This is a genomic window from Streptomyces sp. SAS_281, assembly GCF_052542855.1.
In genome coordinates, this window is sequence record NZ_JBMNDO010000061.1 from 1 (window position 1) to 47,687 (window position 47,687).

General features: G+C 73.3%; 35 protein-coding genes. 20 read left to right on the forward strand and 15 right to left on the reverse strand.

All coding sequences use genetic code 11. From position 1 onward, the window contains the following. Positions 1-61 precede the first annotated feature (61 nt). Positions 62-712 carry a mycothiol-dependent nitroreductase Rv2466c family protein gene (locus tag ACN6LM_RS22490; RefSeq protein ID WP_445067174.1) on the reverse strand — a complete coding sequence of 217 codons (651 nt, stop codon included), beginning with the start codon at positions 710-712 and terminating at the stop codon, positions 62-64. Between the two features lie 144 nt (positions 713-856). On the opposite strand from ACN6LM_RS22490, the gene pepN (ACN6LM_RS22495) reads away from it, so the two are divergent. The 4 genes from pepN (ACN6LM_RS22495) to ACN6LM_RS22510 all read left to right on the forward strand — a co-directional run bounded on the left by pepN (ACN6LM_RS22495) (position 857) and on the right by ACN6LM_RS22510 (position 9,393). Continuing rightward, the gene (gene pepN, locus ACN6LM_RS22495; RefSeq protein WP_445067175.1) at positions 857-3,445 is read left to right on the forward strand and encodes an aminopeptidase N; all 2,589 of its coding nucleotides are present in this window, start codon (positions 857-859) and stop codon (positions 3,443-3,445) included. 166 nt (positions 3,446-3,611) lie between these two features. After that, the gene (locus ACN6LM_RS22500; RefSeq protein ID WP_445067176.1) at positions 3,612-4,655 is read left to right on the forward strand and encodes a hypothetical protein; all 1,044 of its coding nucleotides are present in this window, start codon (positions 3,612-3,614) and stop codon (positions 4,653-4,655) included. Positions 4,656-4,853: 198 nt separating this feature from the next. Beyond that, positions 4,854-8,162, forward strand: a complete 3,309-nt coding sequence (locus ACN6LM_RS22505) for a S8 family serine peptidase (RefSeq protein WP_445067177.1) — start codon at positions 4,854-4,856, stop codon at positions 8,160-8,162. 202 nt (positions 8,163-8,364) lie between these two features. Next, positions 8,365-9,393 carry an aspartate-semialdehyde dehydrogenase gene (locus ACN6LM_RS22510; protein ID WP_445067178.1) on the forward strand — a complete coding sequence of 343 codons (1,029 nt, stop codon included), beginning with the start codon at positions 8,365-8,367 and terminating at the stop codon, positions 9,391-9,393. Positions 9,394-9,443: 50 nt separating this feature from the next. Here ACN6LM_RS22510 and ACN6LM_RS22515 read toward each other — a convergent pair whose 3' ends face one another. Next, positions 9,444-9,962, reverse strand: a complete 519-nt coding sequence (locus tag ACN6LM_RS22515; RefSeq protein WP_445067179.1) for a DUF1203 domain-containing protein — start codon at positions 9,960-9,962, stop codon at positions 9,444-9,446. 114 nt (positions 9,963-10,076) lie between these two features. Between ACN6LM_RS22515 and pepN (ACN6LM_RS22520) the strand changes: the two genes are divergently transcribed. After that, on the forward strand, positions 10,077-12,653 hold the full coding sequence (gene pepN / locus ACN6LM_RS22520) for an aminopeptidase N (protein WP_445067180.1): 2,577 nt from the start codon (positions 10,077-10,079) through the stop codon (positions 12,651-12,653). 63 nt (positions 12,654-12,716) lie between these two features. Here the strand turns inward: pepN (ACN6LM_RS22520) and ACN6LM_RS22525 are convergent, their stop codons facing one another. From ACN6LM_RS22525 to ACN6LM_RS22575, 11 genes are all read right to left on the reverse strand, one after another. Continuing rightward, positions 12,717-14,348, reverse strand: coding sequence for a SpoIIE family protein phosphatase (locus ACN6LM_RS22525; RefSeq protein WP_445067181.1), 1,632 nt, complete (start codon positions 14,346-14,348; stop codon positions 12,717-12,719). Continuing rightward, positions 14,345-16,129, reverse strand: coding sequence for an ATP-binding protein (locus ACN6LM_RS22530; protein ID WP_445067182.1), 1,785 nt, complete (start codon positions 16,127-16,129; stop codon positions 14,345-14,347). The genes ACN6LM_RS22525 and ACN6LM_RS22530 overlap by 4 nt, the downstream gene beginning before the upstream one ends. Next, the gene (locus ACN6LM_RS22535; protein WP_445067183.1) at positions 16,126-17,313 is read right to left on the reverse strand and encodes an ATP-binding SpoIIE family protein phosphatase; all 1,188 of its coding nucleotides are present in this window, start codon (positions 17,311-17,313) and stop codon (positions 16,126-16,128) included. The genes ACN6LM_RS22530 and ACN6LM_RS22535 overlap by 4 nt, the downstream gene beginning before the upstream one ends. Then, a complete protein-coding gene (locus tag ACN6LM_RS22540) occupies positions 17,301-17,726 on the reverse strand; it encodes an anti-sigma regulatory factor (RefSeq protein WP_445067184.1) in 426 nt (141 codons plus the stop codon). The genes ACN6LM_RS22535 and ACN6LM_RS22540 overlap by 13 nt, the downstream gene beginning before the upstream one ends. Beyond that, positions 17,723-18,100, reverse strand: a complete 378-nt coding sequence (locus tag ACN6LM_RS22545; protein ID WP_445067185.1) for an STAS domain-containing protein — start codon at positions 18,098-18,100, stop codon at positions 17,723-17,725. The genes ACN6LM_RS22540 and ACN6LM_RS22545 overlap by 4 nt, the downstream gene beginning before the upstream one ends. After that, on the reverse strand, positions 18,097-18,942 hold the full coding sequence (locus ACN6LM_RS22550; protein WP_445067186.1) for an STAS domain-containing protein: 846 nt from the start codon (positions 18,940-18,942) through the stop codon (positions 18,097-18,099). Before ACN6LM_RS22550 ends, ACN6LM_RS22545 begins: the two co-directional genes overlap by 4 nt. Positions 18,943-19,271: 329 nt before the next feature. Beyond that, positions 19,272-20,411: an allantoicase gene (alc, locus tag ACN6LM_RS22555; RefSeq protein ID WP_445067187.1), complete on the reverse strand. Its 1,140-nt coding sequence runs from the start codon at positions 20,409-20,411 to the stop codon at positions 19,272-19,274. A gap of 59 nt (positions 20,412-20,470) precedes the next feature. Continuing rightward, on the reverse strand, positions 20,471-21,409 hold the full coding sequence (locus tag ACN6LM_RS22560) for a LysR family transcriptional regulator (RefSeq protein WP_445067188.1): 939 nt from the start codon (positions 21,407-21,409) through the stop codon (positions 20,471-20,473). A gap of 127 nt (positions 21,410-21,536) precedes the next feature. Continuing rightward, complete coding sequence (locus tag ACN6LM_RS22565) at positions 21,537-21,767, reverse strand: hypothetical protein (RefSeq protein WP_445067189.1); 231 nt, start codon at positions 21,765-21,767, stop codon at positions 21,537-21,539. Positions 21,768-21,829: 62 nt separating this feature from the next. Beyond that, the gene (gene malQ, locus ACN6LM_RS22570; RefSeq protein WP_445067190.1) at positions 21,830-24,025 is read right to left on the reverse strand and encodes a 4-alpha-glucanotransferase; all 2,196 of its coding nucleotides are present in this window, start codon (positions 24,023-24,025) and stop codon (positions 21,830-21,832) included. Beyond that, positions 24,026-24,292: a hypothetical protein gene (locus tag ACN6LM_RS22575; RefSeq protein ID WP_445067191.1), complete on the reverse strand. Its 267-nt coding sequence runs from the start codon at positions 24,290-24,292 to the stop codon at positions 24,026-24,028. It abuts the gene before it with no gap. A gap of 313 nt (positions 24,293-24,605) precedes the next feature. Here ACN6LM_RS22575 and ACN6LM_RS22580 point away from each other — a divergent pair, with 313 nt between their 5' ends. Continuing rightward, positions 24,606-27,608, forward strand: coding sequence for a beta-N-acetylglucosaminidase domain-containing protein (locus tag ACN6LM_RS22580; protein WP_445067192.1), 3,003 nt, complete (start codon positions 24,606-24,608; stop codon positions 27,606-27,608). A gap of 81 nt (positions 27,609-27,689) precedes the next feature. Here ACN6LM_RS22580 and ACN6LM_RS22585 read toward each other — a convergent pair whose 3' ends face one another. Continuing rightward, positions 27,690-28,226: an HNH endonuclease gene (locus tag ACN6LM_RS22585; RefSeq protein WP_164399170.1), complete on the reverse strand. Its 537-nt coding sequence runs from the start codon at positions 28,224-28,226 to the stop codon at positions 27,690-27,692. Between the two features lie 291 nt (positions 28,227-28,517). Here ACN6LM_RS22585 and ACN6LM_RS22590 point away from each other — a divergent pair, with 291 nt between their 5' ends. The 10 genes from ACN6LM_RS22590 to ACN6LM_RS22635 all read left to right on the forward strand — a co-directional run bounded on the left by ACN6LM_RS22590 (position 28,518) and on the right by ACN6LM_RS22635 (position 40,643). Continuing rightward, a complete protein-coding gene (locus ACN6LM_RS22590) occupies positions 28,518-29,573 on the forward strand; it encodes a mechanosensitive ion channel family protein (RefSeq protein WP_445067193.1) in 1,056 nt (351 codons plus the stop codon). A 178-nt stretch (positions 29,574-29,751) separates the two neighbouring features. Beyond that, complete coding sequence (locus tag ACN6LM_RS22595; protein ID WP_445067194.1) at positions 29,752-30,969, forward strand: ROK family transcriptional regulator; 1,218 nt, start codon at positions 29,752-29,754, stop codon at positions 30,967-30,969. 68 nt (positions 30,970-31,037) lie between these two features. After that, positions 31,038-32,375, forward strand: a complete 1,338-nt coding sequence (locus ACN6LM_RS22600) for an ABC transporter substrate-binding protein (RefSeq protein ID WP_445067195.1) — start codon at positions 31,038-31,040, stop codon at positions 32,373-32,375. A 10-nt stretch (positions 32,376-32,385) separates the two neighbouring features. Beyond that, on the forward strand, positions 32,386-33,327 hold the full coding sequence (locus ACN6LM_RS22605) for a carbohydrate ABC transporter permease (protein WP_445067196.1): 942 nt from the start codon (positions 32,386-32,388) through the stop codon (positions 33,325-33,327). A gap of 1 nt (position 33,328) precedes the next feature. After that, positions 33,329-34,222, forward strand: a complete 894-nt coding sequence (locus ACN6LM_RS22610; protein ID WP_445067197.1) for a carbohydrate ABC transporter permease — start codon at positions 33,329-33,331, stop codon at positions 34,220-34,222. A gap of 3 nt (positions 34,223-34,225) precedes the next feature. After that, a complete protein-coding gene (locus ACN6LM_RS22615; protein ID WP_445067198.1) occupies positions 34,226-35,491 on the forward strand; it encodes a 6-phospho-beta-glucosidase in 1,266 nt (421 codons plus the stop codon). Beyond that, entirely contained in the window at positions 35,482-36,456 is a 975-nt protein-coding gene (locus tag ACN6LM_RS22620) for an N-acetylglucosamine kinase (RefSeq protein WP_445067199.1), read from the forward strand. Before ACN6LM_RS22615 ends, ACN6LM_RS22620 begins: the two co-directional genes overlap by 10 nt. A 402-nt stretch (positions 36,457-36,858) precedes the next feature. Continuing rightward, positions 36,859-38,184: a hypothetical protein gene (locus tag ACN6LM_RS22625; protein WP_445067205.1), complete on the forward strand. Its 1,326-nt coding sequence runs from the start codon at positions 36,859-36,861 to the stop codon at positions 38,182-38,184. An 11-nt stretch (positions 38,185-38,195) separates the two neighbouring features. Further along, entirely contained in the window at positions 38,196-39,227 is a 1,032-nt protein-coding gene (locus ACN6LM_RS22630; RefSeq protein WP_445067200.1) for a glutamate ABC transporter substrate-binding protein, read from the forward strand. 75 nt (positions 39,228-39,302) lie between these two features. Further along, positions 39,303-40,643 (forward strand): hypothetical protein, encoded by a 1,341-nt coding sequence (locus ACN6LM_RS22635; RefSeq protein ID WP_445067201.1) that lies wholly within the window; start codon positions 39,303-39,305, stop codon positions 40,641-40,643. A 34-nt stretch (positions 40,644-40,677) separates the two neighbouring features. Here the strand turns inward: ACN6LM_RS22635 and ACN6LM_RS22640 are convergent, their stop codons facing one another. Beyond that, on the reverse strand, positions 40,678-41,121 hold the full coding sequence (locus ACN6LM_RS22640) for a hypothetical protein (RefSeq protein WP_445067207.1): 444 nt from the start codon (positions 41,119-41,121) through the stop codon (positions 40,678-40,680). Between ACN6LM_RS22640 and ACN6LM_RS22645 the strand changes: the two genes are divergently transcribed. The 4 genes from ACN6LM_RS22645 (at position 41,048) to ACN6LM_RS22660 (ending at position 47,641) form a co-directional block, all read left to right on the forward strand. Then, positions 41,048-43,417, forward strand: a complete 2,370-nt coding sequence (locus tag ACN6LM_RS22645; protein ID WP_445067206.1) for a tetratricopeptide repeat protein — start codon at positions 41,048-41,050, stop codon at positions 43,415-43,417. The two genes, ACN6LM_RS22640 and ACN6LM_RS22645, sit on opposite strands and share 74 nt — an antisense overlap. A 2-nt stretch (positions 43,418-43,419) precedes the next feature. After that, positions 43,420-44,646: a protein phosphatase 2C domain-containing protein gene (locus ACN6LM_RS22650; protein WP_445067202.1), complete on the forward strand. Its 1,227-nt coding sequence runs from the start codon at positions 43,420-43,422 to the stop codon at positions 44,644-44,646. Between the two features lie 84 nt (positions 44,647-44,730). Continuing rightward, the gene (locus tag ACN6LM_RS22655) at positions 44,731-46,059 is read left to right on the forward strand and encodes a vWA domain-containing protein (protein WP_445067203.1); all 1,329 of its coding nucleotides are present in this window, start codon (positions 44,731-44,733) and stop codon (positions 46,057-46,059) included. A 106-nt stretch (positions 46,060-46,165) separates the two neighbouring features. Further along, positions 46,166-47,641, forward strand: a complete 1,476-nt coding sequence (locus ACN6LM_RS22660) for an FHA domain-containing protein (protein ID WP_445067204.1) — start codon at positions 46,166-46,168, stop codon at positions 47,639-47,641. Positions 47,642-47,687 lie beyond the last annotated feature (46 nt).

The window sequence follows — 47,687 nt, forward strand, 5'->3', positions numbered from 1 at the left end:
CCCCCCCCCCCCCCCCCCCCCCCCCCCCCCCCCCCCCCCCCCCCCCCCCCGGGGCGGGCGGTCAGTCGAAGACCGGGCCCTGGGTGCGGGTGCGCTTGATCTCGTAGAAGCCGGGGATCGAGGCGACCATCAGGGTGCCGTCCCAGAGCTTCGCGGCCTCCTCGCCCTTGGGGGCCGGGGTGACGACCGGGCCGAAGAAGGCGATCTGCTCGCCGTCGGCGCCGGGGACGGCGATGACCGGGGTACCGACCTCCTGGCCCACCTTCTCGATGCCCTCCTTGTGGGAGGCGCGCAGCTCGGTGTCGTAGGTGTCGGAGTCCGCGTGGTCGGCGAGCTCGACGGGGAGGCCGACGTCCTTGAGGGCGTTCTCGACGGCCTCGCGGGTCGGGCCCTCGCCGCGGTTGTGGAAGCGGGTGCCGAGCGCGGTGTAGAGCGGGCCGACGACCTCGTCGCCGTGCAGCTGCTGGGCGGCGACCACGACGCGCACCGGGCCCCACGCCTTGTTCTCCAGCATGTCGCGGTACTCGGCGGGCAGCTCGTCGAGCCGGTCCTCGTTGAGCACGGCCAGGCTCATGACGTGCCAGCGGACCTCGACGTCGCGGACCTTCTCCACCTCCAGCATCCAGCGGGAGGTCATCCAGGCCCAGGGGCAGAGCGGGTCGAACCAGAAGTCGACAGGGGTCCTGCCGGTCGCCGTGCTGTTGTCAGACATCTCTCTCCTCGAACGGGCGGATCGCGTCGGTGGACAAGTCTGTGCCCGACAACACCGGACGACGCTCCGGCCATTCCCGCCCGCGGGTCCGGAGGGCGGCATGGGAGGATCAAACTATTAGAACGTGACACAAAGGAGTGTGCCGTGCCCGGCCAGAACCTGTCCCGAGACGAGGCCCGCGAGCGGGCCGAGCTGCTGACCGTCGACGGTTACGACGTCGAACTCGACGTGCGTTCCGCGACCGGCGGCCCCAGCCGGGACGCGGCGGACGGTCCGCTGACCTTCCGCTCGGTGACGACGATCCGCTTCCGCGCGGCACGCGGCGGGGCGTCCACCTTCGCGGACCTGATCGCCCCGTCCGTCGACGCCGTGACGCTGGACGGCACCGCGCTGGACCCGGCGGCCGTGTTCGACGGGGCGCGGATCGCGCTGACGGACCTGGCGGAGGGCGAACACGTCCTGGTGGTCGACGCGCGGTGCGCGTACAGCCGGACCGGCGAGGGCATGCACCGGTTCGTGGACCCGGAGGACGGCGAGGTCTACCTCTACACCCAGTACGAGCCGGCGGACGCCCGCCGCGTCTTCGCCAACTTCGAACAGCCCGACCTCAAGGCCCCGTACCGCTTCCGGGTGACCGCGCCCGCCGATTGGACGGTGTGGAGCAACGGCGCGGAGGAGTCCCGCGAGGGCGGGGTGTGGCGGTTCGCCGAGACCGCGCCGATCCCGACGTACATCACGGCGGTCGTCGCCGGTCCGTACCACTACGTCACCGACTCCTACAGCCGGACCTTCGAGGACGGCACGACGCTGGAGATCCCGCTCGGCGCGATGTGCCGCAAGGGGCTCGCCAAGCACTTCGACGCCGACGACATCTTCCTGATCACCAAGCAGGGCCTGGACTTCTTCCACGACAACTTCGACTACCCGTACCCGTTCGGGAAGTACGACCAGGCGTTCGTGCCGGAGTACAACCTCGGCGCGATGGAGAACCCGGGCTGTGTCACGTTCCGCGAGGAGTACGTCTTCCGCGGCAAGGTGACGCGGGCGGCGTACGAGAGCCGGGCCAACGTCATCCTGCACGAGATGGCGCACATGTGGTTCGGGGACCTCGTCACCATGCAGTGGTGGGACGACCTGTGGCTGAAGGAGTCCTTCGCGGACTTCATGGGCGTCTTCGCGATGACCGGCGCGACCCGCTTCGAGGACGGCTGGATCACCTTCGCCAACAACCGCAAGTCCTGGGCGTACCGCGCCGACCAGCTGCCCTCCACGCACCCGATCACGGCCGACATCCGTGACCTGGAGGACGCCAAGCTGAACTTCGACGGCATCACGTACGCCAAGGGCGCCTCCGTGCTCAAGCAGCTCGTGGCGTACGTGGGGCGGGAGGCGTTCCTGGAGGGCGCCCGGCGCTACTTCAAGAAGCACGCGTACGGGAACACGCGGCTCGGGGACCTGCTCTCGGTGCTGTCCGAGACGTCCGGGCGGGACATGACCACCTGGTCGCGCTCCTGGCTCCAGACCGCGGGCGTCAACTCGCTGACCCCGGTCGCGACCTACGACGCGGCCGGCCGGATCACCGAGCTGGCCGTCCTCCAGGAGGCCGCCGAGTCCCACCCGGAGCTGCGGCCCCACCGGGTCGCCGTCGGCCTGTACCGCCGCAACCCCGAAGGGGAGCTGGTGCGTTACGCGCGTGCCGAGGCGGACGTGTCGGGTCCGCGCACCGTGATCGAAGAGCTGGCGGGGGCCGAGCGGCCCGAGCTGATCCTCGTCAACGACGACGACCTGACGTACTGCAAGGTCCGCTTCGACGAGGTGTCGCTCGCCACCCTGCGCGCGCACCTGGGCGACATCACGGACCCGCTGGCCCGCGCCCTGTGCTGGTCGGCGCTGTGGAACCTGACCCGTGACGGGCTGATGCCGGCCCGCGACTTCGTCTCCCTGGTCCTGGCCTTCGCCGGGCGCGAGACGGACATCGGGGTGCTCCAGATGCTGCACGCCTGGACGCGCGGCGCGCTCGTGAACTACGCGGCTCCCGCGTGGCGCGAGGAGGGCGGCCGGGCGCTGGCCGAGGGCGCGCTCGGCGAACTGCGGCTCGCCGTGCCGGGCAGTGAGCACCAGCTCGCCTGGGCCCGGTTCTTCGCGTCGGTCGCCGCGTCGGACACCGACTTCCAGCTGCTGGCCGGGCTGCTCGACGGCACCGCCAGGATCGACGGGCTCGACGTCGACCAGGAGCTGCGCTGGGCGTTCCTGTCGCCGCTGGTCGCCCACAGCGCGGCCGACGAGGCGGCGGTCGACGCGGAGCTGGCCCGGGACGACACGGCCTCCGGCAAGCGGCACCATGTGCGGTGCCTGGCCTCGCGGCCGTCCGCCGAGGTGAAGGCCCGGGCGTGGGCGGACGTCGTCGAGTCGGACGCGCTGTCCAACGCCCTGGTGGAGGCGACGATCGCGGGCTTCGCGCAGTCCTCCCAGCGGGAGCTGCTGGCGCCGTACACCGCGCGGTACTTCGAGGCGATCGAGCGGGTCTGGGCCGAGCGGTCGATCCAGATCGGGATGGCCGTGGTCAAGGGGCTGTTCCCGGCCCTCCAGGACGACCCGGCGACGCTGGAGGCGACCGACGCGTGGCTGGAGTCCCGCGCGGACGCGGCGCCGGCGCTGCGGCGGCTGGTGCTGGAGGCCCGGGACGACCTGGCCCGGGCGCTGCGGGCGCAGGCGGCGGACTCGGTGGCGTAGGGCGTCCGGCCCGAGGCCCTTGCCTGGTTGCCCCTGCCCGGGCAAGGGTTCCGCCTCAAGCGCCGGACGGGCTGGATCGTGATGCAGGACGGTGTTCTTGTCCGGGTATGTCGACGGGCCTGTAACAACGGTTACAGCTCCGGCCGTTGGCGGGATACACCGGAGCATGACCCAGAACACCCCGCTTCAGTCCGGCTGCCCCGCTCCCGTGCGCGGGCGTCAACGCGTCGTCTCCGCCGCCCAGTTGAAGGCGATGGGCGTGTCCGCCGGGCGGGCCGCGGAGCGGTGCCGGGACGGTGGCCCGTGGCAGCAGCCGCTGCCCGGGGTCTTCGTCCTGCACCCCGGTCCGCTCAGCGGCCGTGAGCGGCTGCGGTCCGCCCTGCTGTACGCGGGCCGCCCCCCGGCATCCGGGCGGCGCCCGGCCCCCGCGCGGACCGCGGACCCCGCGTACGGCGACGCGGTGCTCACCGGGCTCGCCGCGCTCTCGTTGTACGGCTTCACCGCCGCGCCGCCCGCCGCCGCCGTGGAACGGGTGGATGTGCTGGTGCCCCGGGTGCGGCGGCTGCGCCCGGCCGGGTACGCCCGGCTGCTGCGGACCGCCGAACTACCGCGCCCGGAGTGGGTGGACGGGCTGCCGGTGGCCCCGGTGGCCCGGGCGCTGGCGGACACGGTGGCCGGGCTCGGGGACGCGGTCACGGTGCGCCGGCTGCTGACCGAGGCGGTGCGCGGCGGCCACTGCGAGCCCGCGGTGCTGGTGGGCGAGCTGAACCGGGCGAAGGTGCGCGGCCGGCCGCAGGTGGTCGACGCGGTCGACTCGCTGCTCGCCGAGGGCCGGGCGATGGCGGAGGAGCGGCTGTACGAGATGGTGCGCGCGCACGGACTCGAAGAGCCGCTGTGGAACGTCGACCTGCGGCTGCCCGGCGGCCCGCACCTGGGCGGCGTGGACGCCTACTGGCCCGAGGAAGCGGTCGCGGTGGAGCTGGAGACCAGGGCCCCGCGCCACAGCCGCCACGACGAGAAGCACGAGGCCGAGTGGTCCGCGTACGCGGACCGGCGCGAGCACCTGGAACGGCTCGGGGTCACCGTCGTCCACCTCACGCCGGAGAAGCTGCGGGACGCGCTCGGGCAGCAGGCGGCCGTGGTCCGGACAGCGCTGATGGCGGCGGCGGACCGGGAGCCGGCGGCGTACGTGATGATCCTCCCCCGCTGAACGGGGACCACACCTTCGTATGGCCGGATTTACGTCACGTATCAGCCCGTTCGTCCCCGCTGACGCTTCCGCCCCGGTGGCGGGATCCCGCCATGTACTCAACAAGCCCCCCACAACTCTCCACAAACCCCTGTCATTTACGAAAGGGTGAGCGGTCATCCGGTACCGATTTCCGGACTCTCTCTTTCACATACAGGGATGCTGATGACCTCCGAATCCCCCGGTTCCATATCCGGAGCGAGACGAGCGGCCAGGGTGGCGGCCGCCGCCGGTCTGGTGGCCGCGCTGGCCGCCACCGGTGTCGCCCCCGTCTTCGCCGCCGACGACCCGGCCACCGCACCCGTCAAGGCCGCCGGCACCGCTCCGGCGGACAAGCTGGGCTCCGCCGACGCCGAGGTCCTGACCAAGGCCAAGGCCAAGGGCGAGAAGAACGTCACGATGATGGTCGCGACCGCCCCCGGCGCGACCGAGCAGGTCACCAAGCAGCTGGACGCCGTCAAGGGCTCCGTGCTGGGACGCGCCTACGACAAGCTCGGATACGTACGGGCGACCGTGCCGACCGCGACCGCCGAGGCCACGATCAAGGCGGCGTCCAAGCTCAGCTCCGTCCACGGCATCGATCTCAAGCAGGAGATCGTGCTGGACGACCCGACGCCCGCCGCGGACCGGGCGACAGGCGCGAAGAGCGCGTCGAAGTCCGCCGGCAGCTACCCGGCCCCCGGGAAGAAGACGCCCGCGAAGAACCCGTACAACCCGTCCTTCGAGACGGGCGCGGTCGACTTCGTGAAGCAGCACCCGAAGGCGGACGGCCGCGGGATCACCATCGGCGTCCTGGACGCGGGCGTCGACATCGCGCACCCCGCGCTCCAGAAGACCACCACCGGTGAGCGCAAGATCACCGACTGGGTGACCGCCACCGACCCGGTGAGCGACGGCGACGGCACCTGGCTGCGGATGACGGACGCCGTCTCCGGCCCGGTGTTCACGTACAAGGGGCGCACGTACAACGCGCCCAAGGGCTCGTACCGGATCAGCCTGTTCGCCGAGGCCGCCACCAAGGGCGGCGACATGGCGGGCGACCTGAACCGCGACGGCGACACCACCGACACCTGGGCCGTGCTCTACGACCCGGTCACCGGCGCCTCCCGGGTCGACCTGAACAACAACGGCGACTTCGGCGACGACACCGCCCTCAAGCCGTACAAGGAGAAGCACCAGGTCTCCTACTTCGGCAAGGACGACCCGCGCACCGAGGTCGCCGAGCGCATCCCGTTCGTCGTGGAGAACCGCGAGGACGTCGTCTACAACGCGGCCGGCGACACCGCCGACTACGTCTCCATCGGGGTCATCGAGTCCGAGCACGGGACGCACGTCGCCGGCATCACCGCCGCCAACGGCCTCTTCGGCGGCAAGATGAACGGTGCCGCGCCCGGCGCGAAGATCGTCTCCTCGCGCGCCTGCACCTGGTCCGGCGGCTGCACCAACATCGCGCTCACCGAGGGCATGATCGACCTCGTCGTGAACCGCGGCGTCGACGTCGTCAACATGTCCATCGGCGGCCTGCCGCCCCTGAACGACGGCAACAACGCCCGCTCCGAGCTCTACAAGCGGCTCATCGACATCTACGGCGTCCAGCTGGTCATCTCGGCCGGCAACGACGGCCCCGGTGTCAACACCATCGGTGACCCCGGCCTCGCCGACCACGTCATCTCGGTCGGCGCGTCGGTCTCCAAGGAGACCTGGGCCGCCAACTACGGCTCGGCCGTGACCAAGAAGTACGACATGATGCCGTTCTCCTCGCGCGGTCCGCGTGAGGACGGCGGCTTCGCGCCGACCCTGACGGCGCCCGGCGCGTCGATCAACTCGACGCAGACCTGGCTGCCCGGTTCGCCGGTCAAGGAGGCGGGCTACTCCCTGCCGGCCGGCTACTCCATGCTCCAGGGCACGTCGATGGCCTCCCCGCAGGCCGCCGGCGCGACCGCGCTGCTGCTGTCCGCCGCGAAGCAGAAGCACATCGAGCTGCCCCCGGCCGACCTGCGCACCGCGCTGACCAGCACCGCCACCAAGATCAAGGACGTGCCCGCGCACGCCCAGGGCGCCGGTCTGATCAACATCGTGGACGCCTGGAAGCTGATCTCCAAGAAGGGCGCCCCGGCGCACGAGTACACGGTCAAGGCCCCCGTCGACACCGCGATCGACTTCGCGCTGAAGACCCCGGGCTTCGGCACCGGCCTGTACGACCGCGAGGGCGGCCTGAAGGCGGGCCAGAAGAAGACCTACGACGTCACGGTCACCCGCACCACGGGCCCGGACAAGAAGGTCGAGCACAAGCTCTCCTGGAAGTACGACGACGGCACCTTCTCGCTGGTCGGCCCCAAGAAGGTCTCCCTGCCGCTGGGCAAGCCGGTGACGGTCAGGGTCCAGGCGCAGCCGCGGACCGCGGGCGTGCACAGCGCGATCCTCCAGCTGGACGACGGGAAGACCGCCGGCACCGACCAGCAGATCCTGACGACGGTCGTCGTCTCCAAGGAGCTGGCGAAGCCGTCCTACGCGTTCAAGGCGTCCGGCTCGGTGCAGCGCAACGGCACCACGTCGTACTTCGTGACCGTTCCCGAGGGCGCCAGGACCCTTGAGGTCGCGATGAGCGCCCTGCGCTCGGGCAGCCAGACCCGCTTCATCTCCATCCACCCGTACGGGGTGCAGGTGGAGGACAGCGGTACGCCGTTCTGCTACCCGAACTACGAGAACCCGTCCAACACCTGCCGCCCGGACGCCCGCTCCTACGCGGACCCGCAGCCCGGTGTCTGGGAGATCGAGGTCGAGGCCCGGCGCACGTCGCCGCTGCTGGACAACCCGTACAAGCTGGACGTGGCGCTGCTCGGCGCGACCTTCGACCCGGCGGTGCGGACCATCGCCGAGGCGAAGATCGGCACCCCGGCCTCGGTCGACTGGACGGTGACCAACGACGCGGGCGCCCTGGAGGGCAGGCTCAAGGGCGGTTCGCTGGGCTCGGCCGACGTCGAGCGCCCGTCGATCTCCACCGGTGGCTCGTACACCAAGGAGGTCACCATCGGTGAGGGCGTCGAGAAGCTGGACGTCGCCATCGGCGGTACGAGTGACGCCAACGCCGACCTCGACCTGTACGTGTACAAGGGGAGCGCCCAGGTCGGCGCCTCCACCACGGCCGGTTCCGAGGAGTCCGTCAGCCTGGTGAAGCCGGCCGCCGGCACGTACACCGTCGTCATCGACGGATACGACGTCCCGGCCGGGACCACCGAGTACGACTACCGGGACGTGTACTACTCCGCGTCGCTCGGCACGATCTCCGTGGACGAGTCGAAGGCCGTGAACCTGGCCCCCGGCGCGTCGGCCACGGTCGGCGCGCAGGTGAAGGTGGCCGGTGCGGCCCCCGAGGGCCGGCAGTTCTTCGGCGAGGTCAGCCTCGTGAACGCCCGGGGCACCGCGGCGGGCACCGGCAGCGTCGTGATCGAGAAGGTCACACCGTAACCACACGGTGCTGAACATGTGATCCGTACGGCAGTGGGGGGGGGGGGGGGGGGGGGGGGGGGGGGGGTGCTCACCGGCCCCCCCCCCCACTGTGCTGCGCGCCACTCGTCCGCAGGCCGGACAATGGATTGGACAAGGCGGGCGTGGACATACGCATCATGGACCGGCAACCGAGCCCGTTCGTACGTCTGAGGGAGTTCCTGTGAAGGTCGGAATCGTCGGCGCCACCGGTCAGGTAGGCACAGTCATGCGCGGCATCCTGGCCGAGCGGAAGTTCCCGGTCGACGAGCTGCGGCTGTTCGCCTCCGCGCGCTCGGCGGGCTCCGTCATCGAGTGGCAGGGACGCGAGATCACCGTCGAGGACGCCTCCACGGCCGACTACACGGGCCTCGACATCGTGCTCTTCTCGGCCGGCGGCTCCACCTCGAAGGCGCTCGCCGAGAAGGTCGCCTCGCAGGGCGCCGTCGTGATCGACAACTCCTCCGCCTGGCGCAGGGACCCCGAGGTCCCGCTGGTCGTCTCCGAGGTCAACCCGCACGCCGTCGCGGACCGCCCCAAGGGCATCATCGCCAACCCGAACTGCACCACGATGGCCGCCATGCCCGTGCTGCGCCCGCTGCACGAGGAGGCGGGGCTCGAAGCGCTGACCGTCGCCACGTACCAGGCGGTCTCCGGCTCCGGTCTCGCCGGTGTCGCCGAGCTGCACGGCCAGGCGTCCAAGGTCGTCGCCGACGCGGACAAGCTCACGCACGACGGGTCGGCCGTGGACTTCCCGGAGCCCGGCGTCTACAAGCGCCCCATCGCCTTCAACGTGCTGCCGCTGGCCGGCTCGATCGTGGACGACGGCTCCTTCGAGACGGACGAGGAGCAGAAGCTCCGCAACGAGTCCCGCAAGATCCTGGAGATCCCGGAGCTGAAGGTCTCCGGCACCTGCGTCCGCGTCCCGGTCTTCTCCGGCCACTCCCTCCAGGTCAACGCCCGCTTCGCCCGCCCGGTCTCCGTGGAGCGCGCGTACGAGCTGCTCAAGGACGCGCCGGGCGTCGAGCTGTCCGAGATCCCGACGCCGCTCCAGGCCGCGGGGCAGGACGCGTCCTATGTGGGCCGCATCCGCAACGACGAGACCGTCGAGAACGGTCTCGCGCTGTTCGTCTCCAACGACAACCTGCGCAAGGGCGCGGCGCTGAACGCGGTCCAGATCGCGGAGCTCGTCGCGGCGGAGCTCGCCGGCTGACGCCGGGGCGTAGTGGGGTCCGGGGGCGCTGCCCCCCGGGCCCCACGCCCTCAATCGCCGGAGGGGCCCGATGCGCGCCTCACCTCGAAGTGCCAGCAGCCGTACTCCACCGCGCGTACGTGCACCAGCGCCACCGCCGGGTCGGCGAACGCCTCCGTGAACGCCTCGTCGTAGCCGCGCTCCTCGTCCTCGGGGATCTCCAGGAGCCGGCCGCCCACGATGCGGCCCTCCGCGTCGTAACGGCGCACGGTGCGCAGCGCGCCCGCGCGGGAGAAGGGGTAGCCCTTCCGGCCGGGCTCCGGCCCGTCGCACGCGTCGGCGTGGACGAAGACCGGGCCCTGCTCGTCGTACGCCCCCGGCCGGGCCCAGGCCGCCGCCGCCCAGCGGCGCAGCGGGGCGTAGGAGACGAGGGCGATGCGCTCCCCCGGTTCGCTGCCGCGCAGGCAGCACCGCAGCGGGGCGCCGCCCTCGGTGGCGGTGTACGGGACGCAGGGCCGCCCGGCGTCGTCGGTCTCCCGGAGTTCCTTCAGCGCGTCCGGTTCGATGGCGCGTGCCTCGTAAGTGGTCATGGTTCCGAGCGTGCCGCGCCAGGACGTCCCGGTCCGGCGGAAAACGGACATCGCCCTGGGTACGGGTCCCGTGGAAGGATGGCGGAAAACATCACAGAGCAAGGAGATGACCGCGTGCCTGGCACGAATCTGACCCGCGAAGAGGCACAGGAGCGGGCGCGCCTGCTGACCGTGGACGCGTACGAGATCGATCTCGACCTCTCCGGGGCGCAGGAGGGCGGGACCTACCGGTCCGTCACCCTGGTGCGCTTCGACTCCGCCGAAGCCGGCGCGGAGACCTTCATCGACCTCGTCGCCCCCGCGGTGCACGAGGTCGAGCTGAACGGCAGGCCGCTGGACGTCGCGGCGGTCTTCCGCGACTCGCGCATCACGCTGCCGCACCTCCAGGCCGGGACCAACGAGCTGAAGGTCGTCGCGGACTGCGCGTACACCAACACCGGTGAGGGCCTGCACCGCTTCGTCGACCCGGTCGACCAGCAGGCGTACCTGTACACCCAGTTCGAGGTGCCGGACGCGCGCCGCGTCTTCGCGAGCTTCGAGCAGCCCGACCTGAAGGCGACCTTCCGGTTCACCGTGAAGGCCCCGTCGGGCTGGACCGTGATCTCGAACTCGCCGACGCCGGAGCCGAAGGACGACGTCTGGTCGTTCGAGCCGACGCCGCGCATCTCCTCGTACATCACCGCGCTGATCGTCGGTCCGTACCACTCGGTGCACAGCAGCTACGAGAAGGACGGCCGGACCGTCCCGCTGGGCATCTACTGCCGGCCCTCGCTCGCCGAGTACCTGGACGCGGACGCGATCTTCGACGTGACCCGGATGGGCTTCGACTGGTTCCAGGAGAAGTTCGACTACGCGTACCCGTTCGCCAAGTACGACCAGCTCTTCGTGCCGGAGTTCAACGCGGGCGCGATGGAGAACGCGGGCGCGGTCACCATCCGCGACCAGTACGTCTTCCGGTCCAAGGTGACGGACGCGGCGTACGAGACGCGCGCCGAGACCATCCTGCACGAGCTGGCCCACATGTGGTTCGGCGACCTCGTCACGATGGAGTGGTGGAACGACCTCTGGCTGAACGAGTCGTTCGCCACCTACACCTCGATCGCCTGCCTGGCGTACGCCGAGGGCTCCGGGTGGCCGCACTCCTGGACCACGTTCGCCAACTCCATGAAGACGTGGGCCTACCGGCAGGACCAGCTGCCCTCGACCCACCCGATCATGGCCGACATCCGCGATCTGGACGACGTCCTGGTCAACTTCGACGGCATCACGTACGCCAAGGGCGCCTCGGTCCTGAAGCAGCTGGTGGCGTACGTCGGCATGGACGAGTTCTTCAAGGGCGTCCAGGCGTACTTCAAGGCGCACGCCTTCGGCAACACGCGGCTGGCCGACCTGCTCGGCGCGCTGGAGGAGACCTCCGGCCGCGACCTGAAGACCTGGTCGAAGGCGTGGCTGGAGACGGCCGGGATCAACATCCTGCGCCCGGAGATCGAGACCGACGAGAACGGTCACGTCACCTCGTTCACCGTGCTCCAGGAGGCGCCCGCGCTGCCCGCCGGTGCGAAGGGCGAGCCGACGCTGCGTCCGCACCGGATCGCCATCGGCTGCTACGGCCTCGATGGTGACGGCAAGCTCGTGCGCACGGACCGGATCGAGCTCGACGTCGACGGCGAGCGCACCGCGGTGCCGTTCCCGGCCGGCACCGCGCGCCCGGCCGTCATCCTGCTCAACGACGACGACCTGTCGTACGCGAAGGTCCGCCTGGACGAGGAGTCGCTGCGGGTCGTCACCGAGCACCTGGGCGACTTCACCGAGTCGCTGCCGCGCGCCCTGTGCTGGGCGTCCGCCTGGGACATGACCCGCGACGGCGAACTGGCCACCCGCGACTACCTCTCCCTCGTCCTGTCGGGGATCGGCAAGGAGTCGGACATCGGTGTCGTGCAGTCGCTGCACCGCCAGGTCAAGACGGCGATCGACCTGTACGCGACGCCGGAGTGGCGTGAGGCGGGCCTGACGCAGTGGACCGACGCGACGCTCGCGCACCTGCGCGCGGCGGAGCCCGGCAGCGACCACCAGCTGGCCTGGGCGCGCGCCTTCGCGGCCACCGCCCGCACCCCCCAGCAGCTGGACCTGCTGCGCTCGCTGCTCGACGGCACCGAGGCCGTCGAGGGCCTGACCGTGGACACCGAGCTGCGCTGGGCGTTCGTCCAGCGGCTCGCCGCCACCGGGCTCCTCGACGAGGAGGAGATCGACGCCGAGTACGCGCGGGACCGGACGGCGGCGGGCGAGCGCCACGCGGCGTCGGCGCGGGCGGCGCGGCCCAGCGAGGAGGCCAAGGCCGAGGCGTGGGCGTCGGTCGTGGAGTCCGACAAGCTGCCGAACTCCCTCCAGGAGGCGGTCATCGCCGGCTTCGTGCAGACGGACCAGCGCGAGCTGCTGGCCCCGTACACGGAGAAGTTCTTCGCCTCGGTGAAGGGCGTCTGGGACTCGCGGAGCCACGAGATGGCCCAGCAGGTCGCGATCGGCCTGTACCCGGCGCTCCAGGTCTCGCAGGAGACCCTGGACGCCACGGACGCCTGGCTGGCCTCGGCCGAGCCGGGCGCGGGTCTGCGCCGGCTGATCTCGGAGTCCCGCTCGGGCGTGGAGCGCGCGCTGCGGGCCCGCACGGCGGACGCGGCGGCCGCGACCGCGTAACCGGACAGGTCCTGAGGGGGCGCCCCGCGACGGGGCGCCCCCTTCGCGCTGTTCGCGGCCGGTTCAGCCGAGGCGGGCGGCGAGCAGCGCGATGTCGTCGGTCTTGCCCTTGCCGAACGTCGCCAGCAGCCGGTCGCAGAGCTCTTCGATGCCGGCCGGGGTCCGGGAGAGGGTTTCGCCCAGCTTCCGCATGCTCTCGTCGAGGTTCTCGCCGGGCACCTCGACGAGGCCGTCGGTGAGGAGCAGCAGCGTCGAGCCCTCCGGCACGTCGTGGCTGACGGGCGGCGGGTGCGGGAGGTTGAGCCCCAGGAGGGGGCCGTGCTCGGTCAGGTAGCGGGTGGTGCCGTCCGGGTGCCGGAGCAGGGGCGGGATGTGTCCGGCGTTGGCCACCTGGATGCGGCGCGCGCCCGGTTCGACGAGGACGAGGCAGACGGTGACCGTCATCGACGGGCGCAGGCGCACCAGCAGCGCGTCGAGGTTCTTCAGCAGGGACTGCGGGTCGTGGCCCTCGATGGCGTAGGCGCGCAGGGCGTGCCGCACCTCGCCCATGATCATGGCGGCCTTGAGCGAGTGACCCGCCACGTCCCCGATGGCGAGCAGCAGGCCGTCCGCGGTGCGGATGGCCTCGTAGAAGTCGCCGCCGATCTCGGCGTCGTCGACGGCCGGTTCGTAGCGCACGGCCATGTCGACACCGGGCACCTCGGGCAGCCGGTCGGGCAGGAAGGAGCGCTGCAGGGTGAGGACGAGCGCGTGCTCCTCGCTGCGGGTGCGCAGGGCTTCGAGGGCCAGCGCACAAGCCTGGGCCAGCTGCGAGAGCAGTTCGCGGTCGTCCGCACCGGTGAGGGCGTCGGCGGGGACGGCGAACGCGACGGGCGGCCGGCCGCGTTTCGTGCGGGCGAGGACGAGGGCGACGTCCCCGGGGAACACGTCCGGGCGGCCGTCGTCCTGGCAGGCGAGCGCCCGCCACTCGTCGCCCGGCAGGACCACGGTCTCCGTGCCGGTCCGGTCGCCGAGGGCCTTCTCCGCCAGGAGGTCCAGCAGCCGCGCCTCCGGCTGGGCCGTGCCGGTCCGGGCGCCGCCGCGGTCCGGCGCGGCGGCCAGGTGCAGCAGACGGTTGTCGGGGCTGAGGCCGATGGCGACGGCGGGTGACTCCATCAGTGTCGCGGCCCCGGCTGCCGCGGCCGAGGTGAACGTCTCCCCGTCCTTCGCCGCGTAGACGGCCAGGGTGCTGCTGTTGAGGGCGGCCACGCGGGTGGCGAGGCGCTCGGCGCGGCGCCGGGCGCGGGCGTAGCGCAGCGCCGCGGTGACCGTGGCCAGCAACTCGTCCGGGGCGATCGGCTCGGTGAGATAGGCGTCGGCACCCCGGTGGAGGCCCTGAGTGCGGTCGCTCAGCTCGATCGCGGTCGCCGAGACGTGGATCACGGGCAGCGAGGCGGTGCGCGGGTCGGCCTTGATCTGCTCGCACACCTCGAAACCGCTCATGTCGGGCAGTTTGACGTCCACGACGGCGAGTTCGGGCAGCGCGCCGTCGGGGGCGGCGGCGAGCAGGGTCAGCCCCTCCGTGCCGTCGGCGGCCTCCACCACGGTGTGGCCCGCCCGGCGCAGCCAGCTGCCGACGATGTAGCGGTTGGTCTCGTTGTCGTCCAGCACGAGCACCGTCGCGGCGGCGCCGTCCCGGTGCCGTTGCACCGTCATGCGTGGCCCTCCTTCCGGCTCGCGGGCCCGGCGTCGCCGGCCCCCGACAGGGCGGCGGCCAGCTCGGGGAGGTTCAGCGCCGCCTTGTCCAGGACCGCCCGCGCGTGGGCGAGCCGGTCCCGGTCCAGGTCGCCGGCCGGCGTCGAGGTGAGGACCACGACGGGTACGGCGGTCAGGGCCGGATCGGCGGCGAGTTCGGCCAGCACGGCGTAGCCGTCGAGGTCGGGCAGGTGCAGGTCGAGGAGGACGGCGTCCGGGCGTTCCCGGCGCACCGTGTCGCGCGCCCGGCAGCCCTCGCCCACCTCGACCACGCGCCCGGCGAGCTGGTCGAGCAGCGGCCGGATGGAGGCGCGGAAGGCGTCGTCGTCGTCCACGGTGACCAGGACGGCCACCACGGGCGCGGCCGGCTCGTCCGGGGCGGGCGAGGCGGCGGGCCGGCCGTCGGCGGGCAGGGTCACGGTGACCACGGTGCCGGAACCGGGCTCGCTGGCCAGTTCGAGGCTGCCGCCGAGGAGTTCGGTGAGCCGGCGCGCGTAGGGCAGGCCGAGACCGGTGCCGCTGCGGCCGCGCTGATGGAGGCCGCGCACCTGGTAGAACTCTTCGAAGATCTGCTGCTGTTCTTCCTCCGGAATGCCGATTCCGGTGTCCGAGACGGTGAAGACGACCTGGTCGCGCCCGTCCGCGCGGTCCGCCGCCACGTCGAGGCGCACGGTCCCCGAGGGCGTGAACTTGAGGGCGTTGGACAGCAGGTTGCGCAGGACGCGGATGAGCATGACCTCGTCGCTGACGATGCTCAGCCCGGACTCGGCCACGATCAGTTCGGCGGCGCCGGGGGACTCGTATCCGCGCAGGGTGCCGCGCAGCTGACCGAGGGCGGCGCGCAGGTCCACAGGCGCCCAGTGGGGTTCCAGGCGGCCGGATTCGGCCTTGGCGACGTCCAGGAGCTCGTCGACCAGGGCGAGCAGAGTGGCGCCCGACGCGGAGATGAGGCCGATCTGCCGGCGCTGCTCCTCGTCCAGCCCCTCACCGTCGAATTCGAGGAGCAGACGGGCCAGGCCGACGACCGAGTTGACCGGGGTGCGCAGCTCGTGGCTGACGTTGGCCCAGAACCGCGTCTTGGCCTCGCTGGCCTCGCGCAGCAGGCGGGACTTCTCCTCCAGCTCCGCGTAGAGGGCCACGACGCCGCGGTTGGTCTCCTCCAGCTCCTCGGACAGCTCGGAGTAGAGGGCCACCACGCCCCGGTTGGTCTCCTCCAGCTCCTCGTTCAGGCGGCGCAGTTCCTCGCGCTGCGCCCGGGACTCGACGAGCGCGGCTATCAGGTCGCTGGTCTGGGCCCGGTTGTCGTCCGGAACCCCGGCCTCCGTGTGGGCCAGGACGGCTTCGCGCGCCTGCTCGATCGCCTCGGCCGTCCGTCCGGCCGAGGTGAGCGGCTGCTCGACGGTCACCGCGTGCTCGGACGGCGCGTAGTGCACGGCCACGAGGCGGGACGCGGCCTGGACGGCCTCGCAGCCGAGGTCCCGCTCCTCCGTCCAGTCGATGCCGACGAGCAGCAGCGGCAGCGGGCGGCGGGTCACCCCGAAGGCGACGGTCAGGCCGTCGGAGCCCAGCAGGTCCCGGCCCAGCTCGCTCAGCGCGGTGGCGAGCCTGATCTGGTCCTGCTTCTCCACCCCGAGCGCCTCGGCGGCCGACTTGCCGCTCCGGCGCAGCAGGAAGACGTCCTGCTCCGTGGTGATGGGGAAGGAGACGAGCGGGTCGGCGCCGAGCGCCGCGAAGCTGGTCACCAGGCTCCTTTCGCGACCACGACGCCGGCGTCGTCCCGGCGCACGCCCGCCTCGCGCAGCAGTTGGGCGGCGGCGACGAGCGGGGTCCGTTCGAGGAATCCGGGCATCGTCTCCGCCCGCCAGCGTTCGGTGAGGCCGTCGGAGTGCATGATCACCGCGCTGTTCGCGGGCAGTTGCTGTCGTACGGTCCGCAGGGTCGGAAGCTGGTGGCCCACGATGCCGGGCGCCGACGGCAGGGAGCGGCGGGTTCCGGTCGCGGGGTCCACCACATAGGTGCTCACGTTGCCGACGCCGCAGAAGGCCAGGGTGCCGGCGTCCGGTTCGACGCGGACGACGGCGACGGCGCCGCCCCGGCCGCCGCGCAGGGCCTTGTGGATCTCCCCGATGATCGCGTCGGGCTGCTCGGCGCGGGTGTCGCGGAACGCGGTCACCGCCGCCTGGGCCGCGCGCCCGGCGAGGGGCCCGTGGCCCAGGCCGTCGCAGAGGAGCACCAGCAGGGCGTCGGGGCCGCCCTGCCCGGCCGCCACCCGGTCGTGCCCCGCCCCCGCGGGACCCGGCTGCCGGTACCCGGTCAGCTGCGCCCAGCCGAGGCGCTCGTCCCGGGCCGGGCGCGGCGGCGCGGAGGCCGGTTCAGCGGGGTGGCCGCCGGGGACGCGGCGGGCTGCCCAGGCGTCGCCGCACACCTCTTCGCCGGTGATCGTCCTGGTCAGGCCCTCGACCACGGGGCGGCCCAGGGCGGCCATCCGGCCCGCCGTCTCGCGCTGCCAGAAGCGGGCGGTCAGCACGGTGCCCCGGCCGGGCAGCGAGTGCAGGTCGAAGGAGTCGGCGAGGCGGACGATGGTGCCGAGGCCGATGCCGAGGGTGCCGGCGGTCGAGGCGCCGTCGGAGAGGGCGTGCGCGATGTCCGCCATGCCGGGGCCCTCGTCCAGAGTGACGAATTCGAGGCCCGCGTCGCTGGGCGTGCGTACGGCGCGCAGCAGGAAGGAACCCTCCACGGCGTGCCTGCGCAGGTTGGTGGCCGCCTCGCTGACCGCGAGGGCGACCTCGGCGCACCGCTGCTCGTCGAGGCCGATGCGGCGGCCGAGCGCCAGGGAGGCGACCCGGGCCGCCGCGGGCAGCGCTTCCTGGTCCCGGAGCCAGACGACGTCCTCGGCGTCCAGGACGGGAAGCGTCAGCGTGCCCATTTGGTCACCGCGACCTGGGTTCCGCTGCCCTGCTCGGTGTCCAGGACGAAGTCGTCGACCAGCCGGCGCGCCCCGCTCAGCCCGAGGCCGAGCCCGCCGCCGGACGTCCAGCCGTCGGTCAGCGCCTGTTCGACATCGGGGATGCCGGGCCCGGAGTCCTCGAAGACCGCGGTCACGCCGGCCTTGCCGTCCCGGCGCACCAGGCCCGCGCGCATGACCCCGCCGCCGCCGTACACCAGGGTGTTGCGGGCCAGTTCGCTCGCGGCGGTGACGAGCTTGGTCTGGTCGACCAGGGAGAGCTTGCAGCGCTGGGCGAGGGTGCGCACCAGCTGCCGGGCCCGGACCACGTCGTCGTTGCTGGCGATCGGCACGGTCTCGTGGTCGGCGTCGGGGACGAGCGGAGAGGTATTCATCGCCTGGCCGGACTGGCGTCGCCGCGCCGGGCCAGGATCTCCAGTCCCTTTTCCAGGGTGAGGGCCGTGCGCACGCCGCCGAGGGAGAGCCCCAGTTCCACCAGGGTGATGGCCACGGCGGGCCGCATGCCGACGACGACGGTCTGCGCGTCGAGCAGGCGGGAGATGGAGGCCGTGGTCGCCAGCATGCGGCCGACGAAGGAGTCGACGATCTCCACGGCGGTGATGTCGATGACCACCCCGGTGGCGCCGGATTCGACGATCCGCGAAGCGAGGTCGTCCTGCAGTTCCAGGACGACCTGGTCCTCCAGCTCGACCTGGATGGAGACGAGGAGGACGTCTCCGATCTTCAGTACGGGTACGCGCTCGCTCACGCCGCGCCGCCGGACAGCGTGGTTTCCGCACCGGTCCGGCGCAACGCGTGCTTGAGGGCGTCGGCCAGCGAGGACTTGGTGACGATGTCGCCGAACTGAATGCCGAGCGCGACGATCGTCTGGGCGATCTGGGGACTGATGCCGGAGATGATGCAGTCGGCGCCCATCAGCCGGGCGGCGACCACCGTCTTGAGCAGGTGCTGGGCCACCTCGGTGTCCACGGCGGGAACACCGGTGATGTCGATGATGGCCTGGTCGGAGCCGGTGTCGACGAGCGCCTGGAGCAGCTTCTCCATCACCACCTGGGTGCGGGCCGAGTCGAGGGTGCCGACCAGCGGCACGGCGACCACACCGTCCCACAGCTTCACGACGGGCGTGGACAGCTCCATCAGCTGCTCGGCCTGCGCGCTGATGACCTCTTCGCGGGTCTTCGCGTAGACCTCGAGGGTGAAGAGTCCGAGGGCGTCGATCAGCCTGCTGAGCTGGAGGTAGGAGTGGACATCCTCGGCCGGGGTCTCGTCGGTGGGCGCGAGGACGTCCTTGGCGGCCAGGACGCTGGTGGCCGTCTCGGTCGGGGTGAATCCCTGGCGGGCCCGGGCCCGGGACAGCTCCGCGAGCAGCGCGCGCAGCTCCGCGTAGGCGTCGCCCTGCCAGTCGAGCCCGTCTCCGCGCAGGCCCTGGACCAGAGCCGTGTACAGCTCGCGCAGCTCCCGGTCGAGTTCGGCGAGCGATATGCGGCCGCGCAGGGTGCGGGCGACGGCCTCCACCCACGCTCCGCCGAGCGATTCCTGCTGCTTCGAGAGCAGCTCGGCCAGCCTGGCCGATACATCCTGTTTCGTCACCGGGTTGGCTCCCTCTGCCTCAGGCCCTTGACTGCGATCACTCGCAGCGTATGCCATCACTCGAACGCTCCTGCTACCGCACGGGAACGGCGGACGGCGCCGCCCCGGGAGGCGTTCCGGACCGGACGGGCGGGGCCGGGGAGGCGAATGGACATGGGCACGAACACCCCTCTGCCCGTTCACCGGCCCTTCACACCCGGCAATTCTTCCGGGAGCGGGAGGGGGTGACGGCGGGAGGAGCACGTGGGCGGCGACGGAGGGGGCACGTGGAAACCGCCCGGCGGACAGGCGCTGAAGCGCAGCCGTCCGCCGGGCGGGAGCGGGGGGTGTTACGAAGCGGACGCCTCGTAGCGGGCGGTCAGCTCGGCGGCGCCGGTCTCCGTCAGGGAGCCGTGCAGGCGCATGCGGGCGACGCCGCCGTCGGGGAAGGCGTCGAGGCGTACGTGGGTGACCACGGCCTCCGCCGGCAGCGGGAAGCGGTGCAGGGTGTCGGGCTGGAGGCGGGTGCGCGGGATCATCTCGAACCACTCGCCGCTCCCGCCGTCCCGGCCGTGCAGGGCGATCCAGCCGGCCGCGTTGCCCTTGAGGTAGGCGGTGTCGATCTCGACCGCGCGGACGGCGCCCTGGGCGGGCAGCCGGAAGCGGACCCAGTCGTTGGTGTCGCGGACCCGGCGGCGGCGGTTCTCCCAGCCGTCGTCCATCTTGCGGGAGGTGCCCGGCAGGATGATCTGGGTCGGCGAGGAGTAGAACCGGTCCGAGGCGTCCTCGTAACTGCCGCCGTTCAGGACCGAGAGCAGGTCGAAGGTGCCGAGCGTGGCCAGCCAGGACGGGTCGGGGACCACCTCGCCGTGCACGCGGAGGCGGGCGATGCCGCCGTCGGGGTGCTGGCAGAGGCGGATGTGGGTGTAGCGGCGTCCGCCGGTGATCTCGAAGCCGTTGGCGGCGTGGCCGCGCACGGGGGTCGGGGGGACGATCTCCTCCCACTTCACGTCGTCGGCGAGCAGTTCCTCCGGGCCGGGCGCGCCCTCGACGCGGGTGGCCTGGACGGAGACGCGCTGCGGGTAGTTGCCGCGGAAGTGGGCGGTGTCCACGACGATGCCGCGGATGACGCCGGGGGCACCGAGCCGGATCAGCGCCCAGTCGTGCTCGTCGGGGGCCGGGAAGGGGTGGTCGGCGTCCGCGCCGCGCCGGCGGCGGGTCTCCCAGCCGTCCATGATCTTGCCCTTGTGACCGAAGTGCTCGGGGTCGAAGACCGCGCGCTCCCGGAGGAGCAGGTTCTCGCGCTGGGCGAAGAACTCGTCGTTGGCGGCGATCACGCCCGCGCCGAGCCGCCGGTCGGCGAGGTCCACGAGGTCGGTGAAGGGGAGGTCGGCGGTGCGGTAGTCGGCGTAGGGGTCACCGCCGCCGTACGGGGCCGCGTCATTGGCGTGGGGGTCGTCGTGCCGGATCTCATCCTGTTCGGTGGTCATGCGTTCACTGTCGTACGCCGGAAGCCGGTAGGTCCATCGAAAGTTTCCGCACGGATTGTTCAGCCGAGCTGAACGGTCTCACCGTCCCCGTACGGTTCCGCCGTCTCGCGCAGCGCCGCGAGGACCCGGGCCACCGCCGGGGCGTCCTCTCCCCCGCGCCGGACGGCGGCCACGACATGGCGGCGCGGCCGGTCCGCGTCGAGGACCCGCATCACCACGCCCTCCCGGCCGTGCCGTTCCGCCGAGGCCATGCGCGGGACCAGGGCGATCCCCAGGTCGGCGGCGACCATCGCGAGGATCGCCGTCCAGCCGGACGCGCTGTGCGCCTGCTCGGGTACGAAGCCCGCCGCCCGGCACGCGGAGACGGTGATCTCCGACCAGGGGCCCGAGCCGCCGTAGATCCAGGGCTCGGCGGACAGGTCGGCGAGGCGCAGCCCGGGCGCGTCCGCGAGGCGGTGGCCGGCCGGCAGGGCCACGTCGAGCGGGTCGGCGAGAAGCGGCAGGACGGTGAACCGGGGGTCGCGGGCCGTCGGGGCGTCGGCGGCCAGCGACAGGGCGAGGTCGACCTCGGCGGCGGCGAGCAGTTCGTACGCCTGGGCGGCCTCCGCCTCGCGCACCCGGACGTCGGGGCCGGGACGGGCGTCGGCGCGCAGCCGCTGCACGGCCGGGACGACGAGGGCGGGCACGGCGGTGGCGAACGCGGCGACCCGGACCTCGCCCGCCTCACCGCGCAGATAGCCGGTCAGTTCGGCGTCGGCGCGCTCCAGTTGGGCGAAGACCGCCTCGGTGTGGCGCAGGACGAGATGGGCGGCGTCGGTGAGGCGGACCCGCCGGCCCTGGGCCTCCAGGAGCGGTACGCCGAGCTGCCTGGCCAGGTTGGAGAGCTGCTGCGAGACCGCCGAGGGGGTCATCAGCAGGGCGTCGGCGGTCGCGGTGACCGTGCCCCGGTCGCGCAGGGTGCGCAGGATGCGGAGCTTCTTGACGTCCCACTCGGTCATGGGCGCAACCTACCGGCGCGCCCGGGTCCGGACACGCGTGTGCGCCGCGCGGTGATGGTCACCGTGCGGCGCACCCGTGGCGTGCGGGGCGGGACCGGGGCGTGACCCCGGTCGCCGGGCAGGTGGGTCAGGCCTGCTTCTTGGACTTGTCGAGCACCATGACCAGGCCCGCGATGATCCCGAACAGGACGAGGGGCGCCAGGACGAACAGGCCGAGCGTGTCGATCACGCTCAGGCCGGTACCCGGGTCGTCGCCGTCGTCGCGGGTGAGCGCGAGCGCGGGGGACGACATCAGCAGCATCATCAGCGTCGTTCCGGCGGCGACGGCGCCGGCGCGCATAGCGTTCTTCTTGTCCACGGTGCAAACGTAGCGAACGCCCGCGCGGGCCGCGCGCCCGGGGGTGCCGTACGGGGTCCCGATCACGGCACGCGGACCTCCCCGGGCTCCCGCGGGGCGAGCAGGACGTCCATCAGGCGGTGCAGCCGGGGCGAGGCGACCAGTTGCTCCAGCGTGACCGGGACGCCCTCCGCGTCGGCGATCGGCAGCCGCCAGTTGGGGTACTGGTCCCAGGTGCCCGGGAGGTTCTGCGGGCGGCGGTCGCCGACGGTGTCGGGCAGCCAGATCCCGGTCATCCGGGCGGGCGTGCGCAGCAGGAAGCGGTGGACGGCCTGGACGGCCGCCTCCTCGTCGGCGCCGCCCTCGATCCCGGGAAGCGCAGCGCCCCCGGGGAGCAGCCCGAGCCGGGTGAGCAGGGCCAGCCACTCGGCCGTGTCCGCGCCGTCCTCCCTCAGCTCCTCGTCCAGGGGGCGGGTGAGCAGGCCGAGGCGGTGGCGCAGCGTCACATGGTCGCCGGTCAGCCGGGCGGCGGTGGAGGGCAGATCGTGGGTGGTCGCGGTGGCCAGGCAGTCCCGGCGCCACCGCTCGGGCGCCAGGGGGCGTCCGTCGCCCGCCCAGTCGCGCTCGAACCAGAGCACCGAGGTGCCGAGGACGCCGCGCCGGGCCAGCGCCTCGCGGACGCCGGGCTCGACCGTGCCCAGGTCCTCGCCGACGACGACGGTGCCGGCCCGGTGCGCCTCCAGGACGAGGACGGCGAGCATCGCCTCCGCGTCGTGCGCGACGTAGGTGCCCTCGGTGGGCGGGCGGCCCTCGGGCACCCACCAGAGCCGGAACAGGCCCATCACATGGTCGATGCGGAGGGCGCCCGCGTGGGCGAGGGCGCCGCGCAGGAGGCCGCGGTACGGGGCGTAGCCGGAGGCGGCGAGGGCGTCGGGGCGCCAGGGTGGCAGCCCCCAGTCCTGGCCGCGCGCGTTGAACGCGTCCGGGGGCGCGCCGACGGACATGCCGTGGGCGAAGGCGTCCTGCTGGGCCCAGGTGTCGGCGCCGCCGGGGTGCACGCCGACCGCGAGATCGTGGACGACGCCGACGGCCATCCCGGCTTCCCGGGCGGCCCGTTGGGCGTCGGCGAGCTGGGTGTCGGTCAGCCAGGCGAGCCGGCAGTGGTGGTCGACCCGGTCGAGCAGTTCGGCGCGGGCGCGGGCGGTGGCGTCGGACCGGGGGTCGCGCAGCCCGTCCGGCCAGCCGTGCCAGTCGGGGCCGTGCACCTCGGCGAGCGCGCACCACAGGGCGTGGTCCTCCAGGGCACGCCCCTGGGCGGCGAGGAAGTCGCAGTACTCGGCGTGCCGCCCGGGCGTGAGGGGCACCGCGAGGATCAGGTCGAGGGCCTGCCGCTTGAGCGCCAGGACGGCGTCCCGGTCGATGAGGGCGCCCTTGTCCAGGACGGCTTCCCGCAGCTCGGCGCCCTTGCGGCGCAGCGTGTCGAGCGCGGCCGGGTCGGGCACGTGCCCGTACTCCGGGACGGACTCGACGCGCAGGTGCACCGGGTCGGGGAAGCGCCGCGATGACGGGCGGTAGGGCGAGGGGTCGGTGGGGTCGCCGGGCACCGCCGCGTGCAGCGGGTTGACCTGGACGAAGCCGGCGCCGAGCCGGCGGCCGGACCAGGAGGCGAGGTCGGCGAGGTCACCGAGGTCGCCCATGCCCCAGGAGCGGGCGGAGAGCAGGGAGTAGAGCTGGACGAGGAAGCCGTGGGTGCGGGCGGGCGGCTGCGGCGCCCGGGCCGGGGCGACGACGAGCGTGCAGTCCTGGGGCTCGCGGTCCGGCGCGTGGGCGGTGAGCCGGTGCACGCCGAGCGGGGGCTCGGCCCACCAGCGGGGGACGGCGGGGGCGCTTCCCGGACCGGCCGGATGCCCGCCCGCCGGGGCGGCCCCGGGGGTCTTCGGATCAGGCTCCCCGGCGGGCACCCGCAACCTGGCCGGTTCCGCCTGCTCGTCGCCCTCCTCCAGCCGGAAGGCCAGCTCCGTGCCGGGCGGCAGCCCGGTCAGCGCGGGTGGCAGCGGTTCGCCGGACCACACCACCAGCGTCTCCGGGAGGAGCCGGGTGCGGGCGGCCGACTCGGCGGCGGCGAGGGCGTCGCGTACCGCTTCGGGCGTCGTGGCGTCGACGCCGAGCGCGCCGAGCACGGCGACGACCGTGGTCTCGGGGACGGGCTCGGTGACACCGGCGGACGGGGAGAAGGCGGTGGCGACGCCGTGCAGTGCGGCGAGCCGGGACAAGCCCATTCAGACTCCTGGGGACTCCGTGCCCCATGCGCAGCCGGACGCGGCCGGTTCGCTGGTCAGCGGGGCGAGGACGGCGAGCGGCGGCTCGCTGGTCAGGGGGGTGGCCTCGGCGAGCGGGGGCTCGCTGGTCAGGGGTATGGCGTCGGCGAGCGGCGGTTCGCTCGTGAGCGGGCCGGGCAGGGTGGCGGGGCAGGCGCTGATCAGCGGGGCGGGACCGGATGCCTGTTTGGAGAGGGCGGAGAGCGGGCGCTGCGCGATGGCGGGCATGGTGGCCTCCTGGCCGTGGAGAACAGGACAGTGACGGCCTACCCAGCGGGCGCCGCCGCAGACGTAGGCGTGACAACAACGAGTTCAACGTGCTCCGGGTCACATTCCGTTCCCGCAGGGCCCGTTGCCCGCAAGACGTTCGCCTTTTTCGGCCATTCGGCGCTGTCTTTCGCGTAGGGCCCCGCCGCACGCGCCCCGTTCATCACACCGGTCACATCAGGGCATTTCCGTACCGAACGCCTCGCGCATTGACACCCTCGCGCGCGGGGTGGTGGGCTCGGTACCCACTGGTGGGACGAGGGGAGAGACAGGGATGCGGCTCAGTGGGAGGACGCGGGCGACGGCCGTCGCCGTGGCCGTGCTCGGCGGGCTGCTCGCCGCCGGGGCCCCGCCCGCGCTCGCCGCTCCCCCGGACCCGGCGACCAGGCCGGCGGCGGACCGGAGCCGCGCGGCGGACGCCGCCCTCCCCGCCGTGTGGCCGCGCCCGCAGACCATGGAGGCGGCCGGGCGCGCCGTCGCCCTGGGCCGCGAGGTCACCCTGATCGCGGACGCGGAGGCCGACCCGTACGCCGTAAAGGCGCTGCGCGCGGTCCTGGAGGACGCCGGGGTGCGCACGGTCCACGAGACGCTGCCGGGCGCCGGCCCCGTCCTGCGGCTGGGCGGCGACGGGGCTGCGGACGCGCTCCGCGCCCTGGGTGCCCCGGCCCGCGCGGATCTGCCGGCGGGCGGTTACCGGCTGGCTTCCGGGCGGGTCGCGAAGCGCGACACCGTGGCCCTGGAGGGCGTCGGCGAGGACGGGCTGTTCCACGCGGTGCAGACGCTGCGCCAGCTGGTCCGGGGCGGGAGGATCGCCGGGGTCGCCGTCCGGGACTGGCCGGCCACCGCCGTACGCGGGCTGACCGAGGGGTTCTACGGGCAGCCGTGGAGCCAGGAGGAACGGCTCGCGCAGCTCGGCTTCCTGGGGCGCACCAAGCAGAATCGCTATCTGTACGCGGCGGGCGACGACCCGTACCGCCAGGCCCGCTGGCGCGACCCGTACCCGGCGGCACGGAAGGCCGGCATCCGGGCGCTGGCCCGACGGGCCGCGGCCGAGCATGTGACGCTCGGCTGGGCGGTCGCGCCGGGCCAGTCCATGTGCCTGTCCTCGGACCGCGACCTCAAGGCGCTGGCGCGGAAGACGGACGCGATGTGGGACCTGGGGGTGCGGGCCTTCCAGGTGCAGTTCCAGGACGTCAGCTACAGCGAGTGGCACTGCGCGGCCGACGCGGACGCCTTCGGCAGCGGCCCCCGGGCGGCGGCCCGGGCGCAGGCCCGTGTCGTGAACGGCGTGGCCCGCCACCTGGCGGAGCGGCACCCGGACGCCCTGCCGCTGTCGGTGATGCCGACGGAGTACTACCAGGACGGCGCGACCGCGTACCGCACGGCGCTCGCGCGGGAGCTGGCGGAGGGGGTCGAGGTCGCCTGGACGGGCGTCGGAGTCGTGCCGAGGACCATCACCGGCGGTGAACTGGCCGAGGCGCGTGCCGCGTTCGGGCACCCGCTGATGACCATGGACAACTACCCGGTCAACGACTACGCGCAGGACCGGATCTTCCTCGGCCCGTACACCGGCCGGGACCCGGCGGTGGCGTCCGGTTCGGCGGCGCTGCTGGCCAATGCGATGGAGCAGCCCGCCGCCTCCCGCATCCCGCTCTTCACGGCCGCCGACTTCGCGTGGAACCCGAGGGGCTACGACCCCGCGAAGTCCTGGGAGGCCGCGATCGACGACCTCGCGGGCGGCGACGGCCGGAGCGCCGACGCGCTGCGGGCGCTCGCGGGCAACAGCGCGGGCTCCGTGCTCGGCTCCACCGAGTCCGCGTATCTGCGGCCGTTGATCGCCGCGTTCCGCACGGCGTACGCGGACGGCGACGGCAAGGCGTTCGACGCGGCGGCGGACCGGCTGCGGGAGGCGTTCGGCGGGATGCGGGCGGCCCCGGCGCGGCTCGCGGACGTCGCCGGCGGGCGGCTCGGGGCCGAGGTCCGCCCGTGGACCGCGCAGCTGTCCCGCTACGGCCACGCGGGCGAGCTGGCCGTTGACCTGCTGCGCGCCCAGGCCCGGGGCGACGGGGCCGCCGCCTGGCAGGCCTCCCTGGCGCTGGAACCGGTCCGCGAGGACATCGCGGCGGGCGGCGCGAAGGTCGGCGAGGGCGTCCTCGACGCGTTCCTCGACCGGGTCCGCGAGGAGGCCCGCTCCTGGACCGGCACGGACCGGCCGGGCGGCGAGGTGTCCGAGGCCCCGGGCAGCTACACGGTGCGGCTGGACCGGGCCCGCCCGCTGGAGGCGGTCACCGCGACGACCGTGCCGGACGACGGCGCGGCGGCGGGCGCGACGGTCCAGGCGCACGTTCCGGGCGAGGGGTGGCGCGCGCTCGGCCCGTTGTCGGCGAGCGGGTGGACCCAGGCGGCGGGCGAGGGGGTGCGGGCCGACGCGGTCCGGATCAGCTGGCCGGCCGCGACCCCGCTGGCGGGCGGTGCCCCGCCCCTGATCATCCCGCCGCTGGCCGGCGCGTCCGTCCGCGCGGGGACCGCCCCGGACGTGCGCTCCCTGGTGCCCTGGTTCGGCGACGAGCCGGCCGCCCGGCTGGACCTGGCGCGCGGCGAGACGGACGCGGTCATCGGCGGCGGGGCGCAGGAGGTCCGGGCCCGGCTGTCCGGCCGGCGCCCGGCCGAGGTGCGCGGGCGGCTGACCGCGAAGGCGCCCGAGGGCATCGAGGTCCGGGTGCCGAAGCGGACGACCGTGCCGCGCGGGGCGCGGACCGAGGTCCCGGTGGAGATCACGGTCCCGGAGGACACCCCGGCCGGCGAGTACGAGGTGCCGTTCGCCTTCGGGGACGAGCGGACCACCCTGACCGTGCGGGCCTACCCGCGTACCGCCGGGCCCGACCTGCTGCGCGGGGCCGCCGCCTCCTCGTCGGGCGACGAGACCGCCGATTTCCCGGCGTCCGCCGCGTCCGACGGCGACCCGGAGACGCGCTGGTCCTCACCGGCCGAGGACGAGGCGTGGTGGCAGGCGGAACTGCCCGCCCCGGTCCGCCTCGGCCGGGTGGTGCTGCACTGGCAGGACGCGTACCCGTCGCGCTACCGCGTCCAGGTGTCGTCGGACGGCCGCTACTGGCGCACCGCCGCGACCGTCCGCGAGGGCCGGGGCGGCCGCGAGTCGGTGCGGATGGACGCGCAGGACACCCGGTTCGTGCGGGTCGTGGGCGACGAGCGGGCCACGAAGTACGGCATCTCGCTCTGGTCGGCCGAGGCGTACGCGGTGGCGGAGGACGACTGACGGGGCACGGCGGCGGGGCGGGCCACGGCAGGCCGGGGCCCCGGTGCGGCGGACCGCCCCGGGAAGCACGCGGGCCCGGTCTCAGGCGGAGACGCCGTCGATCCGGGCCATCGCGTCGTCCGCGCCGAACGGTTGCAGATAGGGCAGCCAGCGCGGGTCGCGGTGCCCCGTGCCGATGATCCGCCAGGCCAGTCCGGTCGGCGGGGCGGGCTGCTGGTGCAGCCGCCAGCCGAGCTCGGGCAGATGGCGGTCGGCCTTGACGTGGTTGCAGCGGCGGCAGGCCGCCACCACGTTGTCCCAGGCGTGCAGGCCGCCCCGGCTGCGCGGGATGACGTGGTCGACGCTGGTCGCCGCGGCCCCGCAGTACATGCAGCGCCCGCCGTCCCTGGCGAACAGGGCCCGCCGGGTCAGCGGCACCGGACCGCGGTAGGGGACGCGGACGAACCGCTTGAGCCGGACGACGCTGGGGGCCGGGACGGCCCGGGTTGCACTGTGCATGAGGGCGCCGGACTCCTCAAGACAGATGGCCTTGTTCTCGAGGACGAGGACGAGTGCGCGGCGGAGCGGTACGACGCCGAGCGGCTCGTACGACGCGTTGAGAACCAGGACATGCGGCACGGATGCCTCCTTGTACGCCGGCGGCGCGTGGCTCGCGCCGGGACGATCTCCGCTCTCAGTCTCCCCTCACGCCTGGTCGAAGCGCCACCACGTGCGGGTAACGGGCCGGAAGGAATTTTTCCCGCGGTCGTGCCCGGCGGCACCCCGGCCGCCCCCGCCCCCTTATCCGTTCCATATCTCCGGGTGAGCCGTGTCTCTCCCCCCGTTCACGGAAACGGAGCACGGGTGATGCCCCGTTAGTGTGGTTGTTCAGCGCTCTTCCGCTCAGCGCTCGCCCCTGGAGGTTTCGCCGTGTCCCTGTCCGCCCTGTTGGCCGCAGCCCCGTCACCGGAGCCCGGCGGCTCGCTGGACGAAGCCGCGAGGCAGGCCGGAGACGCCGCGGGCTGGGTGGAGGAGAACTGGTCCACCTGGCTGAACACGGGCCTGCGGATCATCCTCATCGCGGCGGTCGCGGTCGTGCTGCGCATCGCGGTCCGCCGCGCCCTGACCAAGCTCATAGAACGGATGAACCGCAGCGCGCAGGCCGTGGAGGGCACCGCGCTCGGCGGTCTCCTGGTCAACGCGGAGCGCCGCCGCCAGCGGTCGGAGGCGATCGGCTCGGTGCTCCGTTCGGTGGCCTCGTTCCTGATCCTGGGCACCGCGGCCCTGATGATCCTGGGCGCGTTCCAGATCAACCTGGCCCCGCTCCTCGCCTCCGCCGGGGTCGCCGGCGTCGCGCTCGGTTTCGGCGCCCGGAACCTGGTCACCGACTTCCTCTCGGGGGTCTTCATGATCCTGGAGGACCAGTACGGGGTCGGCGACCAGATCGACGCGGGCGTCGCCTCCGGCGAGGTCATCGAGGTGGGCCTGCGCGTCACCAAGCTGCGCGGCGAGAACGGCGCGATCTGGTACGTCCGCAACGGCGAGGTCAAGCGGATCGGCAACCTCAGCCAGGGCTGGTCCACGGCCAACGTGGACGTCCAGGTACGCCCCACGGAGGACCTGGAGAGGATCCGTGCCGTCATCACCGAGGCCGCCCAGGAGATGGCCAAGGAGGAGCCCTGGACCGAACGCCTGTGGGGCCCGGTCGAGATCCTGGGGCTGGACACGGTGCTGATCGACTCGATGACGGTCCGGGTGAGCGCGAAGACCATGCCGGGCCAGGCGGTCGGCGTGGAGCGCGAGCTGCGCTGGCGCATCAAGGTGGCGCTGGACGCGGCGGGCATCAGCATGGTGGCGGGTGCCCCGGAGGACGCGCCGGAGGCCGATCCCACGGCGGGGATGGCCGCCCCCTCGGCGTACGCGTCGGCGACCTCCCCGCAGTCGCTGGCGACGACCCCGATCCCGCCGCCGAGCACCACGAAGTAGCCGGCCCGGCCGGGGACCCGAGCGGTCCCCGGCCGTCGTCGTTTCCCGGCCTGGTCCGGGCCCAGGTAACGCTTTGGTTGCCACCGGCGGTCAGGTCATTGACGCCTCAGCGGCCCGGGCCCTACGTTCCTCTCACCGAATAGGAAACTTTCCTAACAGAGGGGCTGGTGCAACGCTCATGGCCGGAAACACGCCGGGCACCCCCAGGGTGCTGCGTGCCATGAACGACCGCGCCGCCCTCGATCTGCTCCTGGAGCACGGCCCCCTGTCGCGGACCCGGATCGGGAAGCTCACCGGGCTCTCCAAGCCCACCGCCTCCCAGCTGCTGGTGCGCCTCGAAGCCGCGGGACTGGTCGTCGCCACCGGGACCGCCGCCGGGCGTCCCGGCCCCAACGCCCAGCTGTACGCGGTCAACGCCTCCGCCGCCCATGTCGCCGGGCTCGACGTGAACACCCACCGGATCGTCGCCGCCGTCGCCGATGTGACCGGCGAGACGGTCGGGGAGTTCGAGCTGCGGACCCCCGGGCGGCGCGCCGACAGCGTGGTGCGGGAGGTGACCGGGGCGCTGGACGGCGCGGTGGCGGCCGCCGGGCTGACCCGGGCCGACGTGCACCGGGTGGTCATCGGCACGCCGGGCGCCTTCGACCCGAACACGGGCCGGCTGCGCTACGCCTCGCACCTGCCGGGCTGGCACTCCACCACGCTGCTCGACGAGCTGGCGGCCGTGCTGCCGATGCCCGTCGAGTACGAGAACGACGTCAACCTCGTCGCGGTGGCCGAGCAGCGGCGCGGCGCGGCCCGGGGCCACGGCGACTTCGTGCTCCTGTGGAACGAGGAGGGGCTGGGCGCCGCACTCGTCATCAACGGCCGGCTGCACCGGGGCTTCACCGGGGGCGCCGGTGAGGTCGGCTTCCTGCCGGTGCCGGGGGCGCCGCTGGTCCGCCAGGTCACCAAGGCCAACGCGGGCGGCTTCCAGGAGCTGGCGGGCGCCCAGGTGCTGGCGCGCCTGGCCCGGGAGCTGGGCATCGAGGACGCGCCGGCCTCCGGCACCCATCACGAGATCGCCGCCGAGCTGGTGGGCCGGGCCGCCGAGGCCGTGGAGCGGGGCGAGGGCGGGCCGTACGCCACGCTGCTCGACCGGTTCGCCACCGGCCTCGCGACCGGCCTCGCCTCCCTGGTCGCCGTCCTCGACCCGGAGATCGTCGTGCTCTCCGGCGCGCTGTTCTCCCGCGGCGGGGAGCAGCTGCGCGTCCGGGTCGCGGCCGAGCTGGCCGAACTCGCCGCGTCCAGGCCCCGGCTGCTCGCCGGGGACGTCACCCACCGGCCCGTACTGCGCGGCGCGCTGGAGAGCGCGCTCGCCACCACCCGCGACGAAGTGTTCGACACCTCGCGCTGACCTTCCACGTCACCTCTTCCCCCGCACACCCCGTCCCTGACCGACACCCTTCACCGGGAGACACCACCATGTCCGGAAACCGCCGGAAGCCGGCCGTCGCACTCGCCGCGACCGCCGCGATAGCCCTGTTCGCCTCCGCCTGTACCGGCCAGAGCGGCTCCGGGGCCGACGATGACGCGTCCAAGGAGACGACCATCACGTTCTGGCACGGCTGGAGCGCGCCGGGCGAGGTGAAGGGCATCGAGGCCACGATCGCCGCCTTCGAGAAGGCCCACCCCAACATCCACGTGAAGGTCGTCGGCAACATGACCGACGACAAGATCAACCAGGCGCTGCGCGCCGGCGGGTCCAAGGCGCCGGACGTGGTCTCGTCGTTCACCACGAACAACGTGGGCAAGTTCTGCTCCTCGAAGGCGTTCGTGGACCTCAACCCGTTCCTGAAGAAGGACGGCATCGACCCCGAGGCGACCTTCCCGAAGGCGATGAACGAGTACACCCAGTTCGACGGGGTGCGCTGCACGGTCCCGCTGCTGGGTGACGCGTACGGGCTCTACTACAACAAGGACGCCTTCGAGAAGGCCGGGATCACGGACCCGCCGAAGACCTGGTCCGAGTTCGCGGCCGACGCCGAGAAGCTGACGAAGGCCAAGGGCGACACGTACGAGCAGCTGGGCTTCATGCCGACGTACCACGGCTACGAGGCGACCACCGAGCACTACCTCGGCGGCTGGAACCCCGCCTACTTCGACGCGGACGGCAAGTCGAACATCGCGAAGGACCCGGCGTTCGCCGCGATGCTCACCACCCAGAAGAAGCTGGTCGACTCGCTCGGCGGCTACGCGAAGCTGGAGAAGTTCCGTACCGGCTTCGGTGACGAGTGGGGCGCCAAGCACCCGTTCCACACCGGCCAGGTCGCCATGCAGCTGGACGGCGAGTGGCGGCTCGGCATGGCCGAGGACGCTAAACCCGGGTTCGAGATCGGGGTGGCCCCGATGCCGGTCGCGGACGACGAGGCCGACACCTACGGCAAGGGCTATCTGACCGGCACCATCGCGGGCATCGCGGCCACCTCCGGCAAGCAGAACGCCGCCTGGGAACTGGTCAAGTTCATGACGACCGACACCGACGCGGTGGTGAACTTCGCCAACGCCATCCACAACGTGCCCTCCACGCTGGCCGCGCTGAAGTCGCCGAAGCTGAAGTACGACCCGCGCTTCAAGACGTTCCTGGACATCGCCGCGAACCCGAAGTCCACCACCACCCCGCCCTCGGTGAACGGCGGCGCGTACCTGACGTCCCTGCAGAACCTCGGCTACGACGTCGAGAAGGGCAAGCAGAAGGACGTCAAGGCGGGGCTGGAGCGGACCGCCAAGGAGATCGACGCGGCGATCGCCCAGGCGAAGTAGAGCCGCCACGATGAGCACGTACACACTCCGTTCGAAGCGCCGCAGGTCGGCGCTTCGAACGGCGGCCTTCATGTCGCCCTGGCTGATCGGGTTCTGCGTCTTCTTCGCCTACCCGCTGATCTCCACGGTCTACTTCTCGTTCACCCACTACGACGGTTTCGCCGCCCCCGAGTTCAGCGGCTTCAAGAACTGGACGTACGTCTTCGAGGACTACCCGCTGTTCTGGCCGGCGCTGCGCAACACGCTGTGGCTGGTCGTCGTGATGGTGGCCTGCCGGGTGGTCTTCGGACTCGGCGTCGGGATGCTGATCACCAGGATCAAGACGGGCACGGGTGTCTTCCGGACGCTGTTCTACCTGCCCTACCTGGCGCCGCCGGTCGCGGCCACGCTGGGCTTCGTCTTCCTGCTCAACCCCGGGACCGGGCCGGTCAACTCGATCCTCGGCGATCTGGGGATGGGCACGCCCGGCTGGTTCACCGACGCCACCTGGTCCAAGCCGGCGCTGACCGCGCTCGCGGTGTGGGGGGTGGGCGACCTGATGGTGATCTTCATGGCCGCGCTGCTCGACGTACCGAAGGAGCAGTACGAGGCGGCGGAGCTGGACGGGGCGACCGCGTACCACCGGTTCCGGTACGTCACGCTGCCGAACATCTCGCCGATCATCATGTTCGCCGTGGTGACCGGCATCATCCAGACGATGCAGTACTACACCCAGCCGCTGGTGGCCGGGAAGGTCGCGTCCGGCGTGATGGGCGGCTCGGGCCAGCAGTTCGAACCCGGCTATCCCGACAAGTCGACACTGACGCTTCCGCAGCTGGTCTACAACCTCGGTTTCCAGCGCTTCGACTACGGCTCCGCCTGCGTGGTCGCGCTCGTACTCTTCGTCCTCGCCATGGCGTTCACCGCACTGCTGATGCGGCGCCGCAGCGGACTGATCCAGGCAGGTGAGTGACATGGCGCAGGTTCTCCACACCCCGACGGCGGCGGGCGAGCCCGTCTCCCCCGCCCAGCGCGTCGCGCGCCGCAAGGCGCTGCTGAACTGGATCGCCGTGCACGCGCTCGGCGTGGCGGCGGCCCTCTTCTTCGTGCTGCCGTTCGTCTTCCTCGTGCTCACCTCGCTGATGAGCGACCAGCAGGCCCTCACCCGGGACCTGTGGCCGCACCCCTTCGAGTGGGCCAACTACACGAGGGTGTTCGACACCCCGGGCTTCCTGACCTGGTGGCGGAACACCCTGCTGTACGCGGGTCTCGGCACCGTCCTCACGGTCGTGTCCTCGCTGCCCGTGGCGTACGCGCTCGCCAAGTTCCGCTTCCGCGGCCGGCGTCTGTCGCTGATGCTCGTCATCTCGATGATGATGCTGCCGCCGCAGGTCGTGGTCATCCCGATGTACCTCTTCTGGGCCAAGCAACTGGACCTGTCCGGCACGCTCTGGCCGCTGATCATCCCGATGGCCTTCGGCGACGCGTTCTCCATCTTCCTGCTGCGGCAGTTCCTGCTGACCATCCCCGACGAGTACCTCGACGCGGCGAAGGTCGACGGCTGCGGCGAACTGCGCGCCCTGCTGCGCGTGGTGGTGCCGATGGCCAAGCCGGGAATCGCCGCCGTCGCCCTCTTCCAGTTCTTCTACGCCTGGAACGACTACTTCGGCCCGCAGATCTACGCCTCCGAGAACCCGGGCGCCTGGACACTGAGTTACGGACTGGAGTCCTTCAAGGGCGCGCACCACACCGACTGGAACCTGACCATGGCCGCGACCGTTCTGGTCATGGCCCCTGTGATCGTCGTCTTCTTCTTCGCTCAGAAGGCATTTGTCGAGGGCGTCACACTGACCGGAGTAAAGGGCTGAACCATGAAGCTCGCTGTAGTGGGTGGCGGGTCCACCTACACCCCCGAACTGATCGACGGATTCGCCCGGCTGCGTGACACGCTGCCGGTCGAGGAGCTGGTCCTCGTCGACCCGACCGCCGACCGGCTCGACCTCGTGGGCGGCCTCGCCCGGCGGATCTTCGCCAAGCAGGGCCACCCGGGCCGCATCGTCACCACCTCGGACGTCGACGCGGGCGTCGCCGGAGCGGACGCCGTCCTGCTCCAGCTGCGCGTCGGCGGCCAGGCCGCCCGCAACCAGGACGAGACCTGGCCCCTGGAATGCGGCTGCGTCGGCCAGGAGACCACCGGGGCCGGCGGCCTCGCCAAGGCGCTGCGCACCGTCCCGGTCGTCCTGGACATCGCCGAGCGGGTCCGGCGGGCCAACCCGGACGCCTGGATCATCGACTTCACCAACCCGGTGGGCATCGTCACCCGCGCCCTGCTCCAGGCCGGGCACAAGGCCGTCGGCCTGTGCAACGTGGCGATCGGCTTCCAGCGCAAGTTCGCCCGGCTGCTCGACGTGGCCCCCGGCGAGGTGCACCTCGACCACGTCGGGCTGAACCACCTCACCTGGGAGCTGGGGGCGCGCCTCGGCGGGCCGCAGGGCGAGGACGTGCTGCCCCGGCTGATCGCCGAGCACGGCGACGCCATCGCGGACGACCTGCACATGCCGCGCGCGGTCGTGGACCGGCTCGGCGTCGTCCCCTCGTACTACCTGCGGTACTTCTACGCGCACGACGAGGTCGTCCGCGAGCTCGGCAGCAAGCCCTCCCGGGCCGCCGAGGTCGCCGCCATGGAGAAGGAGCTCCTGGCCATGTACGGCGATCCGGCGCTGGACGAGAAGCCCGCGCTGCTCGCCAAGCGCGGCGGCGCCTTCTACTCGGAGGCCGCCGTGGACCTGGCGGCGGCGCTCCTGGGCGGCGGCGGCTCGGCGCACCAGGTGGTCAACACGTACAACAACGGCACCCTGCCGTTCCTGCCGGACGACGCGGTGATCGAGGTCCAGGCGAAGGTCGACGGCTCCGGCGCCACGCCGCTCGCCGTGCCCACCCTGGACCCGCTGTACGCGGGGCTCATCGCCAACGTCACGGCGTACGAGGACCTGGCGCTCCGGGCCGCGCTGCACGGCGGCCGGGAACGGGTGTCCAAGGCGCTGCTGGCGCACCCCCTGATCGGCCAGTTCGAGTACGCCGAGGCGCTGACCGACAAGCTGATCGCGCACAACCGGGAGCACCTCGCGTGGGCGTGAACGGTTCCGTCCTCGCGATCGACGCGGGGAACAGCAAGACCGATGTGGCCCTCATCGGTGCGGACGGCACGGTGCTGTCCACGGCCAGGGGCGGCGGGTTCCAGCCGCCGGTGGTCGGTGTGGAGGCGGCCGTCGACGTGCTCGGCGCGGCGGTGGAGCGGGCGTTCACCGAGGCCGGGGCGGACGCCGGGCAGGTCGCCCATGTGTCCGCCTGCCTCGCCAACGCGGACCTGCCGGTCGAGGAGGAGCAGCTGACGGCGGCGCTGGCCGCGCGCGGCTGGGGCCGGACCGTCGAGGTGCGCAACGACACCTTCGCGATCCTGCGGGCCGGGATCGACGAGCCGCGCGGCGTGGCCGTGGTGTGCGGCGCGGGCATCAACTGCGTCGGCATGGTCCCGGACGGGCGCACCGCGCGCTTCCCGGCGATCGGGCGGATCTCCGGTGACTGGGGCGGCGGTTCGGGGCTGTCCGAGGAGGCGCTGTGGTTCGCCGCGCGCGCCGAGGACGGCCGCGGCGAGCCGACCGAGCTGGCCCGGACGCTCCCCGCGCACTTCGGGCTCGGCTCGATGTACGCGCTGATCGAGGCGCTGCACCTGGGCCGCATCGCGCCGGAGCGCCGGCACGAACTGGCCCCGGTGCTCTTCGCGACGGGAGCGGCCGGCGACCCGGTGGCGCGGGCCCTGGTGGACCGGCTGGCCGAGGAGGTCGTGGCGCTGGCCTCGGTCGCGCTGACCCGCCTCGGGCTGCTGGACGAGGAGGCTCCGGTGCTCCTCGGCGGCAGCGTTCTGGCGGCGCGCCATCCGCGGCTGGACGACCGGATCCGCGAACTCCTGGCGGCGCGGGCCCCGAAGGCGGTGGTGCGCGTGGTGCAGGAGTCACCGGTCCTCGGTGCGGGGCTCCTGGGCCTCGACCACACGGGCGCGGCGCCGGAGGTGCACGCGAGGCTGCGGGCGCGGTACGCCTGAGTGGCCGCCCGTCAAAGGCGCCCCGTAGCCTGCTGGTTGCGGGGCGCCTTGCGCATTCGGGAACCGATCGGTCGTCTGGGACGTGTTGTTGATGGGGAGGGCGGTCCGCGGGGGATCGTGCCGTTCGCCTTGATCAACGGCGCCGGTCTTGATCGAATGCGGTGGACCGCGGCCGGTCACGGCCGGCCGCTGCGTGGTCCGGTGTCCGATCCAGGCGTTCTGGATGTGGGTGCCGGTCCCTGAGGCCATACTTCTGGCCGGGCACCAGTCCCCCGATCGGCCGGGGGGCGGGCCGTCGTCAGTGACCGAGGGGGAGGTCGAGTGACACACCCGCCGAGTGCGCGTGAGGCGCCGCGAGGTGCCCTGGGGCAGCCGCCCGCGCCGGAGGCCGTGCCCGCGCCCGTGCCGCAGCAGCCGAGCACCCGGGCCGCCGTCGCGGGGCGGCTGCGTGCGGCCGCGACCACCGAACCGGGCCGGCTGCGCGTCATCGGGGCCGTCCTGGCGCTCCTGGTCCTGGCGTTCGGGGCGGTGACGGCGCTCCAGATCAGCAACCGGGCCGCCTCCGCCGACGACGTGGTGGAGCGCAGCCAGCCGCTCAGCGCGGACGCGGCGGGCATCTACCGCTCGCTCGCGGACGCGGACGCGGCGGCGGCGAGCGGCTTCCTGGCCGGGCCGCAGGAGCCGCGCGCGGTGCACGAGCAGTACGTGAAGGACATCGAGGAGGCGTCGCGGCTGCTGGTGAAGGCCGCGGCGAACACGGACGCGGCCACGGCGTCCGGCCGCGAGATCACCACGCTCAACGAAGGGCTCCCCCGCTACACGGGCCTGATCGAGCGCGCCCGCGCCAACAACCGGCAGGGGCTCCCGCTGGGCGGCGCCTACCTGCGGTACGCGAACCAGACGATGTCCGGCGAGCTGCTGCCGGCCGCCGAGCGGCTGTACGCGGCGGAGACCGGCCGGCTCGGCGAGGACCAGAGCTCCGCGCGCGGGTGGCCGCTGCTCTCGCTCGGCGCCGGAGTCGTCGCGCTGGCCGTGCTGGTCTGGGCGCAGCGCCGCAACTACCGCAGGACGAACCGGGTGTTCAACCACGGCCTGCTGGCCGCGACGGCCGCGACGGCGGTGCTGCTGCTGTGGCTGGCGGTCGGGCACACGGTGGCCAGGTCCGGTCTGGCCGAGGCCGATTCGCACGGGCAGCGGCCGATGGACGTGCTCAACCGGGCGCGCATCGACTCGCTGAAGGCGCGCGCCGACGAGAACCTGACGGTGGTCGCCCGGGGTGCGGTGCTCACCGCGGACGGCAAGAACGACAAGTACGAGACCGACTACACGGCGGGGATGAAGGCGCTCGGCGAGGAGCTGGCCGCGGCGGCGAAGCTGTCCGAGGACACCGGGGACGGCGAGGGCGGCAAGCCGGTCGCCGCGGCGGCCGGGGCGGTCGAGGAGTGGCAGGGCCGGCACCGTACGGCCCGGAAGACCGACGACGCCGGGGACTACGAATCGGCCCTGGAACAGATCATCGGCCAGGAAGACTCCACGGGCGAGTCCTTCAAGAAGGTGGACGACGCGTTGCGCGACGCCCTGGCGCATGAGCAGGACGACTTCACCCGGGCCGCGCGGGACGGCCGCGGCGCCCTGGGCGGCCTGCCCGTCGGCGCGGCGCTCCTGGCCGTACTGGGCGCGGTCGCGGCGATCGTCGGGGTCAACCGCAGGCTCTCGGAGTTCCGGTGACAGGGGGAGCGATGACAGCGAAGAACGCGAAGGGCATCGGCCGGCTGCGCGGCTGGGGCGGGGTGACCGCGATGGCCGCCGCCTGCGCGCTGACCGCGTCGCTGACCCTGCTGCCGCTGTCCCACCCGGGCGACGACGTCTTCGGCCCCCAGGTGACGGGGCCCGGCGCGGCGCACGCCCTCCAGGCGAAGGCCGACGCCTGCACGGACCCGGAGGCCAGCCTGCGGCCGGGCGAGGCGGACGGGGACGCGATCCGCAAGATCAAGGAGCGCGGCAAGCTCATCGCGGGCGTCGACCAGAACAGCTTCCAGTGGGGCTTCCGCAATCCGGCGACCGGTGACCTCGAAGGCTTCGACATCGACCTGGTCCGCGCTCTCGCGAAGGACATCCTCGGCGACGGCGGCAAGGTGGTCTTCCGGGCGATCCCGACCAACCAGCGCATCGCCGCGCTGGAGAACGACAAGGTCGACGTGGTCGTGCGGACGATGACGATCAACTGCGCCCGGCTGAAGCAGGTCTCGTTCTCCACGGCCTACTTCCAGGCGGGCCAGCAGGTCCTCGCCGCGAAGGAGGACCGCTCGATCACCGGTTTCAACTCCACGCTGGCCGGCAAGCGCATCTGCACCGCCGAGGGCTCCACCGCGTACGAGGCGCTGGAGAAGGAGTCGTTCGGCTCGGTCTTCAAGGACGAGCACGACGGCACGGCGGCCGACGAGGACCGGCTCACCGTCCCGAACCAGCTGGACTGCCTGGTACGGCTCCAGCTGGGCGAGGTCGACGCGGTCGTCACGGACAACGCACTGGCCGCCGGACAGGCCGCCCAGGACCCGGCGGTCGAGCTCAAGGGCGACCCGTTCACCACGGAGTACTACGGCGTGGCCACGAAGAAGGGCGCGGACGACCTGGTGTCCCGGGTCAACGAGGTCCTGGTCGACTACCGGGCGGGCGGCGCGGACAGCCTCTGGATGAAGTCGTACCGCGCCTGGCTCCAGGAGGGCCTGCCGGGGGTCCAGGGCCCGCCGGAGCCGAAGTACCGGGACTAGGGCGGCCCCGCCCTGCGGGCGGCGGCACTGATCCCGCGGGGCCCAGGCCCGGCGGGGAGAGCGGAGAGGTGATCGATGGGCGTCGCTGGCCCCTTCCCCAGCTACGCGGCCCGGCCGCCCGGTCCGGTCATGGACCGGGACGAGGCCGACCGTGCGCTGTCCCGGCTCGGCGCGGAGCACGAGGCGATCGAGACCTCGCTCCTCGCCCTCCAGGACCACGCGGGCCGCAGGCTCCTGGAGGGCGCCGAGCTGTCCGGTGTCACCAGGGAGCGGTGGGCCGTCACCGAGCGGTCGGTCACGCTGCTGTGGAGCTACTTCGACACGTACACGGGTGTGCTGAACCGGGCTCGTGAGGTGCGGGCCAGGCGCCGCCACCCCAACCGCGATGACCTGACGGTCCTGACCGAGCTGCTGCGCGGCCAGGGCGTCACCGTGGCGCACTCCGCCGCCGGGCACGACCCGTCCGTCAGCGGACCGGCCCGCCTCTCCGAGCGGTTCACGCTGGAGGAGCTGGTCTCCCGGATGAACGGCCTGTACGCGAGCGCCCTGGACATGGTCGTGGCCTCGGACACCGTGTGGTCGGCGATGCCCGCCCGCATAGACCTCCTCGCCGCCGAACTGCGCCGCACGCACTCGCTGGCGCACTCGGTGGGCGTCCGCCCCGGTGAGCACCCGGCGGGCGACGAGCTGGAGGCGATCACCGCGGAGCTGGCCACGCTGCGGGCGCAGGTGATCTCGGACCCGCTGGCGTTCTGGCTGCCGGGGCCGGGGAGCGCGGCGCCCGGCGGCGGGCGCCCCGACACGACGCGCTACGACCGTGCCGCCCGGGCGCTGGAGGAGGTGCGGCGCGAGGTCGAGGCGGTGCTCGCCGTACGGCAGGACGCCGAGCAGCGGCTGGTGCACCTGCGCGACGTGCTGTCCCGGGCCGACCGCACGCTGGCCGAGGCCCGGGTGGCGCGCGGCGAGGTGCTGGCCAAGATCGCCGCGTCGGAGGTGCCCGTGGTCAACGGACCGCCGACCGCCCTCCAGGAGCGGCTGGCCGCCGCCTCGGAGTACCGCAGGCACGCCCGCTGGCACCGCCTCTCGCCGCTCCTGGAGACCCTGGAGCGGGAGGCCGAGGAGGAGCTGCTGCGGGCCCGCGAGCAGCTGACGGCGGTGACCGCGCCGCTGGCCGTCCGGGCGGAGCTGCGCGGCCGGCTCGACGCGTACAAGGCGAAGGTGGCCCGCAACGGCCTGGCGGAGGACCCGGTCCTGATCGAGCGGTACGACGCGGCGCGGCGGATGCTGTGGAGCGCGCCGTGCGATCTGCGGGTGGCGGCGCAGGCGGTGCAGCGCTATCAGGACGCGGCGCTGGAGCTGCTGGGCAGAGGTGACGGGCCGTCGTGGCGGCGGGACGAAGAGGGGGAACGGACATGAGTACGCAGTGCCAGCGCCCCGCGTGCGAGGGCAGTTACGAGGACATGGGCGGCGGGGAGCTGTACTGCGACACCTGCGGTCTGGCTCCCGTCGTCTCGCCCATGGGGTCTCCCCTGTTCGAGCGAAGCCGAGAACTTGGGGATGGCATGGTCAGCTCGCCGCCCACCGGGGTGGCGGGCGGCGGCCGGGGGTCCAACAGCTCGTCTGCGCGCAGCAGTTCGCAGTCCTCGTCGCGGGCGTCCTCACGCTCCTCGTCGCGTTCGTCGACCTCGCGGCGTTCGGTGTCGGGGCGGCTCTCGCGGTCGTTGTCGCTGTCCGGCCGGGCCGGCACCCACTCGGTGTCGGTGCGCTCGTCCGCCAGGTCGACCAACGCCTCGGGCCGCAACCGGCTGGGCGCGGGCCTGGTGCAGGTGCCGGACGTGCCGCGGCCCGATCCGCGTACGGCCGTGATGGAGAACCCGGAGGTGCCCGAGCGCAAGCGGTTCTGCTCGCGCTCCGACTGCGGGGCGCCGGTGGGCCGGGCCCGGGGCGACCGGCCGGGCCGCACCGAGGGGTTCTGCACCAAGTGCGGCCACCCGTACTCGTTCGTGCCGAAGCTGGAGGCGGGCGACGTCGTCCACGGGCAGTACGAGGTCGCGGGCTGCCTGGCGCACGGCGGGCTCGGCTGGGTCTACCTCGCGGTGGACAAGGCGGTCTCGGACCGCTGGGTGGTGCTCAAGGGCCTGCTCGACACGGGTGACCAGGACGCCATGGCGGCGGCGATCTCGGAGCGGCGGTTCCTCGCGGAGATCGAGCACTCCAACATCGTCCGCATCTACAACTTCGTCGAGCACCTGGACCAGCGGACCGGTTCGCTCGACGGCTACATCGTCATGGAGTACGTCGGCGGCAAGTCGCTCAAGGAGATCGCCAACGGGCGCCGCACGCCGGCCGGGAAGCGCGATCCGCTGCCGGTCGAGCAGGCGTGCGCGTTCGGCATCGAGGCCCTGGAGGCCCTGGGCCACCTGCACAGCCGCAACCTGCTCTACTGCGACTTCAAGGTCGACAACGCGATCCAGACCGAGGACCAGCTGAAGCTCATCGACATGGGCGCGGTCCGCCGGATGGACGACGAGGAGTCGGCGATCTACGGCACAGTCGGCTACCAGGCGCCCGAGGTCGCGGAACTGGGTCCGTCGGTCGCCTCCGACCTGTACACGGTGGCCCGCACGCTCGCGGTGCTCACCTTCGACTTCCAGGGGTACACGAACGTCTTCGTGGACTCGCTGCCGGACCCGGACAACATCGAGGTGTTCCGGACCTACGAGTCGTTCTACCGGCTCCTGGTGCGCGCCACCGACCCCGACCCGGCCCGCCGGTTCGCCTCGGCGGCGGAGATGGCCGAGCAGCTGACGGGTGTGCTGCGCGAGGTGGTCTCGCTCCAGACGGGACGCCCGCGCCCGGCGCTGTCCACGCTGTTCGGCGCGGAGCTGCGGGTCACCGACACGGAGCTGTTCGCGGACGGTTCGGGCGAGGTGTCGCGCCTGGGCGCACGGGCCGCCGCCGGGTCCGCGGGCCGCTTCGGCCGCCGCCGGAGCGGAGCGGGCGCCCCGGTGCCCGCCGCCGCGACCCCGCCCGGGGGCATACCGGGCGCGCTGCCCGCCGGGCCGCCTCCCGTCCCGCCCACGGGTGCCGCACCGGTGCCCTCGGCCGCCACCCATGTCCGTACGCCGGGCGGCCCGGGCACCGGCTCGGGCCCCCTGCCGTACGCGCCCGCCGCGAGCGTCCCCGCTCCGCGCAGCCCGGTCCCCTCCCCCGCCGCCGCACCGGTGCCGGCGGGCGCGGGGGCGCCCCGGCTGGCCGGGCTCGACGTGCGGGGGACCTCGCTCGCGCTGCCCGTGCCCCGGGTCGACGCGAGCGACCCGAACGCGGGGTTCCTGGCCGGGGTGATGGCGTCGGCGCCCGCCGAGCTGATCGCCGCGTTGCAGGCGGTGCCGGCCGCCTCCCTGGAGACCCGGCTGCGCGAGCTGCGCGCCTACCTGGAGATGGGCGACCTCGGCGCCGCCGCGACGACCCTGGCCGCGCTGGAGGGGCAGCACGCCGACGACTGGCGCGTCGTCTGGTACCGGGGCCTCACCTCGCTGGTGACCGGCGACAAGGAGAACGCCGCGCTGTCGTTCGACGCGGTGTACGACGCGTTCCCCGGGGAGCCCGCGCCGAAGCTGGCGCTGGGCATCTGCGCGGAGGTCCTCGGGCAGCTGGACAACGCCGCCGAGTACTACCGGCTGGTGTGGCTGACCGACCCGAGCTTCGTGAGCGCGGCCTTCGGTCTGGCCCGGGTGCAGATCGCGGCCGGTGACCGGGGTGCGGCGGTCCGGACGCTGGAGTCGGTGCCGGAGGCGTCGATCCACTACACGGCCGCCCGGATCGCCGCCGTCCGGGCCCGGCTGCGTGAACGGGCCCCGCAGGAGCCGCTGATGGCCGACCTGACGGCCGCTTCGGCCCAGGTGTCGGCGCTGTCGGGGCTGGGGCTCGACGCGGTCCGGCGGGAGCGGCTCTCGACCGAGGTGCTGGGTACGGCGCTGGACTGGGTACTCTCCGGTAGCCCTTCGGGCCCGTCGCCGGCCGGGACACCCGGCCCGGGGACGCTGCTCGGCAGCGAGCTGGACGAGCGCGGACTGCGGTTCGGCCTGGAGCGTGCGTACCGGATGCTCGCCCGGCTCGCGGAGCCCGGGGCCGAGAGGATCGAACTGGTGGAGCGGGCCAACCGCTTCCGCCCCCGAACGTGGGTGTGAACATGTCGCAGAACCACCAGGAGACGGCCTTGCCGAGGTGCCCCGGCTGCGAGGAGCCGCTGGAGCGGGGCGACCTGTTCTGCGGCGCCTGCGGGTACGACCTGTCGGCCGTGCCCGAGCCGCCCCGCGACCGCCCGACGGTCGCCATCGCCACCCCGGGAGCGGTGGCCGCGCCGGGGACCCGTCACGACGGGCCCGGCGCCTCCGGCGACTTCGAGCTGGCCGCCCCGGGCGCGGCGCCCGATCCCCGTACGGCCCCGGAGCCTCCGCAGGCTCCCGCCCCCGCCCCGGCCCCGGTCCCGGCGGCCGGCGGCAAGGTGTGCGTGGCCTGCCGGGCCGGGCGGGTCGACGGCGACGGCTACTGCGAGAACTGCGGCCACGCGCAGCCGCGCGAGCGCGACCACATGGAGCAGGAGCTCGGTTCGGTCGCCGCGGTGAGCGACCGGGGACTGCGCCACCACCGCAACGAGGACTCGTTCGCGGTGTCCACGACGGCTCTGCCGGACGGCTCGGCGGCCGTCGTGGCGATCGTCTGCGACGGGGTGTCGTCGGCCAGCCGGCCCGACGAGGCGTCGGCGGCGGCGGCGAGCGCGGCCAACGAGTCCCTGCTGGAGTCGCTGCCGCGCGGCACACATCCGCAGCAGGCGATGCACGAGGCGATCGTGGCGGCCTCGGAGGCGGTCGACCGGCTGGCCCAGGAGCCCGGCGGCCCGGAGCGCGACGCGCACCGCCACCAGAACTCCCCGGCGTGCACCCTGGTCGGCGCGGTCATGGCGAGCGGCCTGCTCGTCGTCGGCTGGGTCGGCGACAGCCGCGTGTACTGGGTGCCCGAGGACCGCTCCACCGCACCCGCCCGGCTCACCGAGGACGACTCGTGGGCCGCGCAGATGGTGGCGACGGGCCTGATGAACGAGGCGGAGGCGTACGCGGACGAGCGCGCCCACGCCATCACGGGCTGGCTCGGCGCCGACGCGTACGAACTGGAGCCGCACACGGCGTCGTTCAAGCCGGACCGGCCGGGCATCGTGGTGGTCTGCACGGACGGCCTGTGGAACTACGCGGAGTCCGCCGCCGAGATGGCCGCCGCGGTGCCCGAGGACGCGTACGCCCGTCCGCTGCACGGCGCCCAGGTCCTGGTCGGCCACGCCCTGGACGGCGGCGGCCACGACAACGTAACAGTGGCCCTGCTCCCGTTCGCCGTGTCACCCCAAGGGGCAGGCTCCGCCTGATGCCTGGGCGGTTTTCCGCCCTCCTACGCCTTTGTCCGTACCTCTGGCTTCATCCGAGACGTGGAGCCTCAAGGAGCCGATCAGATGGCCAACTTCTCCAAGTCGAACGTGCCGCAGTTCTCCGTCGAGGTGTACCAGAACGAGTTCCTGCCCGAGGGCGGCCGGGAGGTCAACGGCATCATCACGGTCACCTCGACCGGGGGCGGCACCACCGGGGGCGTACCGCTGCCGGGGCGGGCCGCCGGGGCCGCGGTGGTGATCATGGTGGACTGCTCGGGTTCGATGGACTACCCGCCGACCAAGATGCGCAACGCCCGCGACGCGACGGCGGCGGCCGTGGACACCCTGCGCGACGGCACCTCGTTCGCCGTGGTCGCCGGGACGCACGTGGCCAAGGAGGTCTACCCGGGCAACGGGCGGCTGGCGGTCGCCGACGCGCGGACCCGGGCCGAGGCCAAGGGGGCGCTGCGCCGGCTGAGCGCGGGCGGCGGCACGGCGATCGGGACCTGGCTGCGGCTGGCAGACCGGCTGCTCGGCGGGGCGGACGTGGACATCCGGCACGGCATCCTGCTCACCGACGGGCGCAACGAGCACGAGTCGCCCGAGGACCTGCGGGCGGCGCTCGACGCCTGCGCGGGCCGGTTCACCTGTGACGCCCGCGGGGTCGGCACCGACTGGGAGGTGAAAGAAGTCACAGCCATCTCCTCGGCCCTCCTCGGCACCGCGGACATCGTCGCCGACCCGGCCGGGCTCGCGGCGGACTTCACGCGAATGATGGAGAACGCCATGGGCAAGGAGGTCGCGGACGTGGCGCTGCGGCTGTGGACCCCGGTCGGCGTGGAGATCCAGTTCGTGAAGCAGGTGGCGCCCACGGTCGCCGACCTGACCGGCCGCCGCACCGAGGCGGGTCCCCGCGCCGGGGACTACCCGACCGGTTCCTGGGGCGACGAGTCCCGCGACTACCACGTGTGCGTCCGGGTGCCGGAGGCCGGCATCGGGCAGGAGATGCTCGCCGCCCGGGTCTCGCTGATCCTTCCGGACCCGTCGGGCGGGGTGCCGCAGACCCTCTCGCAGGGGCTGGTACGGGCGGTGTGGACGGACGACATGGTGGCGTCGACCTCCATCAATCCGCAGGTCGCGCACTACACGGGTCAGGCGGAACTGGCACAAGTCATCCAGCAGGGGCTCGATGCCCGCAAGTCGGGAGACTTCGACGGCGCGACGGCCAAACTCGGCCGGGCGGTGCAGTTGGCGTCGGCGTCCGGGAACGAGGACACTGCGAAACTGCTTTCGAAGGTGGTAGACGTCGTCGACGCGGCGACGGGTACTGTGCGACTGAAGGCGAAGGTCGCGGAAGCGGACGAGATGACTCTCGAAACGCGCTCCACGAAGACGGTTCGCGTCAAGAAATAACCACACATCCGCAACGAGCGGCCGCCCGCCGGTTCACGTCCGCCGGGCGGCGGAGCACGCCACATGACGGCCTGCGGGCCGGAGAAGGAGAGGGGGAAGCGCCGACATGCCGACCTGCCCGAACGGACACCAGTCGGGTTCCGAGGACTGGTGCGAGGTCTGCGGCCACCGCATGACCGGTGCGGGCGCGCCTGCGGGTGCGGTCCCCCCGCCGCCTCCCCCGCCGCCCGCCCACGGTTACGGCTACCCCCGGCCGCACGACCCGGACGCGACCGCCCAGGCCGAGCTGTGCCCGCAGTGCCGCACGCCGCGTGAGGCGATGGCGCCGTACTGCGAGGAGTGCCGCTGGAACTTCCTCACGAACACGGCGACCTCCTACACCCCGCTGGCACCCCGGCACAACCTCCCCGGTGACCCCGGCCCCGCCGGCAACCGCCCGCCGGGCTTCCCGGCGCAGCAGCCGCCGGGCCCGCCCCAGCCGCGCGACCCCTTCGACTACCAGGGCTCCCGCCCCTCGCAGGTGAACCGGTCCGCCGAACCCCTGTCCACGGGCCCCGGCCAGTCCGGCCACCAGGGCGGCCCGGGGCAGCCGCCGTTCGGCCAGGGCCCGCAGGGCGGCCCGCCGCCGTTCGGCCAGGGCGGCCCAGGCCCACAGGGTCCCGGCCCCCAGGGCCGGCAGGGCCCGCCGCCCCCGTACCAGCAGGGTCCGCAGGGCGGCCCGCAGGGCTCGCCGCCGCCGTTCCAGCAGCAGGGCGCCCCGCCCGCCTTCCAGCAGCAGACGGCGCCCCCGCCGGCCCCGCCGCACACCGACGGCGACGACTGGCTGCTGTCCCCGCCCTCGCGGCCCGCACCCCCGCAGGGCCCCGGCCCGCTGCCGCCGTTCCCGGGGCAGCAGGGACCCGGGCCGCAGGGACCCGGCCCGCAGCACGGCGGCCCTGGGCAGCACGGTCCCGGCCCGCAGCACGGTGGTCCCGGTCCGCAGCACGGCGGTCCCGGCCCGCAGCACGGCGGTCCCGGTCCGCAGCATGGCGGTCCCGGCCCGCAGTACGGCGGCCCCGGCCCGCAGCACGGCGGCCCCGGCCCGCAGCACGGTCCCGGCCCGCAGGGCCCCGGCCCCGGTCCGCAGGGCGGCCACGATCAGCAGCACGGTCCCGGACCCGGCCGGCCCCCGCTGTCCGACAACTGGACCGCGTTCATCGCGCCCGACCGTGCGTACTTCCTGGCGATGATGCAGCGCAGCGGCCCCGAGGCGACCGGGCTCAACCTGCCCGCGTACTCCCCGGAGCAGCAGCTCGCGCTCACCGGCGGGCAGATCACGATCGGCCGCCGCCGGCACAGCACGGGCGAGTCCCCGGACATCGACCTGTCGGTGCCGCCGGAGGACCCGGGCGTCTCCCACCAGCACGCCGTGCTGGTGCAGCAGCCGGACGGCAGCTGGGCCGTGGTCGACCAGAACTCCACCAACGGCACGACGGTCAACGGCGCCGAGGAGCCGATCCAGCCGTACGTCCCCGTCCCGCTCCAGGACGGCGACCAGGTGCACGTCGGCGCGTGGACGACGATCACGGTCCGCCGGGACTGACCAACGGCGCGCGGCGGAGCGGCCGGTGAGGAGGGAAGCCACTCAC

Excerpts from the sequence above, each read along its gene's own strand:
- ACN6LM_RS22560 (WP_445067188.1), bottom strand. The coding sequence starts at position 21,409 with ATGACCGAGTGGGACGTCAAGAAGCTCCGCATCCTGCGCACCCTGCGC.
- ACN6LM_RS22635 (WP_445067201.1), top strand. The coding sequence starts at position 39,303 with ATGGGCGTCGCTGGCCCCTTCCCCAGCTACGCGGCCCGGCCGCCCGGT.
- ACN6LM_RS22540 (WP_445067184.1), bottom strand. The coding sequence starts at position 17,726 with ATGAATACCTCTCCGCTCGTCCCCGACGCCGACCACGAGACCGTGCCG.
- ACN6LM_RS22605 (WP_445067196.1), top strand. The coding sequence starts at position 32,386 with ATGAGCACGTACACACTCCGTTCGAAGCGCCGCAGGTCGGCGCTTCGA.
- ACN6LM_RS22615 (WP_445067198.1), top strand. The coding sequence starts at position 34,226 with ATGAAGCTCGCTGTAGTGGGTGGCGGGTCCACCTACACCCCCGAACTG.
- ACN6LM_RS22630 (WP_445067200.1), top strand. The coding sequence starts at position 38,196 with ATGACAGCGAAGAACGCGAAGGGCATCGGCCGGCTGCGCGGCTGGGGC.
- alc (WP_445067187.1), bottom strand. The coding sequence starts at position 20,411 with ATGACCACCGAACAGGATGAGATCCGGCACGACGACCCCCACGCCAAT.
- ACN6LM_RS22580 (WP_445067192.1), top strand. The coding sequence starts at position 24,606 with ATGCGGCTCAGTGGGAGGACGCGGGCGACGGCCGTCGCCGTGGCCGTG.
- ACN6LM_RS22515 (WP_445067179.1), bottom strand. The coding sequence starts at position 9,962 with ATGACCACTTACGAGGCACGCGCCATCGAACCGGACGCGCTGAAGGAA.
- ACN6LM_RS22490 (WP_445067174.1), bottom strand. The coding sequence starts at position 712 with ATGTCTGACAACAGCACGGCGACCGGCAGGACCCCTGTCGACTTCTGG.
- ACN6LM_RS22500 (WP_445067176.1), top strand. The coding sequence starts at position 3,612 with ATGACCCAGAACACCCCGCTTCAGTCCGGCTGCCCCGCTCCCGTGCGC.
- ACN6LM_RS22610 (WP_445067197.1), top strand. The coding sequence starts at position 33,329 with ATGGCGCAGGTTCTCCACACCCCGACGGCGGCGGGCGAGCCCGTCTCC.
- ACN6LM_RS22650 (WP_445067202.1), top strand. The coding sequence starts at position 43,420 with ATGTCGCAGAACCACCAGGAGACGGCCTTGCCGAGGTGCCCCGGCTGC.
- ACN6LM_RS22575 (WP_445067191.1), bottom strand. The coding sequence starts at position 24,292 with ATGCCCGCCATCGCGCAGCGCCCGCTCTCCGCCCTCTCCAAACAGGCA.
- malQ (WP_445067190.1), bottom strand. The coding sequence starts at position 24,025 with ATGGGCTTGTCCCGGCTCGCCGCACTGCACGGCGTCGCCACCGCCTTC.
- ACN6LM_RS22600 (WP_445067195.1), top strand. The coding sequence starts at position 31,038 with ATGTCCGGAAACCGCCGGAAGCCGGCCGTCGCACTCGCCGCGACCGCC.
- ACN6LM_RS22535 (WP_445067183.1), bottom strand. The coding sequence starts at position 17,313 with ATGGGCACGCTGACGCTTCCCGTCCTGGACGCCGAGGACGTCGTCTGG.
- ACN6LM_RS22595 (WP_445067194.1), top strand. The coding sequence starts at position 29,752 with ATGGCCGGAAACACGCCGGGCACCCCCAGGGTGCTGCGTGCCATGAAC.
- ACN6LM_RS22505 (WP_445067177.1), top strand. The coding sequence starts at position 4,854 with ATGCTGATGACCTCCGAATCCCCCGGTTCCATATCCGGAGCGAGACGA.
- ACN6LM_RS22525 (WP_445067181.1), bottom strand. The coding sequence starts at position 14,348 with ATGACGGTGCAACGGCACCGGGACGGCGCCGCCGCGACGGTGCTCGTG.
- ACN6LM_RS22660 (WP_445067204.1), top strand. The coding sequence starts at position 46,166 with ATGCCGACCTGCCCGAACGGACACCAGTCGGGTTCCGAGGACTGGTGC.
- ACN6LM_RS22655 (WP_445067203.1), top strand. The coding sequence starts at position 44,731 with ATGGCCAACTTCTCCAAGTCGAACGTGCCGCAGTTCTCCGTCGAGGTG.